We start from the raw sequence: 42,071 nt of genomic DNA on the forward strand, positions 1-42,071 counted from the left end.
TGCCTGCAACATGACATCAAGATCATCACTCAATGATAACTTTTCGGCCAGGATCGCAGCCAGGTCCGCATTATCTTCAACAATACCAACAGTGATTGCCATGTGGAGTTTTTAACAAATTACGGTTATGGAGTTGTCTAAGTAAATACGTCATTTGACGTATTTACTTAGACAACAGGCAATGCAACTCTGATTGTAGTTCCTTGGCTATCAGAAGTCATTGTGAACTGACCTCCAAGTTCCTCAGTCCTGGTCTGCATATTTGCCAGCCCATAACCACGATGTACTTGTTCGGGGTCGAACCCTTGGCCGTCATCAGAAATGGTAAGGATCACCATTGCATTCTGCATCGACATTAAAAAAACAACCCGTTCGGCATCGGCATATTTCAGCGCATTATTAACTGCTTCCTGAGTGATGCGGAAGATCGTATTTGCAACTGTCGGGCCCAGCATGAATACTTCGGAATAATTAAAGTCAGTGTGCAAATGGGGAGTTTCCCTATCTTCCCAAACTTTGGTTAGCCAGGCCAGGGTCCGCTCATACCATTGCTGACCAGTGATATGGGGTTGATTTAATATCCAAAGCGTATCGCGAAGATTCTGGTTGGTGGCCCGTGTGAAATCTCCCAGGGAAAGAAGAGGTTGCTGTTGGTTGGATTTGAATGCAAGTATATCCAGCCTGTTGATAATGTGCGTAAGTTCGGAGCCTATTCCGTCGTGCAGATCTCTTGCCAGCCGAACCCTTTGCATTTGTATTTCACGTTCGAAGTTAATAGCTTTCAATTCCTCCATCCGTTGCCGGAGGATTGCTTCTTCCACTGTTCTTTGCTGCGTAATACATTGCATTTCAAGCACTACTTTCTCTTGCTCTACCACTCTCTGCCTGTAAACCCAGCTTACCAGGATGACAACAATATCGATGGCGATGGCATACCTGAGCAGGAGCATATCGGGGATCGCTTCCTTCAAAAGCCCGCTATTGACAAATATGGTATTGAGACAAAAGAATGAAACGAGTACAAATACGCTAGCGACATGCAGCCAAACCGGCTTGAATCCACGCTCAACCGCATCTTTTATAAATAACAGCCAACAAAGCAAATATGCAAACGCAAGTATGAGTCCCGCGTTATAACCTATAGAAAAAATGTACTGGCTATTTGCCCACTCCCCCAAATGGACGATAAGTATGGCAATTTCTACCGCCAAAGTAATGAACAGCGGATTAAAACCTACCAGCCACCTCCTCGGGGAATTTTGAATGTCCAGGAATTTTCCGCTAAAGAGCATAAAGCAGCCGATACCGATGTTGATCCAATGGCCGAGCAAGGTGTTCTCGTCGAGGTAATCCAGAAACGAAGGCAAGAAAAACCCCCAACCATCATTAAGCAGTGCATATGCATTGATAAACCCCACATAGCCTGCAAAGTAGAGGTAGGTTACATTTGTGGATTTCAATCCGAAATTCAGCAGGCTTAATACAATTGCCATCACCATGGTGCCAACAAACAAGGCCCAGCCCCAGTTGTCCACGCGACTGTATTCCAGAAACGATCTCGGTTTCCAGACTGCTACCGGGATTTTCAAAACATCCGGCGCCTTCACCTGGCCTTTTAGAAAAATGTCGTAGTTTCTGTTCTTTTTGAGCGTAACCGGGAATAGAAAATATCTGTGTTTGACGGGCTGATGATCGAAGCCGGACATTTTACTGACCATTCTATTGCCAGTTGTGGCATTTTCTACAATAAAAATGGTCAAAGAGTCTATGAAATGACTTTGGACTTCAATCCACAGGGTTTGATCTGTTTTGCTTTGAAATAGAAATTTAACCCAACCATATCCTCCCTGCTTTCCAAAGTTCGGTGAATTGACTTCCAACCAGGATTTTCCGGGCAGCCTTTGAATTTGCTCGATACCGTGCGCACGATTCGGATCGGGAAACTGATAGATATGGTCGATTTTTAAAGGGGTAGCTCGTAAGTCGCACCCCGAAAAGCAGGTAAACGCAAGCAGTACAAAAGTTATTATTCCGTTTCGGGTGTGTATTGGGCTGCCAGATCCGCTGATCAGGCCCAAAATCTTATGCACAGTGTTAGGACAAAACACATTGAGTAAAGGTTTTTCCACATTTAGTATTCGTTAAGATAGAGGAGGTAGTAATGTCTTAAAATTTACGCAATTAATTTAACTCATTCCAAATCAGACCAATAGAAATTTACAACCTGGCAAACTAACCCGGCAGTGATTTTGATTTAGCCCGAAAAAATGATGAGGTTATTTTAAATATGCGATGGAAAAGCCGTTAAGCATTTCGTGATATCCGGTGTTGCTCCGAAATCAATTCAAATATCTATGTTGAGAACCTTTGTAGCAATACTGATTATTCAGTATTTTGTGTTGAGAACTACAACGCCCCCCTATGCTAATCGACAACAATTCACTTTTTGCCCTTACCGAATTCAGGAAAATATGGAAATCCGACATCATAGAATCAGAGGTAACTGAGATTAAAGATTTTCTTCAGGATAGTCCGTTGCTGGTCGAAACACTTTCTCTGAGAAATTCATCCCTGGCTATCATCGACTTGAAAAGTATGACCTACCTCTGCTGCATTGGAGATACTGTGCCGATCTGTGGCTGGGATAAACAACGTTTTCTGGACGGTGGCGTCGGTTTTTTTCTTTCAAAAATGCTACCCGCGGATCTGGAAGGTTTCAGACAGATGTCTGAGATAACAACAAACCATGTGCGATCGCTTAGCGATGAAGCGATGAAATCCTTCAAATCGTTTATTGATTTGCAGTTCGTCGGGCAAGACGGCAATGTCAACAGGGTGCTGCATGAAGGCGTTTCTCTTAAAAGGGACTCCGATGGAAATATTTCGTTCATGCTGGCGCTTATTTCAAATATAACCAATTTGAAACGCGACAACCGCCAGCACCTGCGCCTTAGTAACGCGAGCCAGAATTTGATTTTCGAAATCAATAATATCGACAACTCTTGCCGACAGTTGGAGAGACTGAGCGATAGGGAACTTCAAATCGCGCGACTGACCGGAAAGAAATTGACTAGCGAAGAAATTGCGAAAGCACTTTTTATAAGTGTGCACACCGTCAATACGCACCGGCAGAATATGCTAAGAAAACTGGACATGACCGACACCATGGAACTGCTCAATTTTCTCACATCTTATCAGCTTATATAGGTCGGACTTTTCCATCATATGGGTACAGCCTGGGCCGGGCCGGTGACGGGTTGCGCTTATTCATCTCAAAACATGCCGGTTTGTTAAATCTTTGAATGATGAAGAATTTGCAAATGCTTTGTCGATGTCGTCAAGCACTTTGTCTTTACGCAAGAATGCCTTGGTGATCAGCCCGGTTGTAAACGATTTTTCAAACCATTTCAATGCTTCTTCATTTTTTCTTTGCTGAGCCAAAGCACAACCAATGAGATAATAAGCGACGCCTCTGAGCTCATCCCGGTTGCCTATGCGGGATAGTATTTTAACAGCTTCCACGGGCTGGCTGGTTTTGATATACGCGGTGCCGAAGTTAATGATTGAAGCAGACGTTTTCACAGGTGAGTCCGATTGGAATGAAGCTAAATAGTCGGTGATCGCGTCCGGGTATTTTTTTAACACGACCAGATTATCAGCTCTTTTTAGAAGTGCCTCAGAACGACAGCGTTTGTTAGCGGTATCCATTTGAATAGCTTTTGTAAATGCCGTTATCGCGTCGGCATATCGTTCATCTTTTTCAAGGGTATGGCCCAGTTGCAGCTGGTAAAATGGATTTTGAGGGTCTAAGGCTGATGCCTGGCGATAGTCGCTGATGGCTTTTTTCAGGTTGCCCCTTAGCCTGTTTGCAGCACCCCTGTTGGAATAGATCTCCGCAGATTTATCCATTTTATAAATCGCCCGATCGTATTCTTCAATAGCGTTGTCGATCATATTTAGTGCAAGGTGTGCCATACCCAGCTTGTTGTAAGCGACGGCATAGAGGCTGTCAGACATGATTGAGCCGATTTTCTTTTCATTAATTTTTATGAATTCATACGCCGTAACCGCTTTATCATATTGTTTTAGCTCAAAAAAAGCATCCCCTTCACCCACGCGGGCTTCGTATAGTACCGGCGAAATCTGATAGGTGTGATTATAATCGGTTGCTGCCTTTGTGTATTCCTTCATGGCAAACCAGAGTTTGGCCCTGCCCAGAAAGGCATCTGCAAATTGGGCCTGATAAAATATCGCCTTGTCGTAGGCGGTCATGGCTGCCGCTGAGTCGCGGATACCCAGGTAACCATTGGCCTTATGGTACCAAAAATCAGCTACTGTCGGTTTGATGTGGATTGCATTATCGTATTGGGCAATAGCATGGGCAAATTGCCCGGCTTGAAGTGATTTGGTACCTTCATGAAAATAAGCAAATGCAATCGAAGAAATTTGCTCTTCCTGTTCAGGCGTGACCTTCATTTTTCTTAGTCTGGCAAAATCCCTGCCTGCCTGCTCGACATCCGAGCGTTTGACATAAGATAGCCCTCTGAAATAATAGGAGTCCTGGGCAAGTGTATCGCGTTCGAGTGCCGCTGAGAAGTCGGCAACGGCTTTCGAGAACTCTTCTGAATTGAAAAATAACAGGCCACGTTGATGGTAGTGAGACGCATTCTGCGGCGATAGCTGAATAGCACGGTAATAGTCCTCCAATGCACCCGGGACGTTCCGGGTCAATATGCGAAGCTGCGCACGTTTCGCTAGTATTTCATCGGCCGTGTTGTCGATGTTCAAATAGCTGGTGAGGTCCGCAACGGCTTTGGGAAAATCTTTTGTTGACGCATACAGTTCTGACCGCGCCCGCAATGCAGCCAGATTTGCGTAGTCCAGTTCAATAGCCTTGCCCAGATCCTTCAATGCCTTATCATCGTCCCGGACCATCACATATGCCAGACCTCTTCCCAAATAATGGTCTGAATTATCTTTTTCTTTTTTGAGGATGCGTGAGTAGTCTTTTATTACCTCGTCATATTTTCCGGAATTGTATTTTTCGTCCAACTCAGTTTTAAGGCTCGATTTCTGATTCAGCATTTTAATAGTCTCAGCCAGTTGCAGTGAGTCAGGTAGCAGATCAAATGCCTTCTGAAAATGGCCAACCGCTTCGGAATAGTTCCTTTTCTTCTGCGCAATGGAAGCTTTTGCCAGATACTGTTTTACAAGATCAGCTTTTGTTTGCCTGGCTTTTTCAAATGCTCTTTTTACCTGATAAATCTTCCTTCTGGGAAGCAAATCTTCATAATTGTTCAGTTTCTCAGCTTCTGTGTACGCTTCCAGCGCCTTTTCATAATCTCCTTCCTGAAAAGCCTGGTCACCGTCGGTCAACCATTTATTATAGATCTCCTGCGCCTTGCGCTCGGCCTCCCGCTCCTTTTGCCGGGCAATGTCCGCTTCGGTCGGCAGGGAAACCGATTGTTCATTGACAGTCGCTGCTGAATCGGGGATAAGGGCGACGTTGTTGAGCGAAGCGTTTAATGAGTCTTTTTCCGTGTAAAAGGCGATTTGCGAAATATAGGTAGTCCATTTTTTGCCTTTCTTCTCGGCTCTTACTTCCGCAACTCTCTTTATTGGCCGGTAAGGCCGGTTGATCTGATTGTGCTGCCCCTTGAAATGAGAAGTGAAGAAGACCTTAACGTAATAATAGTAGTCCGATTTTTTCAGATCGGAGGCTTCGAAATCCGACAGCTCAATTGTCCTTTCAATGCTTTTTGGGTAAAATAGCTCGAAATTGCTCAGATACTTATCCACGGGTAGGTCGGTACTATTCGTAGCGGAAGTGAATTCCGGGTTGAGGTCGTCTTCGATAATAACCTTGTCGTCATAAAAAAGCTTATTTGGAGATTCGCCATAGCTGTCAGCCATGATCGACTTTCTTTCAAACGCACTTAGATCTTCAAAAGTGATCGTGTTGAGCAGGTCATTGAGCCCCTTTTCAATCTTTCGTCGGGCAAGTAGTTTCACTTCATTATTGTCCCGCTGACTGAGCGTATCCTGCAAGTCGGCCGCCCGGAGGTGAGCGGGGAGCAGGATGCCGATGAGGATGATGACACAATTAAAATTTCGCACGACGAACGTATTTAACAATTGCATGATGAATTTCCGGGCATCGGTGTTTATGGATTGGTACTGATTCCAATATTCCCGAGCAAAATCTCCCAGTTGGTTGTCTGCTGCCCTTCAACCGCCTTCTGATAGCTTTGCAGCTTCACTTTTACATTCTTTTTTGTGACGTCGCTGTACACAATATCCTGACCGTTCGTGTCAAAACCGGTGAAAGTTTGCGTGCCTGTGATGGTCCCGTAATAGCTGCCGTCACTTTCGAGTACCAGATCTTTGATGTAATTCACCTCGTTCCAAGCAATTTTGGTGGCGCTGTAAGGTAACAATTTGAGCCTGGTCAGATAATCTTTCACCCGATAGCGCCTCTTTCCCTCGCGGTTGGAAGACGTGACCTCGATTGTCGCTTCCGATAGAAACAGTTTCGTTGCCTGCTCGATGGCTTCGTCTTTTTTGTCGGGATCGATGCTTTTGTCACTAATGACATTCAGGTACTGCACAAACTCGTCTACTTTTCTGATACCCTTTATGCTATACGCAGCAACGTCCTCTGTTGAAAGTCCGGGCTTTTCAGCCTGGGTCGAAGGTTGTTCGCCGGTTGTCTGCGTTTGTGTCAGAGCGACTTTTGCAGATTCAGTATCGGTGGAAATGCTGTCAATTTGCCCCGGGCCGTCGGCAGGATCCGAACGCTGCTTAATGTCAGGCCCCTTTTTAACCTCTATTGCCTCGTTCAGCACGACAGCTTGAGTCGTCGAAACGCTGTCGACCATTTTGCCGGGAAGCAGAATAGCCTGTGCTACAAGCGGCGCAGCCTGTTCCAAAATACCAGCCGACTCGGATGGAGATCTGACAAATTCATGGATTCCGTTTTTGTAAATAATCAAGGCGAGATCCTTTCTGTTAATAGAGCCGGATGCCCCTGAGATGGTCGTGAAATTGATGACATGTTCGCTTTTGTAACTGATGTTGCATTCGACAATGCGAACCGGTTCAGCCGCTATCAGCAGATCATAGGACGGGCCCGCAGAGGAATAAAACTGCTCTATTTGCTGCAACGATCTGGTAGGATCCTTACTGAGGCTGGACACCGGCAAAAAATTTCCTTTTGCGTTAAAAGCAACTATCACGTTCTCACGAGGCACAGTTCGTGCCAGCAGACGGTCACCTCTTGTTTCTCCGACTTTTAAGGTGTTTTCAGTGGAGGCGACTAATTTGTATGGGAAATTGCTACCATTGGCCCAATATAGCGTCTCCTGAGCGTGCGCTTTTTGTAGGACAAGCAATACCAAAAATGCGCGATAGAGTAGCCTCATAAAAGAATAGTTTGCTGTGTGATATGGATAACTATATGGCCCTATCTTAGGATTTTGAGTTCCACGCGCCGGTTGAGAGCCTTTGTTTTTTCTTCATCGTTTGGAAATGCTGGTTTTTGGCCTCCTCTTGCTTGCCAGTGTACCTGCTTTCGGCCGGCCCCGTGGTTGATGAGATAGTTGGCGGTAACCTTCGATCGGTATTCAGAAAGTATCAGGTTTCTGTTTCCGTCGCCTATATTGTCGGTATGGCCCGTTATCTCTATCCTGTATTCCGGATTTTGCAGCAGCCAGGTTGCCAGCGAGTCGAGGGTTTGCCTGGAAGACGGCCTGAGCTCGTAGCTGCTTTGATCGAAGTATATAATGCGCTGATCCAAAGGGGCAAGTGTGATATTTTCACTATGCGTGGGTTCCTGCTGCGAAGCTGGCGGAGTTTCTTTCTGGATAATTACCTGATTTTTGGGTAAATCAACTTTGACAAATTGAATCCCATTTGACGGTGGAAGCGTAAGTGATATTGGCTTGCTCCCTGATCCGCCTGACGTGATGCGGATCCGGTGGGCCTCTCCCGAATTAACGATGGAATAACCGCGAAGTACGTCGGCCATTTTGAGACTCAGTTTCTGCCCTTTGTCAGTAAATAGTTCAGTCTTATAATTGTTCTTGCTATTGGCAGGTTCAATGGAAACTGCCACGATTGATAGCTGCTTGCTCATTGCGACTTCGTAAACCGAGCTGCTGTTATCGAGCCGGTCGATGATCAAATTTCCATTGTAAGCCTGGTAACCGCCGGCAGTTGCGACCAGTCCGATAATGTCCTCGCGGGTAAATGTGATCTTGTTGTTCTGGGAGGTCAGATCAGGATCAGCCGAAAAGCACGTTTTGTTTCCGGTTTTAGTATAATACAAACAAACCTCTCCCTTAATCGGCTTTTTCGAAACTACATCCACGAGCTTGAAAAGGCGGGTTATTCTTTTTTCGGTTTTGGAAGAATCCGAATTGTCCAGGATCAGGTCTTGCTGCTCCGACTGAAAGTACGGACGATCGTTGGTCTGCTTATCTACCGGAAACAAGCCAAGTTCGAAGTAGTAAGAACCATCTTTCCCGGTAACAGGCATTGCCATCGTCCGGAAACCTGCCTTTTCGACAAGCAGCGAAGTCAGATTGCATGGGGCCTGTAATGAAAATACGCCCTGGTCATTACTTTTGCCGATCACCTGCTTTGTGCTCTCCGTTTTGATCGAAAGATTTGCGCTGATTGGTTGCCCGGAGGCAGCATTGATGATCTTTCCGTTGAAGGTAAAGCATTGGCCCGACGCATCCGACATCCGGATTAGCAAGAAGGATAATATCAACATCTTCCCGTACATCAGGTTATTGACTTACATTAATGGAAATGTTGCCCATCAATACCTCGAATTTGTCCTGCTTCATTCCATCCACCGTTTTCTCATACGGTTGTAGTTTGATTTTTTGACGTTTCTGCGTCACATCGTGAAAATTATTGGTCGCGAAAGTCTGCGAATACTCCGCAATTCCCCAGAAATTTCCCTGATCATCCGGTTCAAATTCCTGGACAAAATTGATTTCAGCATAGGTGATATTTACTTTGGAATAGCTCAACCGACTCAGTCTCGTCAGATATTCCGCAACGTTCCTTTTCGTTTTGTTATTTGGGTTATTAACAGCGGATACTTCCACAGTAGCGTCCTTGACAAACATTTTGACCGCCTTTTGAATTGCAATGTCTTTTTCACTTCTGCTTCTTCGGGCATCTACGATGCTGTTTAAGAGATTGGCCAGTTCGAGCATTTTATCTTCCGACTTGGCCATGTAAGTCTTCTGTTCATCAGTGGTCAGCCTTTTCTTTTCCTTCTCTGTTTCTCTTTCCTTTTCCGGAACCTTCGCTGCTTCCGCCGGCCTCACTTCCGGCACGGTGGCTACGGCAACCGGCGGTTTCGCGGGCAATACCGAAACCGGCTCGCTTTTCTTCTCCTGCAACCGGGAATTATTAAAATCCTTTTTCATTACCGACAGGTTATCAGCAACTTCGGGTAAATCTCTCAGCATTTCATGTGTCCCATTACGTCGGATTACTGCAAACAAATTGTCCTTATTGATGGAAGCGGACCTGCCGTCGAGCGTAAGGTAATTGATCACATCCTCCAACTCATTGCTGATATTGCAGGCTATTACCTCCCTTGGTGAAGCTTTGAACAAAATGTCATTCAGAGGTTTCGCAGCAGTGGCGGCTGTATAAAATTCCTGAATTTCCGCCTGAGCTCTTGCAGGCTCTTTGGAGATGTTTTTCTCGGTCAGATAATCTCCTGATTTATTAAAGAAGATTACAAATTTGTCCCTCAGGCCCATGTAATGGCTGCCGTTTTCAAGGATAGTGCTGATCTTTTCATCATCGGCAGATTCTATCTTACCCTTTACCTTGGTACCTGTGGCGAAGTAGATACTTTCCTCTCCCTGGCCCTGAGCAAAGGAGAAAGCGCAGCAATGAATAAATAGGATTAGTATGTAGATTTTTTTCATAACCAGTCTAGTTGGCGCGGCTGTTAAGCTATTTTTTTATTTTGAACCGCCAGACCTGATACTTTGAAGCTTTTGCGCCCCGATCTGAACTGAAATAAATGAAGTCGTCGACGGACCAGTAAGGGGCAAAGTCACTGGATTTGTTCATCGTATATTGACGAAGGTTTTCGCCATTGATATCGATGACATAAATGTCCGAATCCTGTTTATTTTTCTTAGTCAACTGAAAAATGATATTCTTCCCGTCGGGACTCCAGTTCGGATTGGTAGCATAACCCAAGTTGACGTCGGTGATCTGCCTTGGCGAGTCACCTTCTGTGGACATGATCCAGATAGTGCCGGTTTCCTTGGATTTGCTTTTATCGAGGTCGTATTTAACAAAGGCAATATTTTTATTGTCAGAAGAGAACTTAGGAAAGCTGCCTTCTCCTATCATCTTCAACTCCTTCGTTTTCAGGTCTTTTATCCAGATTTGGTTTTTTTTGACAGAAACTCCGCCAGTAGGCTTATTGGTTCTCTGGTTGATCGTCGCGTAGGTTTTCGGCGTGGCTCCACGCTCATAAATAATGAGGTTCCCGTCCGAAGACCACGATGGATTGTATTCATCTTCGTCATCGGTATTGGTAACCTGGGTGATCGCCTTCCCTTTTGACGCGTCGATGTAATAGATGTCAAAATTCGTTTTGTCAAATGTTTGAAAAACGATCCGGTTGTTCGCACTGCAGTATGCGGGGGTCAGGTTGACGTTTTTTCCAGCCGTTTTTTGAATGACGGCCTTAGTAAGGACCTTTTCTTTCATATAGATATTGTAGGAAGCATCCTCTTCTCTGGAAACAAAAACAAGATTTTCGCCTACGTCGCCTCCATTTGGATAGAGCGACGGTTTATCTGAGTCGGTAATTTGTGTCAGCGTTTCAAAGCTTTCGCCGTCGGAGGTCTTCTCGTATATTTTGGGAGAACAAGCCGAGAAAATGAAAGCATGCAGCGCACAAAAAATGAATCTTTTCATAGAACTGAGAGATGGTTATGGTACTGATTGGTGCGTTAAGTTTCCTGCTTATACTGACCCGTTGAGGTATATCAAAGGATTTTTACTTCTATGCTTTTAAGAATGATCCCCTCGTTAATAGAGGCCGGCTTAAAATAGGCTCCGACATTCCAGATTTTCGACTCCCTGCCAGGGTCTGTCCTGGCAAATTTGTCGAAATTGACCGGCTCGCTGCCTTTCAGGTATTGCAGTGGCTGTCCGTTAAGCGAATAGGTTTTTCCCTGCTGTGAACTTTTGAAAGAGAGCGTCACCTCGTTCTTTCCAAATTCAAGAGAAGGTTGCCTTATTCCGGTCATGTACTTTTGAACAATACCTAATTTCACGGCGTTAACTTCGAATGTTTTCGTGGCGGTATTTATTTTCAGGAAGGAGTAGTTACTGTTATCGATGTACTCCCATACAATTCCGAACTCGGCCATCGGCTTTTCAGTCGCAAGGTCAAAAACGGCGAGGATCTCGAAACTCTTGTCGGCAAAATCATAGTTGATCGGCATTTGAAAAGTGCCGAATTCTCCCTTGGTACCCACGGCCTTCACCTGGAAACCAGCTGGTTCGCTTTTGAGACTCGTCGAGAAAAAACTTTTGTTGGTAAACTTCCATCCACCGGCTGGTTCGCACGTAAAGTCCTGAAAATAAACCTCGTGAGCCATCCCGCCTTCCGTATAATACAATGCTTTGCTTACCGGGCAACTATTGATAAGGTCTACTTCCGATTTCAGCTTGCCATTTTCGTATTGCAGTTGCTTGACTGCTTCCTCACGGTTGGTCCTGGTATTAAAAGCACCTTTGATCAGCCCGACTTTGTTACCGTTTTTGTCAAGAATGTAATCACTGAAAGCCTTTCTTCTGCCCGCATTATCAAATTCCGTTTCAGCAGTCACATCTCCGGTTGCGTTATATTTGACTTCTTTGGTTAATCTTTTTTTGCTGTAAGTGCGGGTGATGTAGGAGCCATTTTCTTCATAAAACTTACATATGCCATCAAAGTCGGTGTTTCTTTCTTCGTAGGTATTTTCATATTTGCTGAATTGCCCTTCAAACTTGGGCTTGTCGTTATGGGCGTAAAAGTCCTTCACAGTACCTCTCGGCTGATTGGTCACCCGGTCAAATTTGGCCTGGCGATAGAAGTAGGCGTTGTCTTTATTGCTGGTTTGGGCAAATCGCTTGTTGAAATAAACAGTACTGATCGCCTCGGGGTCAAATGCAACCTTTTTCGATTCAACCGTCGGTTTGCTGGATACCGCTTTCGCTGGCACGGGGACAGTTGCCGGCATCTCGGATTTTGCCAGGTTAGCTATGGGTTTTTCGACTACATCATCCGACTTTTTATCAGGTTTGGCCGGTTTATCAGCATTGGTTTCGAAAAGAGGGTAAGTATTGACACGCTTCGCCTGGCTAGCTGCCGAAACAAGCACTGGTTGCTTATTCTGAGCGTAGCCTGCATGCAGTTTTAGCAAAAGCAGCAGCAAAAGGCAGAGCTGTCGGTTCATTATTGCTTGACAAATTTTTTGTTAATAATCCTGCTTCCCTGACTGATTTCCAGGAAATACACGCCCGCCGGAAGATTATCCAGCGAATAATTTTCTATTGATTTCAACTGCCTGTTCTGCCGCAGCAACTGCCCTCCGGTATTTCTCAATTCAATGGTAGCAGGAGAAATGTTACGTAATACCTGCTCCACTGTGATCGTCTTTTGGGCAGGATTTGGGTATACTTTCCATTCCCTTTCCTCCTCGGGATTGATGGCAGTGATCGCATCTACGACATAGGCAAGGGAATTTTTAACACCACACTCATTGCGATTTGCCCTCACAAAATAGCTCCCCCGTTTAGCTCCCATGAGTATGCGCGACGTAGCGCCTGCTTCCGGCTCATAACCTTTGATAGTATCCTCTGGTGAGGTTGCAAAGTCCTCCTTGTAATACCACTGATACGCATTGTCTACACTTTCAGTCGCTTCCAGGGTGTTGCCGTCGAGCACGATAATGCTCATTCGGGACGGTTTCAATGCAACCTTTTTAACAGGAGAAGTGGCCTTACATCCGTCGATGGCGATTACCACCGTGAAATCAGCTTCAGGCCGTTCTGCCAGTGAGTTTCCGGTATATTTCACCTTTCTGCCGGTTGTGAGTGAACTTCCAAGGCTGCCCGACCCCGTCTTGACGGTATTCCCGTCCTGAAACCAAGTGTAAGTGAGGCGCGAGGCGAGGTCGGTCCGGGAAGGCCGCGCCTCTAACTGGATTGATTTATCTTCGCAAAAAGGCGTGATATTTTCCGGCAAAATCGTTGTGGAAAATGAAGCGACTAGCTCAGTGCTGATCGTTTGTGCGGATTTTGCCGTGCAGGTATTGAACTGAGCGGTAGCATAATAGGTGCCGGTTTCAGTTGGAGTGTACGAGTTTCCTGTATTAGTCCCAGGTGCCTCCGTGCCGTTTTGCCGGTACCATTTGATGGTGGCGGTGCTTAGATTGGATTCGGCTTTCAACTGCACCGGAACATTGTTTTCCCCACCGCACAACAGGATGGGACTGCTGTTTCCGGTTTCTGTAAGGTTTACTGCCAGTATTTCCTCACGAGGACTTACGCTGGCCACCTCTTTACATGCCCCTCGTTGAAAGGTAACAGCGTAAGTGCCGGCATCATAAACGACAAATTTGGATGGGTCGCTGCCGGCATTTCCATTACCCGTCCAGACGTAGCTGATGCCAGCGCTGTTATCGGCCGTTGCCGATAGGATTAGCCCTTCTGCTTTATTGCAAATGATGGCCGGGTTGGGAGTGATGGTAGGATTTATAATGGCAGGGTCGGAGCTGATTGTCAACTCCTGGGAGATTTTCTTTTTGCAACCTGAATTCTTAGCTACAGTTTCGACCCGGTACTTAAAACTACCGGGTTCCGCTGGCAATGTCAGTGTGGAAGAATTTGTTCCGACACTGACGTCGTTCTGTTTCCAGGAATAATCATATAGCTGGTTATCATCAGTTTTTGCTTTTAAGGTTATTGGAGAATCCGAGCAATAAAGTAGGGGCGTATCTGCTATGCCCGGATCGAAATTGTTGTCGACAATATCAATGTTCTGTGTTGCTTTGCATCCTCCCTTCGTCAACCTTACTTCATACCGTCCTCCCTCTGTTATTGTTATCTTTTGAGTACTTGTTCCGAGATCTTTTCCATCACGAGTCCAGCTGTAAATCAAATTATTAGGCATAGCTACTAACTCCAGAGACGGTTGTTCGGGTGCCCCGCAGATTGCTTTCTTATCGTCTGTCGAAGAGATTTTAGCATCTACGATAGGTTCGTCAAATGTTAGCGTAATAGTGTTGGATGCATTCTTTGCTTCGCAGTTTGTGCCGTTAGGCTTTACATTTACTGTGTAGACGCCAGATTGCTTTGCCTCGATCATTTGCTCCTGTCCAACAGTTTGGCCGTCCTTCGACCAGACATAAGTAAAGGTCCCATTTCCTTTCGGGTCAACAGATAGGGTTATTGATTCACCCTGACATTTGGCATTAGTTTCTGGTTTAATAATTTCAGGATCGAAAGTAAGGGCCTGTATACTTATATCTTGGGATTTGACAGATGGGCACGCTTGGCCACCGCCAGCAGAACTCGGTTGTGCCGTTACACTGTATACGCCAGCACCACTAACGGATGTTTTTACGCCAGTTGTCCCATTGCTCCAAGAATAGAGCACGTTTGATTCCGCGTTGGTGACCGAGAGCTCCGAAGATTCGGAAGAGGAACACAATAGCGGCTTAGTTGATGATATTAATGGGATAATAGCGGCTTTGCTGACGTCAATAGCGCGAGACGACCCCAGGCCTTCACGTCCATTTACGATCTCGACAACCCGTAATTCAAGACCACTGAAATCATTGGTGATGTCTGTAAGTTTAAAAGGAGAGCTAATATAATAGTCATTGAAAACATTGGAAGAGGTGGTAATCGTTTGTATGGTTCGCAATAAAGTGCCATTCCGCTCTATGTTTATATTGTATGTGTGCCCAATAGGACTATAAATGGTAACGTTGGCCTGCAGGTTATCGCTACTGCATACAATAAAATGGCCATTAGCCTGAGGAACTTCTTGTTTTGAACCCCTAAGAGCGAAGAACATATCCCAAGATTCAAAATTGAATTTAGCCCCTACTGTGCCATTGCCAGATTTACTCCCGGTTATATTCACTTCCAGCACCCCAGTAAAATCGTATAGATTCAAGGGATTAGATCTTTGAAGGTCGCTTGTAAATGTGAAGGATGCATAATTGTTTTGGCTATCCACGGAACAATAGCTGATCGTTGAGGGAGGGAAAGAGATTATTAACTGTCCGTCAACGGTAATGAAACCGTCACAGTATTGAGACATTTCCGAGCTACACAAGCCGTTGGGGCATTCAGTAGAGGTGAAGCTTTTAACGTATGTAATTACTGCCGTATTACCGGTTAGTATTCTGATTTTTATATTTGAAAAGACATAGGTTGTTTTAGTGCATTTCCCTCCCGCAGCCGCAATTGAAATGTTTCCCGGTGTCGCCACAAATTCCTGCCCGATGCAACACAAGCTTGTTAGCAGCAGTAGTAGAAAAAAAAAGCTGGTTACAGTAAAACTTCTGATCATACTAGTGCGATTTTAAACACAAGATTACCCAAAATCGAAAGGCCAAAAAATACGTCAATTGACGTATTTTTTGTGGTTAGGGAATTGGCTTATTTGCATTGGATTGGAGATTTTTTCTGTATTCAATACACTGCTAATGAAGTCTATATATGGTTTGCGGAGCCGCTCGTGGGTGTTTGGATCGGCCGTTTTCGGACTGCTGTTTCCGTTGTTCGGGTGCGAGTCTTACAAGGAGGTAGACTTTCAGGCAGACCGCTGCAAACAGGCTCCGTCGGGCAGTATAAAAGCAACGGAAAAAGGTCGGATGCGATGGGATTTTGAAGTGGAAGGGGCTGATACAGACGTAGAAAGAGAATCTTTTCGGACTGTCTGGACGATCGGGGGAGTTTCCTACGTCGCCCGAAAAATATCCTATCAATTTGAAGGCACAGGCGAACAGAAAATCGCGGTAATCCTCACTAACCGCTGTTTTATGCAAACCACTAAAGAAACCACCATTACTGTGAAATAGTATGAGAATAACACTTTACTGGCTTTGTTTTCTTTTGTTTTCTTCCATTGCGGCCCTTTCACAGCCGCGGGTCAGTAATGTGCGCTTTGATCTGCACAATAAATCGAAAGTCATTGAGATCAAATATGATATTGCGGATGTCCGGGACGCAGATTCCGTTTATGTGGTCGTCAATGCTGTTCGGCGGGGAGTGATCGTTCCCAGAAACATTAGCGGTGATATTGGAAAGAATATCAGACCGGGGAAAAACAAAAAGGTGATCTGGGATGTGCTGGCCGACAGTTTGAAAATCAATGACGATATGGTGATCAGAGTGAATGTGCTGCCGGGTGCATTGCCTCTGATTGCAGCGACGGATTCTGTGAAACGCAAACCTCCTGTCATCAAAAAGGATAAAGGCGGTGGAGTCAACGGGCTGGCGCTGGCTACACTTGGCGGCGGGCTTGTAGTCGGCGGGGGGATGTATTACCTAAGTACGGTCCAGAAAAAATTGAGCGCCGATAGTTACGAATTTTACAAGGAGAACAACTGGAACCACAAAAGTGATATCGCGCTAGCCGGTGACGATCCCTATCTCAGGGAGTTGTCGAAAGCGTCGTTAGAGCAAGCGAAGGCAGATCTCAGGAAAGCGAAACGGCAGCAGACCTTATCAAAAGCGCTTTTGTTCGGCGGTATAGCGATTGTGATTGCCGATGCCATTTTTACAATTCCGATGCTTGCAAAACGCAAGAACAGCAGGGTCGGTCTTTATCTGGATTTAGACGCCCGGGGGGTAGCCTCTGCCGGTTTTCAGATCAAGCTTCAAAAGAATAAAATCCCATGACAACGGAAGACTTTTATTTACGCTTTGAATTTAATCCATCTGTCTCCGGTAGTCTCCTGGGGAGGGGTGGGTTCAGCAGTGTTTACAAAGTTTACGATAAGGTAAGGAAACGCTATGTGGCCATCAAGCGGAGCGAGGTAGGTGTCTTCGCAAAGTTTGACCTTGAGCGCGAAGTGAAGCTGGCCAACGAGATTGAGCATCATCCTAATATCATCAGGTATGAAAATGTAGAACGGATCAGCGACCGGGCAGGCGTGTATGACTATGCTATCCTGAAATATTACCCGGAAGGAAACCTGGATAATGTGCTCAGTAACCATACGCTTAGTGACAAAGAGCGGAGACAGATTCTGACCGGTATACTAAAAGGATTGGCGCATTTGCACAAAGTACCGATCATCCACCGCGACTTGAAAGCGGCGAATGTATTAATGGACCGCGATGATGAAGGCAATTGGGTGCCGGTGATTGCCGATTTCGGACTTAGCCGTATGGTAGATGCTGATATGAGCTACGTGCTCAACAATTCACAGATTGCCATTACACCCAATTACGCCTCCCCGGAGCAATACACCGAAAACGATGCATTAAGGCCGAACACTGATTTATGGGCCTTCGGGATTATGACTTACAAGATGATGATGGGCCGGCTGCCTTTCAGGATCGAGGGCGAAAACCCGGAGAAAGATACCTCGAACAGGATCAGGACCATGGTGTTGGGCGGAAAGCTGCCTAAAGACATTGCAAATATTCAGGAGCCTTATAAATCTATTATTGAGAAATGCCTGGTTGTAAATCCAGAAAAACGTGTGAAAAGAGCGGAAGAGTTGCTCATGCTGCTGGCTGAACGCGAAGAGATGAAACCAGCACCGCCATTTGTTCGGACAGAACCAATTGTCGGGTTTGACGGGAAAACGCAGCTAAAAGGCAAGGAAATCAAAGCCGCATTTGACCCACCTACGCAGGTAAAGATGCCTGAACCGGAAATAGCTGTTCCCGAACAAGCCAAGCCGAAATCAAATAAAATGGGCAAGGTTTTGTTATGGACCGGGCTGATCTTGCTTTTGGCGGGCAGTTTTTATGCCGTGATCACTTATTTCACTGCGCCTTCCCTTGTACCCGATAAGGATGAGGATGCAGTAGCCGTAGACACTTTGCCCAAGGCTCCGACTCTTGAAGCCGCTCCCGAGCAGATCGTGGAAGCCAGCATAGCTCCGCCCGCCGCTACTCCGAGGCCCCAGAAAGCCAAAGTGGAAGATTCAGGGACCATATCCGTTTTTACAAAATACCACGATCTCAGGGTATATATAGACGGCGTGCCACAGAGCAAGATCGCGCCGGCCGGACAGACAAGCAGTTTTAAGCTACCGGTCGGGCAGGGGATCATTTTTAGGGTGGAATATATTGAATTCGGTCTCACGCCAAACGCAGAACCACTGACCGTGAGTGCAGGGCAGGTTTTTGAACGTAGCTATACAGAGAAACTGAATTAATATGTTTGCTTTTTCCAGGATTTCCGGGTCTGTATTCTCGATCTTTTTGCTCGTCACCACAGCGCCTTACTTATGGGGGCAAACCAGCAGAACGATTACCAAAGCAGACGAAAATAAGATCAAGCAGGAGGCCAGAAAGCTGATCGGGAGTCTGGAATTTGAGTACGATATATTCCTTACAGAATCCGCCTTGCAGAGAAGGAGCAGGTTAGCAGCATTAATCACCCCGGGAGCAGGGCGCATATTTTACAACGACAAGGTCATCATTGAAAACGATTTTTATGATGCCGAGATAAAGGATCTCGAAAAGAGCGCACGTGACAAAGCGGTTGAGGATTATTTTAATGAGTTGTCAGACAAATTTGGTGCATACGACAATGGTGATGATCCCAATCAAGGCAAGCAGGTAAAGATCAATTTGACGAAGGTTTCGAAAGTCCAGGCGGTATCCGATGCCGACTCCATGTATATCAAAGTAGCCTTTGAAATCACCTATGACGGAAAGGCCAGAAATGGTCATGCATTCAAACCCGTGGAGCGAGTTGCTGAGTTAAGGTTGGAAAGAGAGGGTAGGAACTGGCGCCCTTATATTGCCTCTATTCGATTTCTTGACCCCGAAGCCAGCATTGAAAACAAGGCCAGGAACGTCGGAATTGTCGAACAGATCCTGGGTGTTGATATCAAATTTGCCGACGTGATCAATACCCCCGATATTAAAAACGTAAGTCGCAGCCCAGTCCTTCTCAAAGCTTTTAGTGACAATGACTTATGGGGTCTTTTGATTGATGAGGATAATGATAAACGGGTACTCGTGCAGCCGATATTTTGTGAGATCAATGAGTTTATCGAGAACCGTTCGCTTGTTTGCCAGGATGGGAAATGGGGCTGCATTGATATGTCGGGCAAAATTGTCATCGATTGTATCTATGATCTGCCGTTTTCTTTCGTAAAAGGCAAAGCTCAGGTCCAGTTAAGCGGTCGCGCTATGACGATTGATGTTAATGGAAAGTTGACGAAATGACCTATACCCTATTCAGTTTTTTCCAGGCGCTCACGTAGTTGCCATCCTGAGTGAGTTGATTAAAATCAGCCATAATCCCGTCTGCCTGTTTTTCCGGTATTGAGATGCCGATTTTCTTTCCAAGGGATTTTATAAAGCCCGAGCAATTGTTGGCATTTGGAAGACCCTCGATATAGCTGGTTCCGTATACTTCATCCAGTATCGTATTTGTTGTTGACATTTTAGTATGATTTATGTTTGCGATTTGTAAACTACAAAAAAATAGTCAAGCTATTGATCCAAAATAGCTTCATTCCCAACCTGGTCGGTCAGCTTCTCTTTCATATCTTTTACAGAAAGATTTACCTTTCTTCCCGTCGCGTTTTCAATTTTGTTTTTCTGACCATTTTTAAAATAGATCGTTTCGCCGGTTCCAATATCAACACTGTCTACATTATCAATTCGGATATCCGGATTGGATAGAAAGAGATAGCCTTTTTTATTTCCGGGGAAACTGTAATAATGCAGCACGTTGGGTACACTAAGCAGCTGGTTATAATCGATTTTCGTTTTTTTATGTTTTCCAGGCTCCCAGGCATAATATATTCCTTTGTCTTTCAATAACATAAACTGGTGGGATTCGGATTTGGCAAGAAGCTGGTCGTAAGAGACGTCGGACTCTTTGGCGGCTGGTTTTGCTGGTAGTGGCTCAGCGAGGACCTCCACTGTTTTTTCCTCAGGCAGAGATTCGATTTTCGGAGCTGTCACGACTTTTGGTGCTTTGGGTTCCGGTTGAACTTGGGAGGTTGGCTGAGGGACATTGTTCCGCTGGTAGAGCATTCCTGCTGCCGTAGCTATAATGCCTATAAAAACCCCGATCACATAGGGCAGGGGTTTGAATTTCTTTTTAGGAATTTTTGTAACTGCGGGCTGCCGGAACAGGGGTGGAGGATCTGGTGCCGATCTCAGGCTTTGAACCTTTGGACGAGAAAATTCGGTGGGAGCGTCGAACTCGTAGTCCCTTTGCGGATTCGGATTGCGGACAGGCTGCGCCACAGGCAGTGCCGGCGCTGCTTCAACCGGGGGTAACGAAACCACATAGGCCGACGGTACGGTTCCGGTTACCGCATTGACCCTGATCAGATAGGCTGAAAAATTATCCCGCGTTTTACCTGCGCATTCCAAACGGATATTTTCCAACTTTTCGGCATCCGAGATCTGGTTGTCAGCACTCTCACGCAGATGATATGCAAGCAAGTCATCGTAGATTTGTTCCAGGACCCCGTCGGTACACAGGAAGAAATAATCCCCCGCGACCACATCGTTGATAATCTTAACATCCGGGGTATCCAGACGATCGGCTGAAATTACTTTGGTGATTACATTTCTTTGTGAATGCGTTTGCGCCTCCAGCTCCGTTATGTGTCCTTCCCTGACAAGGTCGTTCACCAGCTTATGGTCCTGGCTGACCCTGATTACCCTGCCATTTCGGAGTTGATAGATCCGGCTGTCCCCCAAATGTGCGACAGTAGCTCCGGCCTCATTAAAATGAAGGAGGGTTAGGGTAGTCGCCATTCCGCGGGTTTCCTTATCCTCTGATTCTTTTTTATTAAAGTTATCAACAGTGGCACGTAGCGCATTTGTGATATAAACGTCATCGGCAACAGCCACGGGATTTTGGAGAAAGAATGTACTTAGAGATGCACATGCCAATGCGCTGGCTACTTCTCCTTTGTGTTGTCCGCCAACGCCGTCGCAAACCAGAAATAGCCGGGTACTACTACTCACACCATTTAACGGAGGAAAAATAGAATCCTCATTATTGGCACGTTGGCCCACCTCCGTAAATCCGACCGGCAGATTGATGTCTACTTTCATTTTAATGCTTGATGATTACCGTGGGACTGTATTCAGAATCTTTCACAAGCCGGGTCGCGTCGTCGGCACTGGCAACGGTGCGTATTGTCTTAACGACCATCTTAGTCTGACCAAGCTGAATGGTATCGCCATCGTTCAGGTATACCACATCATTGGGCAAAAGCCCTTTTTGAAATGCATTGACATAAGTACCATTAGTACTCATATTCTCGGGCACGCCACTACTCATTTTTCGATCAGATACCAGATAATCATACCCCCCTGAACGTACAGGCTTTACTTCGAGAATACAGTGGTTGCGGCTCATAAATACGTCCTGGGTAATGATCATGATGTCACAAGGCGACGCGCTGTTGTGTCGGCCAATGATTTGTCGGCCTACTTTCAACGGATAGGTTTGCAATGGAGCATTTTCATCATGCACGACAAGCCACCCCACCTCGTTACCGGCAGGAACATCGACTGCCTTGCCGGGAGCATGGGTGCTTACCGGGGTAGGATTCACTACTGGTCTGGGGTTTGCGATCGGGGCGGCATTATTTTGCCGGGGAGGAGGCGAAATAATGGCCTGCGGCGGAACTGGTTGTGAAGGCGGCGGTGCATTTGGGTTGACAACAACCGGATTAGGATAGCCGCAGTTGCCGCACTTGACGATCAGGCTGCTGGAATTACTGATCGTTAAACGGGTATTACATTTTTTACAGGTAATTTCCATCCTATCAATTATTATCCGATAAAATCCTCCGCCGAATCGGCATTATTATTGAAGTAATGATCTCCGTATGGGTCTGAATAGGCGTGCAGACTTGCGGTGTCCTCCTGATCCGTGGGGTCCGGCCTGGCAGCAGTTTCTCCATCCGGATCGGTATCGAAATCAGGGGTCTCATCCGCTGCACTGTACAGATCTGCCGAAGCATCCTGCTGCTCATAAACGGTCATCGGTTGCAATGGATCCATTTTTACAGATTCAGTATAATGACTATCTGCATTATATAGAAAACTCGTCTCGACCTGACCATCATTGTCCAGATCCATAGCCACGAACGGAGATTCGCCATCCCGCCCCAGCGAAATGACATCAACCAGCTTATCATCGTCGAGATCAATCCCTACTACATAACTTCCGTTTTCCAGCAAAATAGTAACCGGCAATTCTTTTGGGTCATCGGCCTGAATACCGGCCACATTCCCGAATACACTTCCGTGTTCCATTTCAGGGATCTGGTGTACGTCGCTCAGCGCAAAAGATGTTTTTTCCAAAGCAGCACTTACCACCTGCCCACTCGCTTCCATACTGTAACGGGTATCCAGTAATTTGTCCCCATCCGTGTCCATCATCACAATGGGAGCCGTGCCTTTCGCGTGAGCGATCAAAACCTCTGCTATGCCGTCCTCATCTTTATCAATACCTGTCCAGGTAATTTCTCCCCGCTCTGCCACCACTACGTGTTTGTCTTCTATGGGTTCTGGCTCGGGGACGACAGGATCTAGGATCGGTTCAGTAGCATGGAGCCAGGTTTGTTTTTGACTGTCAGCAAGTCCATTCCATTCACTTTCCCTGAAAGTCCCGTAATAGGTATTATTCCAAACGAACAGACCGCCAGGCCCTACCTCTGCTCTTGCGGTATTGAATGCGGCTTCAAAGGGCATATCGTCGGTAACATCCGTTGCAACAACAAGTTCGGCCGGCATGGTGAACAATGCGTGTGAGACATTCGAACCCGCGCTGGCGGTCGCAGGGGCCGGGGATTGGGTTGGTTTATGAATTGGAACATCCGGTTTTTCATCAATAACCGGTTCTGTGATACCGACGTTGCTATCCGTTTCGAGGATTGGCGCGTCCAGCACAGGAGCGACGGGGTCTGTTATTACGGTAGAATTCTGAATAGCAGGAGTTTGTGGCGAATCCATTCCGGCAATGACAATCGTTCCCAGGCCCAGCGACAGGATACCGCCGGTAGCCAATGCTATTTTTTCTTCTTTACTCAGTGTCTTGATATGAGGGGTTATTGCAGCAACGGGAACCGGCGGAACTGCTGCCGGACTTGGAGGGGCAGTTTCCTGAGCGGCATGCATCTCTTTCGCGCGGTCGGCAAATAGCTGGGTCTTCTCAAAATCGATAGGGTTCATAGTGTCCGATCTGGTTAGTCGTTTATCAGGGGCTTTTTACAGTTTCTGCAGTTCTTAATCTGGACAAGAACCGGAAATGGATCGGTAAGCTTGATCCTGCAATGCGGACAACGGTAGTGAATATCGTATTGCTCGGTAATTTTGGTCATGTTCAGTTCGCGTTTTTCCTGCGCATACTTTTTTGAGTTAAAAAATGACCAACCCGCGATCAGCATGGAAATCACTGAGCCGATGATCGAAATGTACCGGAGTTCGGGCGGGACAAAAGCCGCTGAGCCTGCGCATAAAGCTGCAAAAGGAATTCCAAGTGACTGGTAACGGGCATTGAGTGCCTCGTTACGTTGTATATCTTCCAGCTGGCTTCGTTTGGAAATGTACTCTTCATATATCCTTTTCAGGCGCTGCTCCTCGGTTTCTGCTAATGGCTTGAAAGTATCCTGAAAGCTGACAGCCTTTTTCTTGTCACGTTCGGGGAGCAATTCTTTTATTGGAAGCAATCCCTTTATGGATAGCAATTTTTCTTTTGTTTTTGGAACATCAATGACCTGGTTCCATGCCAGCGGCGTACTTCCAAAAACGACTTTATTTTTCGGGGTAATTTCTTTGCTCAGGATACGCTGGCCGTCTACGAAAGTTCCGTTCCGGGAGCCCAGGTCCTGAATTTCCCAGGTGTTTGTCGAAGGCTCTTTAAGTGTTAGCACTGCATGGTCTCCGCTCACATCAGGATTCGGCAGAATGATCGTGTTGCCCTGCCTCCGGCCCACCGTCACCCGCTTTGGTTGGTCACTCATATACAATCACTTAGCAGCGATATTTTCATTGGATATTGCAAATATGAGATATATACCATTTCGATAAAATACGTCATTTGACGTATTTTATTCGGTCTTTTAAGTGTATAACATTGTGGGGAAATCGGAATGTTTTAATGTAAATCCTAACAAAAAAGACCAATGCTAACTCTTGGACAGTTGGACAAAGACGTTCGAAATGCCTTTCCTGGTGGAGTAGCAATTCCTGAATTATTTAGTAGTGGGACATTACTTTATCGCTTTTCCGGATGGGATATTATCAAAATAGATACAAAGACGAATGAAGAATCTGTAAGTCCGTGGTGGAGTGAAACATCAGGTCTTCATACCACCCTTTTGGAAGCCCAGAAAAGTGGAAAGTCTCTTTGGAACTACGTTCGCCAGCAAAGTGCAGTTTTACGTGGCTGGAATAGCTTGGGTTATCTGGTAATGATCAGGACAAATAAGCCCTTTGAAGGATTTAAGGGAATAGTCGCCAGACAAAACGAGGCAACTCCATTTACTGATCCAAAGAGTTCAAAATATAAATTGAAATACACAAAACCCGTTCAGTTTGCAGGAGGTGGCAGGCAAGTGTATATCCCTAATCTTACTCGCGCCGATTTTAGCATCGAGGTACCTCTCGAGGCAATCTATATATATGATGACATTGATGAAATAATAGCATTTCTAAAAAGCTATAAGCTATTATGACAATGACTACCAATTTCACAAGCGATCTTAAGCGAACTATCCAAATAGCCCAGGCAATCGCCAAGGAAAACCAGCATGCTGCATTTTCTCCAGGACATTTGCTGAAAGGTTTGCTGCATAATGACGTTGGCTTAGCCAGCTTGCTGGCGGCCTGGGGAGTGGATGTGCATTACCTGAGAGATTGGGCGGACATTCGCATTGAAAAATATCCGAAATCCGCACGTATAGAAGGAGAACCCCGTGGTGATGCACAGGTGCAGGCGACTTTTGAAGTGGCGGATATTGTGCGTATGAAATTAGGGGAGGAAGAGGTTTCACCTTTGGCGGTACTAATTGCGATTGCGAGGCCGGGAGTTGCTTTTCAAAAAGATCAACTCAAATCATTTCCGGTTTCAGAAACAGATTTACTTGAAAAAGCGCTCGCTGAGTCAGGCGCTCAAAATGCAGCCAGTTCGGTGGCTCCGGCAGGCGGTGGGAAAACTTCTACTTCTGCTGGCGGGAGCACTACGTCCCAGGCGCTTTTAAAATTTTGTGTCGATAAAACTGCGATCGCACGGGAAGGCAAGCTCGACCCGATCATTGGCCGGGACAAGGAAACCCGTATGACGGTCGAGATCCTGGGCAGGCGCACCAAGCCGAATGTAATCATTGTAGGAGAGCCGGGTGTAGGAAAAACGGCGCTGGTAGAGGGACTGGCTCAGCTGATTGTAGCGGAGCAAGTACCGGGGCATCTGCTGAATGCCTACCTTTTTCAACTCGACATGGGTGCCCTCATTGCGGGTGCATCTTATAAAGGAGAAATTGAAGACCGGCTTAAAAACATCATCGCCGAGATTAAACAATATGACCGTGCCCTCCTCTTTATCGATGAAATCCATGTGCTCATGGATCCCAAAAGCGGCGCAATGGGGCTGGCCAATTTGCTGAAACCGGAGCTTGCAAGAGGTGAGCTGACCGTTATCGGGGCGACTACACTGGACGAATTCCGGAAGTTTATGGAGCCAGACGAAGCCTTCGCACGGCGGTTTGAACTGGTGAAAGTAGAAGAGCCCAATGAGGTAACCGCAAGCCGAATGATTGGAAAAGTGGTTTCGCTTTTCGAGAACCATCATCAGATCAAGGTTGCGGATGGAACTGTGGCCGAAACGGTTCGCCTTGCCAAAAGGTATATCAAGGACCGCCGCCTGCCGGATGCAGCTATTGATCTGATCGACAGGACGATGGCGGCAATGAAATTGATGACTGAAACATCTCAGCGGGAGATCGAATTTCTGAAAAACGAACTATACACACTTCTTGAAATGCATGCAAATGGTGATCCGACCCTGTTTCGCCAGGAACTGTTGTGGTTTGAAAGTCAGCTGAAAGACCGGCTTAGTCCTGTACTGCTCGGCCAGCTCGAAGAACAACCGGAAACAGCGCAAATGGAATTGCCGGAAAGTATCGCCGATTACCTGGCGGGGCTTCTTACACAACTGGAAGGTCTGAGCGGGCAGAAGAAGGAATCGGTGGAAAAAAGTGATGTAGCTGCCGTTGTAGCACACAAAACCGGAATTCCACTTGGAAAGATACAATCGAAGGAGCGGGAGAAACTGATGCAGCTCGACGACCATTTGAAAAAACGGGTTGTAGGTCAGGATCACGCGATCAAGGTTATCTCGGATGCGATCCTTGAAAATCGGTCCGGCCTAAGCAGGGCAGGACAACCGATCGGGTCGTTTTTCTTTTCAGGTCCTACTGGAACGGGTAAAACCGAGTTGGCTAAAACAATGGCCGATTTCCTTTTCAATGATGAAAAAGCGCTGATCCGTTTCGATATGTCGGAATTCAAGGAGGAACATTCGGCAGCAGTTCTTTACGGGGCACCTCCGGGATATGTGGGGTATGAAGAAGGTGGTTTACTGGTTACCAGGATCAAGGAGCAGCCTTTTGCGATTGTTTTGTTTGATGAAATTGAAAAAGCGCACCCTTCGGTATTCGACCTTTTTTTGCAGATTCTGGATGAAGGTACATTGCACGACCGGCTGGGCAGAGAAGGCGACTTTTCAAATGCGATCATTCTTTTTACTTCCAATATCGGGGCCGACTGGATCGTAGAGCAGTTTGGTCAGGGCAAAATCCCGGCCTCCAACGACCTGTTGGACCTCATGACACGCCATTTCCGTCCGGAATTCCTGGGAAGATTAACCGAAATCATCCCGTTCAGCCCGATCACGGAACAGGCAGTTATCGACATTTTCAAGATCCAGGTAAAACCACTGGTGGCATTACTGGAAAAACAAGGTATCACATTGCATCTGGACGAAGAAGCCGCCAAAGCACTGGCGCTGGAAGGGTTCACCCCCAAATACGGCGCCCGCCCAATCCGCGGCGTGATCCGGAATAGGCTGAGGAGGCCACTTTCGCGGATGATCGTTTCGGGGGAGATTGGGAAAGGGTCGGAAGTTAGTTTGAAGATTGGGGAGAGTGGGGAGTTTGAGTGGGAGGTAGCTGAACATCACATTGCTTAATAATTATGGCGCAACATCATATTTTAATAGGAATTGACGGCACAGGTTCAACTGAATGGAGACGACAGGATGGGTTAAACAGCCATGTATACCGGTTTGTCAATGACTTTGTAGGTGATAAAGTTTACCTCAACGGACCAGGAAAATTAGGCTTGGAAGTTGGTAACATCATAGACGAGGCAGTCAGAGAAACGTATTATAGAGTGGCGCGTATTCTTAAGTTTGAAGGATGTAAAATTGATGACATTAAGATTAACATTGTCGGGCATAGCAGAGGGGGATTTATAGCATTGAAATTAGCTACTGTGTTAAGCAATTCTATGAGCTTTATAAGACCGGCTGCGGCTGGTTCGGCGGATAGAGCTAAGTTTCATAAGCGATACATTACCAGCGAAGCCACTCTTACCCAGCCAAATATAAATTTTATTGGCTTGTATGACGCTGTTAAAAGAACTCCGACTGAGGTGGAAGGAAATCTTACGCTTACGGGGACTAAGATTGCCCATGCGTATCGAAAGATTACCCCGTACCTGAACTCTACACTCCAATCATCAAGGCCTACTTTTCATGGAATGATGATCCCCAATGCAGTGCTAATAGATTTGGATACTTCCCACGGCGGGATCGGAGGAGACCCGGGATTCTTTGACCCGATCAAATTCGGAAATGATCTTTATTGCAATGCGCTTGATCTAATACTTGGGGAACGTTCGTTCCTGAAAATATTGACAGAGCCTATTAGTAGTGTATACGCTGCGGCCTGGCTCAGGCATAGAGAAGAAAATAAAGATGCTCGAATTGATCAGACCAGAAACTATTGGAAAAGATCTATCCAGGCTGACCTATTCATACGGGAGCAAGCCAGAAGCTGTGGTGTAAAACTGATAGGGAATTGCGATCATGTTCCCTGGCTAGAAAAGGATCATTCTATGGGAGTTGTTCTTAAACGGATGTTGCGCATGTAAAAGCAACCCTCAGTATCATTTAATCGCAAACTTAATTCAACCCTAATAGGGACACAAATGGCAATAGAAAAACCCCAACTCGGTGGCGTCGTGATAGACGAAGGCACCAGCGAAGCAATCAAGCTGCTTCACGATAATAAAACGGCTATCATCAATAAGTTCACAACGGATTCGATGAGCCAGGAGCCGGTGGAAGGTATCCAGAAATTGCAGGATGCATTCGACCATTTTCAGCCGAGCGTAGATATCACGCATACTACAGAAGACGGCCAGGATGTGAACGAAACTTTGCACTTTTCCAACGTGAGTGCCTTTACTGTAAAAGGGATGATCGAGCAAAGTAGCTTCTTGCAGGATTTGAAAAGCAAAGAGGATGACTTTCAAACGGTAGTCAAAAGACTTTCAACCAATAAAGTATTTCAAAAACTGCTGGCAGACCCGGCAGGGAAAGCCGCATTTGTGGAAGCCCTGGAAGCCCTCATTACCGAATTGGACGCGGCGGACGAAGAGTAAACATTACAATAACCTAAATTCATTTGCTATGGCACAAGAAGAACAAGCAGCCTTAAGTAAGGTTAAGGAACTTGTAACCGAGAAAGCTGCGCCACGTCCGCTTGCCCAGACATTACCTCAGCTGGCTAAATTCGGCGGATTCGATTTTATCAAGACCGTTATCGACGGAACAGAGAACATGGATCCGACGAAGAAGGCGCGGAAAGCTATGTTCCTGGAAGAGGAAGAGAATAAGGCGGATCGTAAAAAGCTTAAAATGCGCTTGCAGAGTATCCTCGATCTAGTAACATCCCACGATAATGCAGCTGATATGATTGCTGACGCAGAAGCCAAAGCGGCTTCGGCCAGCCAAACGCTTAAGGCGAACCTCCTTAACTGCCTCGAACAGACAGGGGACCTCGAAAAATCATATCGCTCGCTCGCACTTTTCTTCGAAAATACTGCCGAGGAAAAGGTTAAAAATCTGGTGCTTTTTGATGCGGGAAATGATATGACCACTGATATTGACGGTTTCAGCAATCCCAGGGGCATCTTTGAGCAGGTGGCCAAGGAGTTACGCGATAACTACGATCGGTTTGACCTGGTCAATAACTACTCCCTTATCGTCATTCCGGGCTGGCTTAAAAAGAACGTTATTGTCGATAAATGGGCAGAGCTGGCGCACCAGAATAAGGTAATGCTGATCACCGATTACCGGCACCTGGATAGCGCGGAGGATGTGGAGGCTGCATTTGACCGGGATAAACTGACCGGGTCGGACGCGCACAAGGCGCATGTGATGATGCCTTGCAACTGGATCATCGGGCGCGAGTCAAATACGGATGTTGGCGAAACGGAGCATTTGTACGTACCGCCTTCCATGGCGCTCGCCGGATTGATCTGGGGGGGCAATATCGCCCAGCCGGTTGCGGGTTTGGCGCACGGAAAATTGAAAATGGCAAGCGGTACCAGGTTTATGATGCGTAAGAACGAAGTGGCCCAGCTGGAAAGCCGCGGACTCATTCCTCTGATCTATGAGTGGGGCAGGGTAGTGCCTCAGTCAGCGCGGACTTTATTCGATGGAGATAATGTAGGTATGCAAACGTATAGCGTAGTGCGTGTGTTTGACTGGGTAGGTAAAATCATGCAGGATTTCCTGAACCGACGGACGTTCGAAAATATTGATAACAAGATGCTGGCGGATATCCAGAAGCAGATATTACGGTTCCTCAGCTCTATCGAAGGCCCGGGAAAGATCATCGAAGGTTACCGGAACTTATCCGTTAAACGCGATCCGCTTAAACCGACGCACATTCTCATCAATGTGGAGATGAAACCTTTCTTTCCAGCAAAAGTATTCAATATCAGTCTGACAGGAACGAAGGGAGACTGGGATTCAGAAGTTAAATAGTGATCATTTTTCAATAACAACAATTTAAAATTTATACAATCATGGCACATAAGGCTACGCTTGAAATCGACAGTACAAAGTTTGAAGTGTTACATTGCTCGTATTCATTTCACCAGCATGTGAATCCTCACACCAACGAGACTACATCCGAAATTTTTGGTGGAAATATCGATCTGACGGTTGCTACCCGCAAAGACGATAAGATGGGAAACGGCACTAAAATTATTGAATTGATGCTCATGCCCCATCATGATAGTGCGACAGGTCAAATTGAATTCTTTAATCAAAAAGACGAGTCAATACGTCAAATCAAATTCAAAGATGCGGCGGTCGTCAATTTCAGCGAAACTTTTTCGCTTTCCGGTGACAATGCTGGAACGCAATCGTTTACCATATCTGCCAGGGATCTTGATATCAATGGGCAAACGTTGGTATTGAAGCGGCAGTAGGGTTTTTGTCGGGGGACTAGTGTTTTGAATGCTGGTTCCCTGTTGTAGGATTTTGTACTGTCGGATTCGCACAACAGTGATGGCCAAAAAGAAAGAATTGCAAAAACAAATGCGGAGCGCTCGTGAGCTGAATTTTGATAGCCACGAATCAGTCAGCGCACAAGGTTCTAATCTGGATGAGCTGGTAATCTACGTAAACCAAACTCGGACACTGCCTGTTAAAAACAGGCATCCGGAAGTTGCAAGAGCCATGGAGGAGGCTCGGCTCGGAATGGCGGCAATTGAGGGTGAAGTCAGATTTTGGAGAATGATGGAAGAAGGGGCTGGGCTGGTGGTTACGGGATCAGGAATTGTTCTTGGGGCATTAGCTGCAACAGTTGTGGCTCCCGCTGGAGCCGTCCTTGGAGGCGCAGTGACTTTATCATTCCCACTCATTGCTGGTTCCGTCTTAGGAGCTCTCCAACTAGGTAGTGGTTTCGCAAAAATGTTTTATTTAACCATCAGTGATGATGAGATGCTTGAATGGATGGAAAATGATAAAACACTGAAGGCTGCCTACTTCGTAATAGATTTCGCAGGAGTAATTATTTCTATCGTAGGGATACTGCCGGCTCTCAAATCCGCTGTCTTAAATCTCGGCCCCAAATTGAGCCAGTTTCGAACATTTTTGGCAAATTCTAAGATTAATTGGGAAACGATTTGGAACATTAACCGTGAGATTCTTTTTCTCAAAAATGACCTTGCAAAAGGAATTAAAGAATTTAAAAATACCAAATTTCCAATAGGAGGTAATCGGCTAGCGCAAAGTGAAGCCCTCAAGGATCTAGGTGAGAAGGGTGCTAAGTTACGCAATTGCCTGAAGCAATATAAACAAGAGATAAGAAAATGGGATGACCTTTATGTGTATAAAAAAGTCTTGGAAGATTTTCAAAAAGATCTTTTAGAGCCTTTAATGAAACTGTTGCAGGGCAAAGACACCACAAAAATTTTAGAAACTTTTAAAGTTGCCTTTCTTGAAAAGAGAGATGATATTAGTAACCTAGTGACATTGGTTTCGCTTTACGCCAATGCAACTCCTGGTCACGGTATTGCAACCGGATCTTTGAGTGATATTAAGGAACTAGCGCCCAAAGTCATGAACAAAACGTCTCGTGAAAGTGAATTGACAGACGATTTCAATGAACTAATGTATGAACTAAAATTGATTTTCGAGGAGATTCCAGAACCTTCATTAAAGGCAAGATATCTTGAAGCCACTGGAAAATTATGAGCAAATTTTATTAGTACCATCGTATCAACATTTGCGATCTAATGTTTAAAGCTCTGCATGAGTAATCAGATAATAAACAACAAAGTTTGCACTGAATATTTAACGTAGGACTTATGCCCTCAACCACCCAATACCTAGCCTCCGTCGAAATCACCATCAAAAGTCTGGTCATTAAACGGATTAGCAGCATTTCCATTAACCAGCCGTTTGATAATCACCATAGCTTTGAGGTCACTATTTCTCCGGATATGTTGCCGGAGAAGTCTTTGAAGGTGGATATTAAAAAGCTGGCGGAGCAAATGGTTGGAGAAGAGGTTGTTATTAACCTCAAACAAGGAGAGAAGCAGAAGGATGGGAGTATCAGCGAGAAGCAGAAATTGAATTTTAAAGGCTTTGTGTCGTCTGTCCGGTTGAGTAAAGGCACGAGTTCTTCCAATACCATTATTATTTCCGGGTTGAGCCCAACGGCGCTTTTGAGTGCCGGAAGGACAACCCGGTCTTTTACAGAAAAGAACCTCGATGCTATTGTCAATAAGGTGCTGAGTCCTTTTGGCAGTATGTCAAAGAAAATCGGCGCGACTTATGGTACTGCTATTCCATTTGTAACGCAATACGAAGAGGACAACTTTCACTTTTTACAGCGGTTGGCCGAGGATTATGGTGAATGGATGTTATACGATGGCGAAAACTTTATTTTCGGAAAAAATAAAAAGGGGCCGGACGGGGAGGTTGCATTAAAACATGGAGAGAATATCTTCGATATGCAATACAGTTTACGCGCTACACCCTTGAATCTCAAAGGATTTTATTATGACTATTTTACCGATAAAACCTACCAAGCACCCTCTTCCGGGGAAAGTGTAGCGGGGCTGGGCTCCTATGCACAAATTGGGTTGGAAAAGTCGCAAAAGCTGTTTCAAGACGAACTGATTGAGATAGGATATCAGAATTTTCAGGACACCGCCCCGTTGGCAAAAGCGGTGAGGCTTAAAAAAAGTGAACAAGCCAATAAGTTAGCTGTGCTAACAGGACGCACGCCCGAAATGCAGATCAAGCTGGGAGGGACAGTGAAGGTGACCGATACTTTTGTCAATGCCGAAAACAAATCTGAAGTAATCGATTACGGGGTTTTTGTGGTCACCAAACTCAGTCACTACCTGGATACCAGAGGTGTGTATCAATGCAATTTTGAAGCCCTGCCCAATAATACCGATTTCGCTCCGGTGGATTATCGGATCATCCAACCCAATGCAGAGCCGCAGGCTGCCGTGGTCATGAAGGTTGACGATGAGAAAAGCATGGGTCGCGTGAAAGTGCAATTCCCCTGGCAGAAAGCGGATAATGAAATGACCCCCTGGATCCGGGTTGTCAATCCAATGGCAGGAAAAGAGCAAGGCTTTTACTTTATCCCAGAGGTTGGGGAAGTGGTTTTTGTGGATTTTGAGTTTGGTAATCCGGATATTCCATTTGTTACAGGCAGTATGTACCACGGTCAGGTTTTGCCGGGGAAAGACCTGTTTAACGAGAAAAACAACATCAAAGGGATTATTACCAGAGCGGGTAATCATATCATCATTGACGATACCGATGGAAAAGAGAAAATCCATATTTATAATAAAGACAGTAAGAATGAGATCGAGCTGTCGATGGTGGGCGATACGAGTATAAGGGTAAAAAGTAACGGGACTATTTTTCTGGAAGCGGAAAAAAGCATTGAAATGAAAGCCCCAAAAATAAAAATGGAAGCCAGCGACGAACTGAATGTGAAAGCTGGTAAAACCCAGATTCAAAATGACCAGAGTATGGATATCAGTGCAGGTTCCAGCGTGGATATCAAGGCATCGGCTTCGGGTACGTTCAAGGCTTCGGCAAGTCTGGATCTGGACGGCGGCGGCGCGGCCAGTTTGAAGGGGGCGATAGTTAAGATTAATTAATATCAACGTACAGTTATGGCAACTTTCGAAGGAAATGAAATGAATTCGTGTCCCATTAAAATGTTTGATTTTTCAAATGCGGTGGTGGTTGTAGTATCGGGTGCAATTTTAAATCCATGCGGGCACATGTTGATCCAATTAGGTGCGGAGACTGCTTCCGATACAGTATATCTCCATGTAGCGGGCGGCACTGGAAGTGGAGGAAGGGGTATAATGGAGGTATCAGGCATTAGAGCACGACCTAAATGGATGAACCAGGATGAATTTAAAAGGTATCTAAAAGAGAACGAAAAAAAAGTCGAAAAACGAATTAAGTTAAACCTTAATAATCCTCAGGCAGCAATGTTAAAACTCGAACAGATGTTGTCTGTAAAATGGACTTGGGGAATTCTTCCCAATAACTGTTCATCCTTTGTTGAAAAGATCATTTCGGCAGGAGGGGGTTCCGGAGGACTTTGGACCAATTGTCCTAATTGGGCGACACCAGGTGATTACGACTAAAATGACCGACGATTTCTACCCCGTACCTCCCTCTTTCGGTGCGCTGATGAAAAGGCAGGGCTCCGAAAAGAGCTTTGTTGAAACTGTCAAACTGCTGGGATCTTACGAAGAAGTGGTCAGGAGATTCGGTGACGGGAAAAATCTGGAAGAATACCAGGTGATGAAGAAACTGATGAAAGCAGTCAAATGCACCAGTTTCCGCGAGCTTCGCCAGCAGATGTTGTTTCGGGAATTCGTGGAATTTCTGATTGAAGATACGCTGATTCAGAAAATCAATATCAGTGAGTCGATCCACCAGAACATTGCGTTGTATTTAGCTACCGAACCAAAGAAATATTACTTCGATCCACAATACGGATGCATTGTTCACCACTATGACTTCCGGCAATTAAATGATACGCCAAGCAAAGACCAGCTCAGACGTACCGTTTCAGAATATCTGCAAAAATTTGAAAAACGTATCAGCGTCAATAACATCAGTGTCGATATCAATGACGTGCAGGAAGTAATGGATGGAGGTACACCACGCATTTGCCGTTACATCACCATTACCATCAGTAGTACGCTTGTGCAAACGCTTGAAAAGCTGGACGATATGAAGTTCAGGCTTGTAAGATATTCCTGAGGACTGCTATGTATACTGATCCGAAACGATATAAAACGCGCGAAAATATCCGGAACGAGATGATCCGGGAGATTGCGCGTTTGTGGCAGTATGATGAAAGCGAACTGGCAGTTGAAGGTTTCGATCCTTTGGTGGGAATGCTGCTGGGTGCTTTTGCGACGGGGATCGAAGGTGTTTATCACGAACTCGATAATGCTGCCGGTCGCATCGTAGCCAGGTTGGCAAGCCTTCTCACACCAGAAGTATTAACGGGCCCGCAGCCCGCCCACGCTGTGATGAAGGTAGGGATTGTGGACCCGGTTTTCGAAATAACGCCGGACCATTCCTTCAATTGCAGTGTCATGGGTAAAGAGATTTTCTTTAACCCGGCTGGACATTATGAATTGTATAAAGCCAGGGTCAGCACACTGATCATTCAAAGCCGGATCAGGGAAATGGGCAGCTCGCCCAAGGAGTATTTTATGAACGATTCTCTGCCGTTGGATGAAGCCTGGATCGGATTAAGCCTGGACGAGGATTTGGCGGAATTTCATAACCTGCCTTTTTTCTTCGACTGGCGAAATGATCCCAACCGCTTTCTGAATCTCGACCGCTTGTCAGGATTAAGGATGTTTTCGGAAACGGATGAACTGCGGGTAACGCCAGGGTTGGTCGGCAGCAGAGCGGGGGATTCAGCAGGGGCGGATGCCTATCCTGTAGAAACCCACGAGAGCATGGTTGCACGATATTACCGCAACAATTTTTTCAGTTTGAGCAGCCGGAAGTTATCTGGCAGTGAGGAAGTCCGGCTCACCAGAAGTAAATATCCTGCTGATATAACGAAACTGTTAAGTCCGGAGGATTTGGCCAAATATTTCCTGACCGATCTCTTTTGGATTAAAATCAAGTTTCCTGGTAGCATCACACCGGAAGCTGTTTCGCGGGTGTTGATTGATCTGAATGCTATTCCGGTAATGAACCGCCGGTCGGTTAGTCAGGCTTATGAATTGAAACCACTATTCAACGTTTTTCCGGTTCGGGTGGATCAGGGTGAGCAGTTTCTTGGGATGAGGGAAGTGGAAGCTCCTTCCGGGGCGTTGCTGTCAAACGTGCAGCAATTTAGCCGCGATAATGCGAACCAGTACCTGCTCAGGCAAAGAGGTGTTTCCCGTTTCGACGAGCGGGATGCAACAGATATGCTCACATATATGGTTGACCTGCTTCGAGACGAGAGCGCCGTTTTCAAGGCAATCGGACAAAGCGAGATCGATACGGACGTAGAAGAGATCCGGAAAAGGTTGGAACGCATTACCAATGTGCTCGTTAAAGATAACTTTCCCAACTGGTTTCTGACTACCAAAACCGCCGAGAGAAGTGGAAGAATTATGTTGAGATATTGGTCGACCAGAGCGGAAGAGGCTAATAATATCGCATTCGGCATGAAACTTAACCGCGATCGGGGGAATGTCGCTTTTACGGACGATCAGGTGTTGCTGACCACCTCGCTGGGTGGAAGCCGGTCACTGCAGGGGGACGATTTTCTCCCAGTGTTTAAAAAGGCAATATTGAGCAGGGGGCGGCTGGTCACTTCTGAGGACTATAAAGCTGCCTGCTTTGCCGAATTAGGCGACAAAATCAAAAAGGTGGAGGTGAAAAAAGGCTTTTCGCTGGGTAACTATCCTTTTGAAGGCTTGCAGCCCGCGCTGGAGATAGCATTGACACCCAATCTTGAAAAGCCGCTAACCCCTGAACAATGGGACGAGCGGACCAAAAGGTTGAGCGTCATTTTCGAAGAACAGTCGTCGGGTATCTTGCCAATCAGTATTACAATTAACGGGGTCAGATAAATGAGCTTGAAAACAGATGATCTTGCGGAGCTGCTGGATCAAATGCCGGTAAAGCGTTTGAGGGCCGAACATATTCTGGGGGAACTGCTCGAAGCGGGGCTATGCAAAAGGGAGGACTTGGTCGTGGCGCCGGGAAGATCTTCCGCATACTTTTTCGAGCGAGATGTCAGCGGGGTTGAAGAGATTCTAAACCCGCTTGCCGGCAATTCCTGGTTCAGGGCAAACATTCCCCGTGACGGTTTTTACGACATGCTGCCGGAAAGACTTTTTCACCGGCCAATAGGGCGGTTGAAAAATAGTGACGAATGGAGTGATATACGGGAAGAGGAAGTGAAGCAGGAGACGGACGCGAGACTGTTTTTCTCTCCGTTTGACAGCACTGTAAATCATCAGTTGATTCAGATCGCCCAATTTGAGAAGAATGCATTGGCTGGTGACGATAAGCGGTTTTCAAGGGAATTCCTGCAAATCTTTTGGCCGGAGGTATCAGGGTTGGGGTTAACAGAAGAGCAAAAGGTGAGCCTGTTCCATTTGACGGTCATCGCACACCAGGTCGCCGGCAATTTGCGGCGCATGCAGGAATGTTTTAATAAGATGATGGCAGACCCTGTTGAACTGTATTTCGAAGATATTCAGTTTGAAGAGCCTGTTAGAAACGAATTCGCTGCAATGGGAGAGATGGTACTAGGTGTCGACGCGCTGTTGATCAGGGAGACATTCGTGAAAAGGAAAAGACTGAGGATCCAGGTCGGGCCATTATCGTATGAACAAATGAGCAAGTATTTCCCGGGATGTAGCGGCGAGCATTTGCTTCATTTTCTATGCGGCCTGCTCGTTCCGGTTGAAATGGACTGGATCATCGACCTGGTGCCCGAAGTAGGGGGTAGCAAAGGAGAAGGCTCCGAAAATACGGTCGTTTCATTTACAATGGATGAAGCTGAACAAAATCCTGTGCTGGGTTTTACAACGGTACTGTAATCAGCCGCGTGCATTTAACTAATAGAAATTCAAGTATGAGTCTGGCTGTAAATGTGATATATATTCTGGCGGGTATTTTTCTGATGGCGTTGGTTGCGACAATGCTCCTTTTTCTGTTAAAAATACAGCCGTTACGCCTGGTCCGGCTAGCGCTGGGCGCGCTCGGGCTCTTGCTTATTTTTGGGGGGATCGGACTGGTAACTGCGCCGTTGTCATTGATGTTCTGCTACATACTGTTGAGCCTCACTGCATTTGCCCTGGGAGTTTTGTCCGTGGGCTGGGGCAACAGAATCTTTCCATGGTTCCGGCCGGGCGACTTACGGTCAGGATTTCTTACCACTTGCGTCTGGGCACTATGGTCGATATTCGGGTTTGCTATCATATACGGATTACGATCTGAGAAGGCATCTGTATTCTTACCCGTGCTGCTCGTCGGCATATTACCTTTCGTTGTTCCGTATCTGTGCTGGTTATCTTACAACTATTGGGTGAGCATTCCGCAACTGCGCTACCGGAGATGGTACTACGACGGTCAGCGGGTGTTACCTGTGCTGGAGCCGATCAATGTCATTCAGGTGAACATTCATTTTACAAAAACCCCCGATGAAGCAGAACCCAGTTTTGAGGGGTATCTGGTAGAGTTCCCGGGAGATGTGGACCTGGGAACATTATATCAGTATTTTATTTACTCTCACAACAACCGGCATAGAGACTATAAAAAAAGCCCGATTACCTACATCCATAATGGCCGGCCGGTAGGTTGGGTGATGTTCAAACAAGGCCCCGGCAATGAGCGTCTTTACCTTGACGCAGGCAAAAGTCTGAGACAGAATAGCGTTCGCGACCATGATACCATTTTAGCACAAAGTTATTCCGACTAAAAATGATCTTACCTGAAATAAAGCACCCTTTCATCAATTGGAGGGATGGAATGAAAATCACACAAAAACACTTTGTGGATCATGATTTTGCAATTAAAGATGCTGCTCGTGACATTGCCGCGATTCAGATCAATAGCTATAATTATGGGCTCCTGGCGGCGGACGATGGGATTACCGCAAGCCTTACATCGCCGATTTTTACAGGTGACATCATTCAGGTGACCACATGCAGAGGAATTACACCGGGCGGCGTCCGGATCGAGTGGACGGCTTCGAAAGACCATCCGGCGCTTACGTTATCGCTGCTGGATTACAAAATGAAGCTGGGGACGGCTGGTGTATTTTATATTGTGATCAAGGCAAATCCTTTCCAAACGGTTGAAATTGGTGACTATGAGACTGTCGGCCTGGGACGCCGACCTTTTGTCGCGGTCAAACCGGCGCTCGACCTGTTGTCTGTTCACGATATGCTTTCGGATGCTTATAGTTTTCCGATCTGCCGGATCCGTTTCGAAAGCCAGCGGTTTTCGATTGACCATGAATACATTCCTCCTTCGGTACATATTCATGGCGAAAGCCTGCTTTGGTACTATGAAAGTTGTGGAACTTTGTTCAATAATGTACAGCAGCTGGCCACTCAGATTGTCAGGAAAATAGGCGGTATGCAAAACCGCAGCAGCATTGCGGCGGACATTCACCGTATCCTGGAAAAGCTGCTTATTTTCTGCGCAGCGTCCATCGATAATTTCAGGTTGATCATCAAAGAACTGCCTCCTGTATACATGGCTGAGGCATTTATGAAAATGGCGAGAATGCTGCGGGTGTCGTTTGATTGTCTCCCTGAATCGAATTCGTCTATCCTTTTTAATTACTTCCATAATAATATCGCCGGCACCACGAACATTTTCAAAACCCAGATTTCAGCTGCCTCAAAATCGCTGGTGGACTCCATGATCGACAATGTACTGGTGAATGAATACAATCATAACGACAGCACATTGTTGTTCGATAGCATCGTCCGCTTTCTTGATTTTATGGAATTCTTTTGTCAGAAATTACTTCCGCTCAATTACGCCGATAACCAGGGCGGGTGGGATATATACGGTAAAAACAGATAATGTGATGGGAAAACCAGCTGCAAGGTTAGGGGATATGCACACTTGTCCGATGGTAACACCCGGACTGCCACCGATCCCGCACGTGGGCGGGCCGATCGTAGGGCCGGGAGTGCCGACGGTGCTGATCGGAGGCCAGCCTGCCGCGCATTTGGGCGATATGTGCACTTGCGTAGGTCCGCCGGATACCACGGTTATGGGCTCGACGACAGTGATGATCGGAGGCGCGCCTGCATTGAGGTTGGGAGATCCGACAGCCCACGGTGGCGTGATCGTAGCAGGTTGCCCAACAGTTTTGATCGGAGGCTAGTCATGAAAATCGTTGAAAGTATGAGTAAGAAACAACTTTTTATCATTGCAACGGCAAGCTTGCTCGGGCTGATCCTTCTCATATTTTATATCACCGGGCGTAGAAATATTGAAGAGAATAATGCACTCGAACTGTCTGTTTCGGAGGAGGAAATCCTGATAGCGGATATGCATGAGCTGGATAGCCTTTTTATGGAACTGGAAAATACCGACATCAAAAGTCGTACGAACAATGCCGTGCAACTGAATATTTCCTGGGAGAAGAGCCTGGAAAGGTTTTCTGCAAAACACCAGGGCAATCCCGTATCATCTCAGATAGCAGGCCTGGTATTAGCGAATTATCGCAGCCGCATTGAAATGCTACAAAAGGTACATTCCGCCAAGTCTGCGGCTTCAACTAAAGCGGAAAAAATAAAGGAAGCTATTTTGGTGGAGCAGGCAAAAAATGATGCGTTGAAAACGGACAATATCTTACTCAAAGAAGCATTGTTAAAATTGTAAGCAGAGACAAACAATGGAAGCCGAAAATATTGATTTCAGGAAAAAGAAAATCTTGGCTTTTGCAAAAGTATATACCGGATTTATCTTCGTCTGTATACTGCTTGCCTACTGGTCATTTCATAAAATCCCGGATGTATATCGCCGGGATCGGACATCAGCGACTTCTTATCTCAGCGGTTTCTTGAAGAAGTCGGCGGAAGTACAGGAATTAACACTTCAGATCCGTAACAAGCCCGACGTAAAGCAATCATCCGTAGTGGCATATTATGAATGGGTTGGTCAGTTGAAAGAGAATTATCCCAGAAAAATATTCGTGAATGTGCTCGACAGCTACCTGAGGCAAACCGACGACATCCTTAATAAATCGGACAAAGATAGTGTCCTGACAGCCCTGCAAAAGAATTACCAGCTACTCAAAAGTCAGAACATCCAGCTCACAGCCGACAACATGAGCCTGAATACACAATTGGCAGAGAAAAAGGCGTTGCTGTCTCGTCCTTGATTTGAGGGGGGTGGGGGTTGTAGGAGAGCTTGCTGTAGAGAGAGGATTTGAAACCAGGTAGCTAACGTGCTGTTAAATAGTTAGTTGCAAGTTTTCAAAAATTACTTCCACGATTCACCATATCAGCTCAAAATGCCTCGTAAAAACTTATGTAACTCGCTGATTATCAACTAATAACAAACCGAATTTTATACAAAGTTATGAAATCTCTGTTTAAGGGCAAAAATTGGGTTGATTTCTTTTGCTTCTTAGGTTCAAATCCCTAATCTCTGAAAGTTCGAAGCACCTTCCTCGGAGCATTTAGAAGTTCCCTAGTTTTCTCGGGAGCCAATCTAGCAATAATAGGAAAAGCTGCGAAGTATCAATTATGTCAACGTGAGAGTATTGGTGCTTACACCTTAACCCAGTCAATCTATATTTTGCGAGAGTTTAAGTCTACCTTCTAATGATCTGCTGTATCCATTGGATTATGGCAATCTGCTGGTCGATCTTTTTCTTCGACCCAATAGCGTCGCCACCCGCTAGTTCTTCGAGATCTACTATATTAACATCGCTTGTCGGCTAGAAATTGGCCAGTATGCCACACCTAGCGACGCCTTTTAACCATGCAAGGTCCTATTTGTGGCAACGGAGTGTAACAATTGACAACCAACCGGCTGAAACCCTCAAAGGTCAAAATTGATTCAATACTTGCCCCTTCCAGTTTCAAGATAACCACATCCCCTATTTGGCCATCTCCTTTTGTAAGCTTCCCCTAAAAGTGATCGTTGAATAAATGGAGCTTTCCGATTATATTTTCATAAAAGGAAAGGAACATGAAGAAGAATCGATTCAGCG

Annotated in this window: 36 protein-coding genes (1 of these 36 only partly in view); 22 read left to right on the forward strand and 14 right to left on the reverse strand. The window is 46.0% G+C overall.

The features are described from left to right. Both LZD49_RS31600 and LZD49_RS31605 read right to left on the reverse strand, forming a co-directional pair. On the reverse strand, positions 1-102 hold the 5' end (the start) of the coding sequence (locus LZD49_RS31600) for a response regulator transcription factor (protein WP_234672168.1). The gene continues 522 nt to the left of window position 1, outside the view; the window shows 102 of its 624 coding nt (coding positions 1-102); its start codon is at positions 100-102; its stop codon lies beyond the left edge, outside the window. A 65-nt stretch (positions 103-167) separates the two neighbouring features. Continuing rightward, a complete protein-coding gene (locus tag LZD49_RS31605) occupies positions 168-2,129 on the reverse strand; it encodes a 7TM-DISM domain-containing protein (protein WP_310590517.1) in 1,962 nt (653 codons plus the stop codon). Between the two features lie 292 nt (positions 2,130-2,421). Here LZD49_RS31605 and LZD49_RS31610 point away from each other — a divergent pair, with 292 nt between their 5' ends. Beyond that, positions 2,422-3,207: a LuxR C-terminal-related transcriptional regulator gene (locus LZD49_RS31610; RefSeq protein ID WP_234672170.1), complete on the forward strand. Its 786-nt coding sequence runs from the start codon at positions 2,422-2,424 to the stop codon at positions 3,205-3,207. A gap of 60 nt (positions 3,208-3,267) precedes the next feature. On the opposite strand, the gene LZD49_RS35880 is transcribed toward LZD49_RS31610, so the two are convergent. From LZD49_RS35880 to LZD49_RS31645, 7 genes are all read right to left on the reverse strand, one after another. Continuing rightward, positions 3,268-6,117, reverse strand: coding sequence for a tetratricopeptide repeat protein (locus LZD49_RS35880; RefSeq protein WP_234672172.1), 2,850 nt, complete (start codon positions 6,115-6,117; stop codon positions 3,268-3,270). A gap of 47 nt (positions 6,118-6,164) precedes the next feature. Next, positions 6,165-7,421 (reverse strand): hypothetical protein, encoded by a 1,257-nt coding sequence (locus LZD49_RS31620; RefSeq protein ID WP_234672174.1) that lies wholly within the window; start codon positions 7,419-7,421, stop codon positions 6,165-6,167. Between the two features lie 41 nt (positions 7,422-7,462). Further along, positions 7,463-8,776: an OmpA family protein gene (locus LZD49_RS31625; protein WP_234672176.1), complete on the reverse strand. Its 1,314-nt coding sequence runs from the start codon at positions 8,774-8,776 to the stop codon at positions 7,463-7,465. Between the two features lie 16 nt (positions 8,777-8,792). Further along, on the reverse strand, positions 8,793-9,959 hold the full coding sequence (locus tag LZD49_RS31630) for a hypothetical protein (protein ID WP_234672177.1): 1,167 nt from the start codon (positions 9,957-9,959) through the stop codon (positions 8,793-8,795). A 28-nt stretch (positions 9,960-9,987) separates the two neighbouring features. Beyond that, positions 9,988-10,968 carry a hypothetical protein gene (locus LZD49_RS31635; RefSeq protein ID WP_234672178.1) on the reverse strand — a complete coding sequence of 327 codons (981 nt, stop codon included), beginning with the start codon at positions 10,966-10,968 and terminating at the stop codon, positions 9,988-9,990. Between the two features lie 71 nt (positions 10,969-11,039). After that, on the reverse strand, positions 11,040-12,497 hold the full coding sequence (locus tag LZD49_RS31640) for a hypothetical protein (protein WP_234672179.1): 1,458 nt from the start codon (positions 12,495-12,497) through the stop codon (positions 11,040-11,042). Further along, a complete protein-coding gene (locus LZD49_RS31645; protein ID WP_234672180.1) occupies positions 12,497-14,971 on the reverse strand; it encodes a T9SS type A sorting domain-containing protein in 2,475 nt (824 codons plus the stop codon). The genes LZD49_RS31640 and LZD49_RS31645 overlap by 1 nt, the downstream gene beginning before the upstream one ends. A gap of 790 nt (positions 14,972-15,761) precedes the next feature. On the opposite strand from LZD49_RS31645, the gene LZD49_RS31650 reads away from it, so the two are divergent. The 4 genes from LZD49_RS31650 to LZD49_RS31665 are packed head-to-tail and all read left to right on the forward strand — an operon-like array spanning position 15,762 to position 19,473. Beyond that, positions 15,762-16,136 (forward strand): hypothetical protein, encoded by a 375-nt coding sequence (locus LZD49_RS31650; RefSeq protein WP_234672181.1) that lies wholly within the window; start codon positions 15,762-15,764, stop codon positions 16,134-16,136. A gap of 1 nt (position 16,137) precedes the next feature. Beyond that, on the forward strand, positions 16,138-16,959 hold the full coding sequence (locus tag LZD49_RS31655; RefSeq protein ID WP_234672182.1) for a hypothetical protein: 822 nt from the start codon (positions 16,138-16,140) through the stop codon (positions 16,957-16,959). Then, positions 16,956-18,452 (forward strand): serine/threonine-protein kinase, encoded by a 1,497-nt coding sequence (locus tag LZD49_RS31660; RefSeq protein WP_234672183.1) that lies wholly within the window; start codon positions 16,956-16,958, stop codon positions 18,450-18,452. The genes LZD49_RS31655 and LZD49_RS31660 overlap by 4 nt, the downstream gene beginning before the upstream one ends. 1 nt (position 18,453) lies before the next feature. Beyond that, positions 18,454-19,473 (forward strand): WG repeat-containing protein, encoded by a 1,020-nt coding sequence (locus LZD49_RS31665; RefSeq protein ID WP_234672184.1) that lies wholly within the window; start codon positions 18,454-18,456, stop codon positions 19,471-19,473. A gap of 1 nt (position 19,474) precedes the next feature. Here LZD49_RS31665 and LZD49_RS31670 read toward each other — a convergent pair whose 3' ends face one another. From LZD49_RS31670 to LZD49_RS31690, 5 genes are read right to left on the reverse strand one after another with little or no spacing between them, the layout of a single operon-like run. Continuing rightward, on the reverse strand, positions 19,475-19,693 hold the full coding sequence (locus tag LZD49_RS31670) for a hypothetical protein (RefSeq protein WP_234672186.1): 219 nt from the start codon (positions 19,691-19,693) through the stop codon (positions 19,475-19,477). A gap of 50 nt (positions 19,694-19,743) precedes the next feature. Then, a complete protein-coding gene (locus LZD49_RS31675; RefSeq protein WP_234672188.1) occupies positions 19,744-21,330 on the reverse strand; it encodes a PP2C family serine/threonine-protein phosphatase in 1,587 nt (528 codons plus the stop codon). Position 21,331: 1 nt separating this feature from the next. Next, entirely contained in the window at positions 21,332-22,045 is a 714-nt protein-coding gene (locus tag LZD49_RS31680) for an FHA domain-containing protein (protein ID WP_234672191.1), read from the reverse strand. 11 nt (positions 22,046-22,056) lie between these two features. After that, positions 22,057-23,460, reverse strand: a complete 1,404-nt coding sequence (locus tag LZD49_RS31685) for a hypothetical protein (RefSeq protein ID WP_234672193.1) — start codon at positions 23,458-23,460, stop codon at positions 22,057-22,059. Between the two features lie 14 nt (positions 23,461-23,474). Next, positions 23,475-24,251: an FHA domain-containing protein gene (locus LZD49_RS31690; RefSeq protein WP_234672195.1), complete on the reverse strand. Its 777-nt coding sequence runs from the start codon at positions 24,249-24,251 to the stop codon at positions 23,475-23,477. Positions 24,252-24,413: 162 nt separating this feature from the next. On the opposite strand from LZD49_RS31690, the gene LZD49_RS31695 reads away from it, so the two are divergent. The 17 genes from LZD49_RS31695 to LZD49_RS31775 all read left to right on the forward strand — a co-directional run bounded on the left by LZD49_RS31695 (position 24,414) and on the right by LZD49_RS31775 (position 41,234). Then, positions 24,414-24,965: a hypothetical protein gene (locus LZD49_RS31695; RefSeq protein ID WP_234672197.1), complete on the forward strand. Its 552-nt coding sequence runs from the start codon at positions 24,414-24,416 to the stop codon at positions 24,963-24,965. Positions 24,966-24,967: 2 nt separating this feature from the next. Beyond that, a complete protein-coding gene (locus LZD49_RS31700; protein ID WP_234672199.1) occupies positions 24,968-27,475 on the forward strand; it encodes an ATP-dependent Clp protease ATP-binding subunit in 2,508 nt (835 codons plus the stop codon). A 5-nt stretch (positions 27,476-27,480) separates the two neighbouring features. Then, positions 27,481-28,440 (forward strand): hypothetical protein, encoded by a 960-nt coding sequence (locus tag LZD49_RS31705; protein WP_234672201.1) that lies wholly within the window; start codon positions 27,481-27,483, stop codon positions 28,438-28,440. Between the two features lie 57 nt (positions 28,441-28,497). Further along, a complete protein-coding gene (locus LZD49_RS31710; RefSeq protein WP_234672203.1) occupies positions 28,498-28,953 on the forward strand; it encodes a hypothetical protein in 456 nt (151 codons plus the stop codon). Between the two features lie 28 nt (positions 28,954-28,981). Further along, entirely contained in the window at positions 28,982-30,343 is a 1,362-nt protein-coding gene (locus LZD49_RS31715) for a DUF5458 family protein (protein ID WP_234672205.1), read from the forward strand. A gap of 41 nt (positions 30,344-30,384) precedes the next feature. After that, positions 30,385-30,792: a type VI secretion system tube protein TssD gene (tssD, locus tag LZD49_RS31720; protein WP_234672207.1), complete on the forward strand. Its 408-nt coding sequence runs from the start codon at positions 30,385-30,387 to the stop codon at positions 30,790-30,792. A 79-nt stretch (positions 30,793-30,871) separates the two neighbouring features. Next, positions 30,872-32,062: a TIGR03750 family conjugal transfer protein gene (locus LZD49_RS31725; RefSeq protein WP_234672209.1), complete on the forward strand. Its 1,191-nt coding sequence runs from the start codon at positions 30,872-30,874 to the stop codon at positions 32,060-32,062. A gap of 113 nt (positions 32,063-32,175) precedes the next feature. After that, the gene (locus tag LZD49_RS31730; RefSeq protein ID WP_234672211.1) at positions 32,176-33,996 is read left to right on the forward strand and encodes a type VI secretion system Vgr family protein; all 1,821 of its coding nucleotides are present in this window, start codon (positions 32,176-32,178) and stop codon (positions 33,994-33,996) included. Positions 33,997-34,011: 15 nt separating this feature from the next. Next, positions 34,012-34,497 (forward strand): hypothetical protein, encoded by a 486-nt coding sequence (locus LZD49_RS31735; RefSeq protein ID WP_234672213.1) that lies wholly within the window; start codon positions 34,012-34,014, stop codon positions 34,495-34,497. Next, positions 34,484-35,122 (forward strand): GPW/gp25 family protein, encoded by a 639-nt coding sequence (locus LZD49_RS35885; RefSeq protein ID WP_234672214.1) that lies wholly within the window; start codon positions 34,484-34,486, stop codon positions 35,120-35,122. Before LZD49_RS31735 ends, LZD49_RS35885 begins: the two co-directional genes overlap by 14 nt. An 8-nt stretch (positions 35,123-35,130) precedes the next feature. Further along, entirely contained in the window at positions 35,131-36,948 is a 1,818-nt protein-coding gene (locus LZD49_RS31745) for a type VI secretion system baseplate subunit TssF (RefSeq protein WP_234672216.1), read from the forward strand. Further along, a complete protein-coding gene (locus tag LZD49_RS31750; RefSeq protein WP_234672217.1) occupies positions 36,949-37,926 on the forward strand; it encodes a type VI secretion system baseplate subunit TssG in 978 nt (325 codons plus the stop codon). It begins immediately after the preceding gene. 35 nt (positions 37,927-37,961) lie between these two features. Next, a complete protein-coding gene (locus tag LZD49_RS31755) occupies positions 37,962-38,807 on the forward strand; it encodes a TssN family type VI secretion system protein (RefSeq protein WP_234672218.1) in 846 nt (281 codons plus the stop codon). A 50-nt stretch (positions 38,808-38,857) separates the two neighbouring features. Further along, on the forward strand, positions 38,858-39,925 hold the full coding sequence (gene tssK / locus LZD49_RS31760; RefSeq protein ID WP_234672219.1) for a type VI secretion system baseplate subunit TssK: 1,068 nt from the start codon (positions 38,858-38,860) through the stop codon (positions 39,923-39,925). Positions 39,926-39,929: 4 nt separating this feature from the next. Further along, complete coding sequence (locus tag LZD49_RS31765) at positions 39,930-40,232, forward strand: PAAR domain-containing protein (protein ID WP_234672220.1); 303 nt, start codon at positions 39,930-39,932, stop codon at positions 40,230-40,232. A 20-nt stretch (positions 40,233-40,252) separates the two neighbouring features. Beyond that, entirely contained in the window at positions 40,253-40,732 is a 480-nt protein-coding gene (locus LZD49_RS31770; protein ID WP_234672221.1) for a hypothetical protein, read from the forward strand. A gap of 13 nt (positions 40,733-40,745) precedes the next feature. Further along, on the forward strand, positions 40,746-41,234 hold the full coding sequence (locus LZD49_RS31775; RefSeq protein ID WP_234672222.1) for a hypothetical protein: 489 nt from the start codon (positions 40,746-40,748) through the stop codon (positions 41,232-41,234). The last annotated feature ends 837 nt before the right edge of the window (positions 41,235-42,071 follow it).

The sequence above is a fragment of the Dyadobacter sp. CY261 genome, from assembly GCF_021440085.1.
Taxonomy (GTDB): Bacteria; Bacteroidota; Bacteroidia; order Cytophagales; family Spirosomataceae; genus Dyadobacter.

Coding starts and splice junctions, on each gene's coding strand:
- LZD49_RS31610 (WP_234672170.1), top strand. CDS start 2,422: ATGCTAATCGACAACAATTCACTTTTTGCCCTTACCGAATTCAGGAAA.
- LZD49_RS31620 (WP_234672174.1), bottom strand. CDS start 7,421: ATGAGGCTACTCTATCGCGCATTTTTGGTATTGCTTGTCCTACAAAAA.
- LZD49_RS31625 (WP_234672176.1), bottom strand. CDS start 8,776: ATGTTGATATTATCCTTCTTGCTAATCCGGATGTCGGATGCGTCGGGC.
- LZD49_RS31630 (WP_234672177.1), bottom strand. CDS start 9,959: ATGAAAAAAATCTACATACTAATCCTATTTATTCATTGCTGCGCTTTC.
- LZD49_RS31635 (WP_234672178.1), bottom strand. CDS start 10,968: ATGAAAAGATTCATTTTTTGTGCGCTGCATGCTTTCATTTTCTCGGCT.
- LZD49_RS31640 (WP_234672179.1), bottom strand. CDS start 12,497: ATGAACCGACAGCTCTGCCTTTTGCTGCTGCTTTTGCTAAAACTGCAT.
- LZD49_RS31650 (WP_234672181.1), top strand. CDS start 15,762: ATGAAGTCTATATATGGTTTGCGGAGCCGCTCGTGGGTGTTTGGATCG.
- LZD49_RS31655 (WP_234672182.1), top strand. CDS start 16,138: ATGAGAATAACACTTTACTGGCTTTGTTTTCTTTTGTTTTCTTCCATT.
- LZD49_RS31660 (WP_234672183.1), top strand. CDS start 16,956: ATGACAACGGAAGACTTTTATTTACGCTTTGAATTTAATCCATCTGTC.
- LZD49_RS31665 (WP_234672184.1), top strand. CDS start 18,454: ATGTTTGCTTTTTCCAGGATTTCCGGGTCTGTATTCTCGATCTTTTTG.
- LZD49_RS31670 (WP_234672186.1), bottom strand. CDS start 19,693: ATGTCAACAACAAATACGATACTGGATGAAGTATACGGAACCAGCTAT.
- LZD49_RS31675 (WP_234672188.1), bottom strand. CDS start 21,330: ATGAAAGTAGACATCAATCTGCCGGTCGGATTTACGGAGGTGGGCCAA.
- LZD49_RS31680 (WP_234672191.1), bottom strand. CDS start 22,045: ATGGAAATTACCTGTAAAAAATGTAATACCCGTTTAACGATCAGTAAT.
- LZD49_RS31685 (WP_234672193.1), bottom strand. CDS start 23,460: ATGAACCCTATCGATTTTGAGAAGACCCAGCTATTTGCCGACCGCGCG.
- LZD49_RS31690 (WP_234672195.1), bottom strand. CDS start 24,251: ATGAGTGACCAACCAAAGCGGGTGACGGTGGGCCGGAGGCAGGGCAAC.
- LZD49_RS31695 (WP_234672197.1), top strand. CDS start 24,414: ATGCTAACTCTTGGACAGTTGGACAAAGACGTTCGAAATGCCTTTCCT.
- LZD49_RS31700 (WP_234672199.1), top strand. CDS start 24,968: ATGACTACCAATTTCACAAGCGATCTTAAGCGAACTATCCAAATAGCC.
- LZD49_RS31705 (WP_234672201.1), top strand. CDS start 27,481: ATGGCGCAACATCATATTTTAATAGGAATTGACGGCACAGGTTCAACT.
- LZD49_RS31710 (WP_234672203.1), top strand. CDS start 28,498: ATGGCAATAGAAAAACCCCAACTCGGTGGCGTCGTGATAGACGAAGGC.
- LZD49_RS31715 (WP_234672205.1), top strand. CDS start 28,982: ATGGCACAAGAAGAACAAGCAGCCTTAAGTAAGGTTAAGGAACTTGTA.
- tssD (WP_234672207.1), top strand. CDS start 30,385: ATGGCACATAAGGCTACGCTTGAAATCGACAGTACAAAGTTTGAAGTG.
- LZD49_RS31725 (WP_234672209.1), top strand. CDS start 30,872: ATGGCCAAAAAGAAAGAATTGCAAAAACAAATGCGGAGCGCTCGTGAG.
- LZD49_RS31730 (WP_234672211.1), top strand. CDS start 32,176: ATGCCCTCAACCACCCAATACCTAGCCTCCGTCGAAATCACCATCAAA.
- LZD49_RS31735 (WP_234672213.1), top strand. CDS start 34,012: ATGGCAACTTTCGAAGGAAATGAAATGAATTCGTGTCCCATTAAAATG.
- LZD49_RS31745 (WP_234672216.1), top strand. CDS start 35,131: ATGTATACTGATCCGAAACGATATAAAACGCGCGAAAATATCCGGAAC.
- LZD49_RS31750 (WP_234672217.1), top strand. CDS start 36,949: ATGAGCTTGAAAACAGATGATCTTGCGGAGCTGCTGGATCAAATGCCG.
- LZD49_RS31755 (WP_234672218.1), top strand. CDS start 37,962: ATGAGTCTGGCTGTAAATGTGATATATATTCTGGCGGGTATTTTTCTG.
- tssK (WP_234672219.1), top strand. CDS start 38,858: ATGAAAATCACACAAAAACACTTTGTGGATCATGATTTTGCAATTAAA.
- LZD49_RS31765 (WP_234672220.1), top strand. CDS start 39,930: ATGGGAAAACCAGCTGCAAGGTTAGGGGATATGCACACTTGTCCGATG.
- LZD49_RS31770 (WP_234672221.1), top strand. CDS start 40,253: ATGAGTAAGAAACAACTTTTTATCATTGCAACGGCAAGCTTGCTCGGG.
- LZD49_RS31775 (WP_234672222.1), top strand. CDS start 40,746: ATGGAAGCCGAAAATATTGATTTCAGGAAAAAGAAAATCTTGGCTTTT.